Annotated in this window: 46 protein-coding genes and 3 pseudogenes (2 of these 49 only partly in view); 17 read left to right on the top strand and 32 right to left on the bottom strand. The window is 71.5% G+C overall.

Translation table 11 applies throughout. The features are described from left to right. A protein-coding gene (locus ACIRJR_RS28475; RefSeq protein WP_403785807.1) for a type ISP restriction/modification enzyme crosses the window boundary here: on the top strand, positions 1-723 show its 3' portion. The gene continues 501 nt to the left of window position 1, outside the view; only the last 723 of its 1224 coding nucleotides appear in the window; its start codon lies beyond the left edge, outside the window; it ends in the stop codon at positions 721-723. 314 nt (positions 724-1037) lie between these two features. On the opposite strand, the gene ACIRJR_RS28470 is transcribed toward ACIRJR_RS28475, so the two are convergent. Further along, a complete protein-coding gene (locus ACIRJR_RS28470) occupies positions 1038-1301 on the bottom strand; it encodes a hypothetical protein (protein ID WP_103517023.1) in 264 nt (87 codons plus the stop codon). A 208-nt stretch (positions 1302-1509) separates the two neighbouring features. Between ACIRJR_RS28470 and ACIRJR_RS28465 the strand changes: the two are divergent. Then, positions 1510-2574, top strand: a pseudogene (locus tag ACIRJR_RS28465) (serine/threonine-protein kinase); the annotation flags it as partial. A gap of 246 nt (positions 2575-2820) precedes the next feature. On the opposite strand, the gene ACIRJR_RS28460 reads toward ACIRJR_RS28465, so the two are convergent. Continuing rightward, positions 2821-3639 carry an SGNH/GDSL hydrolase family protein gene (locus ACIRJR_RS28460; RefSeq protein WP_403785805.1) on the bottom strand — a complete coding sequence of 273 codons (819 nt, stop codon included), beginning with the start codon at positions 3637-3639 and terminating at the stop codon, positions 2821-2823. A gap of 365 nt (positions 3640-4004) precedes the next feature. Between ACIRJR_RS28460 and ACIRJR_RS28455 the strand changes: the two genes are divergently transcribed. After that, complete coding sequence (locus ACIRJR_RS28455; protein WP_403785803.1) at positions 4005-5099, top strand: DUF5925 domain-containing protein; 1095 nt, start codon at positions 4005-4007, stop codon at positions 5097-5099. A gap of 150 nt (positions 5100-5249) precedes the next feature. Here ACIRJR_RS28455 and ACIRJR_RS28450 read toward each other — a convergent pair whose 3' ends face one another. Together ACIRJR_RS28450 and ACIRJR_RS28445 are read right to left on the bottom strand one after the other, a co-directional pair. Next, on the bottom strand, positions 5250-6029 hold the full coding sequence (locus ACIRJR_RS28450) for a hypothetical protein (protein WP_403785801.1): 780 nt from the start codon (positions 6027-6029) through the stop codon (positions 5250-5252). Between the two features lie 115 nt (positions 6030-6144). After that, positions 6145-6519: a GntR family transcriptional regulator gene (locus tag ACIRJR_RS28445; RefSeq protein WP_403785799.1), complete on the bottom strand. Its 375-nt coding sequence runs from the start codon at positions 6517-6519 to the stop codon at positions 6145-6147. A 92-nt stretch (positions 6520-6611) separates the two neighbouring features. Here ACIRJR_RS28445 and ACIRJR_RS28440 point away from each other — a divergent pair. Beyond that, a pseudogene (locus tag ACIRJR_RS28440) lies at positions 6612-6854 on the top strand (GNAT family N-acetyltransferase); the annotation flags it as partial. Between the two features lie 82 nt (positions 6855-6936). Further along, positions 6937-7437 carry a DUF402 domain-containing protein gene (locus tag ACIRJR_RS28435; protein WP_403785797.1) on the top strand — a complete coding sequence of 167 codons (501 nt, stop codon included), beginning with the start codon at positions 6937-6939 and terminating at the stop codon, positions 7435-7437. Between the two features lie 9 nt (positions 7438-7446). On the opposite strand, the gene ACIRJR_RS28430 is transcribed toward ACIRJR_RS28435, so the two are convergent. The 4 genes from ACIRJR_RS28430 to ACIRJR_RS28415 form a co-directional block, all read right to left on the bottom strand. Next, complete coding sequence (locus ACIRJR_RS28430) at positions 7447-8199, bottom strand: GntR family transcriptional regulator (RefSeq protein WP_403785795.1); 753 nt, start codon at positions 8197-8199, stop codon at positions 7447-7449. A gap of 135 nt (positions 8200-8334) precedes the next feature. After that, entirely contained in the window at positions 8335-9387 is a 1053-nt protein-coding gene (locus tag ACIRJR_RS28425) for an isopenicillin N synthase family dioxygenase (protein ID WP_403785793.1), read from the bottom strand. Positions 9388-9477: 90 nt separating this feature from the next. Next, positions 9478-10548 (bottom strand): ABC transporter permease subunit, encoded by a 1071-nt coding sequence (locus ACIRJR_RS28420; RefSeq protein ID WP_403785791.1) that lies wholly within the window; start codon positions 10546-10548, stop codon positions 9478-9480. Further along, positions 10545-11324 carry an ABC transporter ATP-binding protein gene (locus ACIRJR_RS28415; RefSeq protein ID WP_403785789.1) on the bottom strand — a complete coding sequence of 260 codons (780 nt, stop codon included), beginning with the start codon at positions 11322-11324 and terminating at the stop codon, positions 10545-10547. The genes ACIRJR_RS28420 and ACIRJR_RS28415 overlap by 4 nt, the downstream gene beginning before the upstream one ends. A 410-nt stretch (positions 11325-11734) precedes the next feature. Between ACIRJR_RS28415 and ACIRJR_RS28410 the strand changes: the two genes are divergently transcribed. Continuing rightward, positions 11735-12904, top strand: a complete 1170-nt coding sequence (locus ACIRJR_RS28410; RefSeq protein WP_403785787.1) for an ABC transporter substrate-binding protein — start codon at positions 11735-11737, stop codon at positions 12902-12904. A 270-nt stretch (positions 12905-13174) separates the two neighbouring features. Here the strand turns inward: ACIRJR_RS28410 and ACIRJR_RS28405 are convergent, their stop codons facing one another. Then, the gene (locus tag ACIRJR_RS28405; RefSeq protein ID WP_403785785.1) at positions 13175-14224 is read right to left on the bottom strand and encodes an isopenicillin N synthase family dioxygenase; all 1050 of its coding nucleotides are present in this window, start codon (positions 14222-14224) and stop codon (positions 13175-13177) included. Positions 14225-14721: 497 nt separating this feature from the next. On the opposite strand from ACIRJR_RS28405, the gene ACIRJR_RS28400 reads away from it, so the two are divergent. After that, a complete protein-coding gene (locus tag ACIRJR_RS28400; RefSeq protein ID WP_403785783.1) occupies positions 14722-16074 on the top strand; it encodes an amidohydrolase family protein in 1353 nt (450 codons plus the stop codon). Between the two features lie 2 nt (positions 16075-16076). Here ACIRJR_RS28400 and ACIRJR_RS28395 read toward each other — a convergent pair whose 3' ends face one another. The 4 genes from ACIRJR_RS28395 to ACIRJR_RS28380 are packed head-to-tail and all read right to left on the bottom strand — an operon-like array spanning position 16077 to position 20597. Continuing rightward, entirely contained in the window at positions 16077-17558 is a 1482-nt protein-coding gene (locus tag ACIRJR_RS28395) for a trifunctional class I SAM-dependent methyltransferase/NUDIX hydrolase/VOC family protein (RefSeq protein WP_403785781.1), read from the bottom strand. A gap of 34 nt (positions 17559-17592) precedes the next feature. After that, the gene (locus ACIRJR_RS28390) at positions 17593-19080 is read right to left on the bottom strand and encodes a tripartite tricarboxylate transporter permease (RefSeq protein WP_403785779.1); all 1488 of its coding nucleotides are present in this window, start codon (positions 19078-19080) and stop codon (positions 17593-17595) included. Positions 19081-19083: 3 nt separating this feature from the next. After that, positions 19084-19617 (bottom strand): tripartite tricarboxylate transporter TctB family protein, encoded by a 534-nt coding sequence (locus ACIRJR_RS28385; protein ID WP_403785777.1) that lies wholly within the window; start codon positions 19615-19617, stop codon positions 19084-19086. Further along, a complete protein-coding gene (locus ACIRJR_RS28380) occupies positions 19614-20597 on the bottom strand; it encodes a Bug family tripartite tricarboxylate transporter substrate binding protein (RefSeq protein ID WP_403785775.1) in 984 nt (327 codons plus the stop codon). The genes ACIRJR_RS28385 and ACIRJR_RS28380 overlap by 4 nt, the downstream gene beginning before the upstream one ends. Before the next feature lie 89 nt (positions 20598-20686). Between ACIRJR_RS28380 and ACIRJR_RS28375 the strand changes: the two genes are divergently transcribed. The 3 genes from ACIRJR_RS28375 (at position 20687) to ACIRJR_RS28365 (ending at position 24438) form a co-directional block, all read left to right on the top strand. Then, positions 20687-21427, top strand: a complete 741-nt coding sequence (locus ACIRJR_RS28375; protein ID WP_403785773.1) for a response regulator — start codon at positions 20687-20689, stop codon at positions 21425-21427. 126 nt (positions 21428-21553) lie between these two features. Continuing rightward, on the top strand, positions 21554-23128 hold the full coding sequence (locus ACIRJR_RS28370; protein ID WP_403785771.1) for an alkaline phosphatase D family protein: 1575 nt from the start codon (positions 21554-21556) through the stop codon (positions 23126-23128). A 263-nt stretch (positions 23129-23391) separates the two neighbouring features. Beyond that, a complete protein-coding gene (locus tag ACIRJR_RS28365; protein ID WP_403785769.1) occupies positions 23392-24438 on the top strand; it encodes a lytic polysaccharide monooxygenase in 1047 nt (348 codons plus the stop codon). 49 nt (positions 24439-24487) lie between these two features. Here ACIRJR_RS28365 and ACIRJR_RS28360 read toward each other — a convergent pair whose 3' ends face one another. From ACIRJR_RS28360 to ACIRJR_RS28350, 3 genes are all read right to left on the bottom strand, one after another. Beyond that, positions 24488-25378, bottom strand: coding sequence for an esterase/lipase family protein (locus ACIRJR_RS28360; protein WP_403785767.1), 891 nt, complete (start codon positions 25376-25378; stop codon positions 24488-24490). 162 nt (positions 25379-25540) lie between these two features. Beyond that, positions 25541-26539, bottom strand: coding sequence for a hypothetical protein (locus ACIRJR_RS28355; RefSeq protein WP_403785765.1), 999 nt, complete (start codon positions 26537-26539; stop codon positions 25541-25543). Beyond that, positions 26536-30045: a DNA polymerase III subunit alpha gene (locus tag ACIRJR_RS28350; protein WP_403785951.1), complete on the bottom strand. Its 3510-nt coding sequence runs from the start codon at positions 30043-30045 to the stop codon at positions 26536-26538. Before ACIRJR_RS28350 ends, ACIRJR_RS28355 begins: the two co-directional genes overlap by 4 nt. A 160-nt stretch (positions 30046-30205) precedes the next feature. On the opposite strand from ACIRJR_RS28350, the gene ACIRJR_RS28345 reads away from it, so the two are divergent. The 3 genes from ACIRJR_RS28345 (at position 30206) to ACIRJR_RS28335 (ending at position 33015) form a co-directional block, all read left to right on the top strand. Next, positions 30206-31255: a DUF3533 domain-containing protein gene (locus ACIRJR_RS28345; protein ID WP_403785763.1), complete on the top strand. Its 1050-nt coding sequence runs from the start codon at positions 30206-30208 to the stop codon at positions 31253-31255. Positions 31256-31524: 269 nt separating this feature from the next. Then, positions 31525-32274 (top strand): hypothetical protein, encoded by a 750-nt coding sequence (locus ACIRJR_RS28340; protein ID WP_403785761.1) that lies wholly within the window; start codon positions 31525-31527, stop codon positions 32272-32274. Positions 32275-32517: 243 nt separating this feature from the next. Continuing rightward, complete coding sequence (locus ACIRJR_RS28335; RefSeq protein WP_403785759.1) at positions 32518-33015, top strand: phospholipase; 498 nt, start codon at positions 32518-32520, stop codon at positions 33013-33015. Positions 33016-33232: 217 nt separating this feature from the next. Here ACIRJR_RS28335 and ACIRJR_RS28330 read toward each other — a convergent pair whose 3' ends face one another. Both ACIRJR_RS28330 and ACIRJR_RS28325 read right to left on the bottom strand, forming a co-directional pair. Beyond that, a complete protein-coding gene (locus ACIRJR_RS28330; RefSeq protein ID WP_403785757.1) occupies positions 33233-34045 on the bottom strand; it encodes a hypothetical protein in 813 nt (270 codons plus the stop codon). 77 nt (positions 34046-34122) lie between these two features. Then, positions 34123-34704, bottom strand: a complete 582-nt coding sequence (locus tag ACIRJR_RS28325; RefSeq protein WP_403785755.1) for a hypothetical protein — start codon at positions 34702-34704, stop codon at positions 34123-34125. A gap of 534 nt (positions 34705-35238) precedes the next feature. Between ACIRJR_RS28325 and ACIRJR_RS28320 the strand changes: the two genes are divergently transcribed. Both ACIRJR_RS28320 and ACIRJR_RS28315 read left to right on the top strand, forming a co-directional pair. Next, positions 35239-36567, top strand: coding sequence for a serine hydrolase domain-containing protein (locus tag ACIRJR_RS28320; protein ID WP_403785753.1), 1329 nt, complete (start codon positions 35239-35241; stop codon positions 36565-36567). A gap of 106 nt (positions 36568-36673) precedes the next feature. Continuing rightward, positions 36674-37108: pseudogene (locus tag ACIRJR_RS28315) on the top strand (DUF5753 domain-containing protein); the annotation flags it as partial. 319 nt (positions 37109-37427) lie between these two features. On the opposite strand, the gene ACIRJR_RS28310 reads toward ACIRJR_RS28315, so the two are convergent. Then, positions 37428-38513: a S1 family peptidase gene (locus tag ACIRJR_RS28310; protein WP_403785751.1), complete on the bottom strand. Its 1086-nt coding sequence runs from the start codon at positions 38511-38513 to the stop codon at positions 37428-37430. Positions 38514-38949: 436 nt separating this feature from the next. Here ACIRJR_RS28310 and ACIRJR_RS28305 point away from each other — a divergent pair, with 436 nt between their 5' ends. Further along, positions 38950-39834 (top strand): alpha/beta fold hydrolase, encoded by an 885-nt coding sequence (locus tag ACIRJR_RS28305; RefSeq protein WP_403785749.1) that lies wholly within the window; start codon positions 38950-38952, stop codon positions 39832-39834. Between the two features lie 49 nt (positions 39835-39883). Here the strand turns inward: ACIRJR_RS28305 and fxsT are convergent, their stop codons facing one another. The 4 genes from fxsT to ACIRJR_RS28285 all read right to left on the bottom strand — a co-directional run bounded on the left by fxsT (position 39884) and on the right by ACIRJR_RS28285 (position 47724). Further along, complete coding sequence (gene fxsT / locus ACIRJR_RS28300; RefSeq protein WP_403785747.1) at positions 39884-43819, bottom strand: FxSxx-COOH system tetratricopeptide repeat protein; 3936 nt, start codon at positions 43817-43819, stop codon at positions 39884-39886. Further along, the gene (gene fsxC / locus ACIRJR_RS28295; protein WP_403785745.1) at positions 43816-45156 is read right to left on the bottom strand and encodes an FxsC protein; all 1341 of its coding nucleotides are present in this window, start codon (positions 45154-45156) and stop codon (positions 43816-43818) included. Before fsxC ends, fxsT begins: the two co-directional genes overlap by 4 nt. 112 nt (positions 45157-45268) lie before the next feature. Further along, entirely contained in the window at positions 45269-47545 is a 2277-nt protein-coding gene (gene fxsBH, locus ACIRJR_RS28290) for a radical SAM/SPASM protein FxsBH, inactivated beta-hydroxylase extension form (protein ID WP_403785743.1), read from the bottom strand. Positions 47546-47655: 110 nt separating this feature from the next. After that, positions 47656-47724 (bottom strand): hypothetical protein, encoded by a 69-nt coding sequence (locus ACIRJR_RS28285; protein ID WP_403785949.1) that lies wholly within the window; start codon positions 47722-47724, stop codon positions 47656-47658. A gap of 308 nt (positions 47725-48032) precedes the next feature. On the opposite strand from ACIRJR_RS28285, the gene ACIRJR_RS28280 reads away from it, so the two are divergent. After that, positions 48033-48962 carry a DUF4231 domain-containing protein gene (locus ACIRJR_RS28280; RefSeq protein WP_403785741.1) on the top strand — a complete coding sequence of 310 codons (930 nt, stop codon included), beginning with the start codon at positions 48033-48035 and terminating at the stop codon, positions 48960-48962. A gap of 45 nt (positions 48963-49007) precedes the next feature. Here the strand turns inward: ACIRJR_RS28280 and ACIRJR_RS28275 are convergent, their stop codons facing one another. From ACIRJR_RS28275 to ACIRJR_RS28235, 9 genes are all read right to left on the bottom strand, one after another. After that, positions 49008-49487: a hypothetical protein gene (locus ACIRJR_RS28275; RefSeq protein ID WP_403785739.1), complete on the bottom strand. Its 480-nt coding sequence runs from the start codon at positions 49485-49487 to the stop codon at positions 49008-49010. A 189-nt stretch (positions 49488-49676) separates the two neighbouring features. Further along, a complete protein-coding gene (locus ACIRJR_RS28270) occupies positions 49677-50579 on the bottom strand; it encodes a S1 family peptidase (RefSeq protein ID WP_403785737.1) in 903 nt (300 codons plus the stop codon). Positions 50580-50848: 269 nt separating this feature from the next. Then, positions 50849-51655: a DUF1684 domain-containing protein gene (locus tag ACIRJR_RS28265; RefSeq protein ID WP_403785735.1), complete on the bottom strand. Its 807-nt coding sequence runs from the start codon at positions 51653-51655 to the stop codon at positions 50849-50851. 4 nt (positions 51656-51659) lie between these two features. Beyond that, positions 51660-52940, bottom strand: coding sequence for an NtaA/DmoA family FMN-dependent monooxygenase (locus tag ACIRJR_RS28260; protein WP_403785947.1), 1281 nt, complete (start codon positions 52938-52940; stop codon positions 51660-51662). Positions 52941-52945: 5 nt separating this feature from the next. Continuing rightward, positions 52946-54022: an LLM class flavin-dependent oxidoreductase gene (locus tag ACIRJR_RS28255; RefSeq protein WP_403785733.1), complete on the bottom strand. Its 1077-nt coding sequence runs from the start codon at positions 54020-54022 to the stop codon at positions 52946-52948. Between the two features lie 16 nt (positions 54023-54038). Beyond that, on the bottom strand, positions 54039-55013 hold the full coding sequence (locus ACIRJR_RS28250) for an ABC transporter substrate-binding protein (protein WP_403785731.1): 975 nt from the start codon (positions 55011-55013) through the stop codon (positions 54039-54041). 30 nt (positions 55014-55043) lie between these two features. Next, positions 55044-55796, bottom strand: coding sequence for an amino acid ABC transporter ATP-binding protein (locus ACIRJR_RS28245; RefSeq protein ID WP_403785945.1), 753 nt, complete (start codon positions 55794-55796; stop codon positions 55044-55046). A 35-nt stretch (positions 55797-55831) separates the two neighbouring features. Further along, a complete protein-coding gene (locus tag ACIRJR_RS28240; RefSeq protein WP_403785729.1) occupies positions 55832-56734 on the bottom strand; it encodes an amino acid ABC transporter permease in 903 nt (300 codons plus the stop codon). A gap of 41 nt (positions 56735-56775) precedes the next feature. Then, a protein-coding gene (locus ACIRJR_RS28235) for an FAD/NAD(P)-binding protein (RefSeq protein WP_403785727.1) crosses the window boundary here: on the bottom strand, positions 56776-56912 show its 3' end. Its footprint extends 1705 nt past the window's final position; 137 of the gene's 1842 nt are visible here — the last part of the coding sequence; its start codon lies off the right edge, out of view; the stop codon is at positions 56776-56778.

Raw genomic sequence — 56912 nt, 5'->3', positions numbered from 1 at the left:
CGGATCCGGCCGCTCTACCGGCGGCCGGGCGGACAGGAGCCCAACCTCGCACCGGGCCTCCCCTCCCTGCTCACCGCCCGGTACGGGGCCCCGGTCTCCGCCGAGGACGTCCTGGCCTGGTCTCTCGCCACCGCCCTCCCCTCCCCCGCCGGGCCTCTCGTCCCGCTGCCCGCCGACGGCCCCCTCTGGGCCGAGGGCGTGGAGCTGGGCCGGGAACTGCTGCGCCTGCACCTGCGCGGGGCACGCGGCGGGGAGCGCCCGCGGCTGCCGGGCGGCCGGCGCCCGTATGTGCGGGCCGCGATCCCGCCCCGGCCGGACGAACTGCGCTACGACGCCCAGGACGAGGCGGTCCTCCTCGGCGAGGGACGCGTCTCCCCCGTGCCCGCCGGGGCCTGGGACTTCCGGGTGGGCGGGGTGCGGATGCTGGAACTCTGGTTCGAGCGCCGCACGGCTGAGGCGGAGGGGCTGGCCTCGGTGGGGCCGCGCGACTGGCCGCGGGAGCGGACCTCGGAGCTGCTGGAACTGATCACGGTCCTGGCCCTGCTCGCCGCGCTGACGCCCCGGCAGCGGGCACTGCGGGACAGGCTGGCACGGGCCTCGGCCCTGACACGGGAGGAGCTGCACACGGCCGGAGTGCTTCCCGCGGCCGCGTCGGCCCGGCGTCCGGCTTCCGTGCTGGATCACGAGGAGGAGGGCCCGGAGGGACAGTTCGCGCTGTTGTGAGAGGGCGTGCACCCTTGGGCGGTCCGGGGGCCGGGGTGCCGTTGCCGTCCTGGCCGGGGCGGTGACGTACGCCGATGTGCGGCGCGGGTGCCGATGTGCGGCGCGGGTGCCGATGTGCGACGCGGGTGCCGCACCGGCGCTGGGAACACACCGGCTGGGGAACACACCGGCTGGGGAACACACCGCTTGGGGAACGCACCGACGCAACGCTGCGGGCCCTGGGGATGGCGGGCGGACGGCAGCACTGCGCCGGGACGGAGTGATCGTGGACGCGGTCCTCGGCGGAGGACCGGACCGGGTCGCGCGGCCGTCGGTCAGCGGCGGCTGCCGAAGAGCGAGCGCCGCAGCCGCCGCAGCGGGGCGAAGAGCGAGACTCGCGCGCTCCTGCTCCTGCGGGTGTGCGCGGCGTCGCGCGAGGTGAGTTCGAGCATCAGCAGCGTCGCCTCCGCCGACTCGCGCTGCGGAACGGGGGGGCCGCCCAGCACTGCGAGATGGCGGTCGAGGCGCGAACTGGTCGCACCGCTCCCACATGTAATGGCAGGCACACGCGGCCTGCTGCGCACCGTTATCTGTTCCATGTCACTCCCCACCCGTACGAGGGCACCCGGCCCGGGCAGGTTAACCCTATCGTCCCGCGATGACACGCGTGTATCCCGGCCGCAGGATTACACACCTGTATACGGGGGTTGACGGGACGTTACCGCCTCCTGTCGACTCCGGGGCGGCTTGAGTTAGCTTGGAGGGGATTCGTCCGTACTGCGCAACGCTGCTGATGGAGGGTCACCGATGAGCGAAGTCCCGGACACCGGACGTGTGATCGCGGATCGTTACCGCCTCCTGGACCCCCTGGGCGAGGGAGGGGCCGGCATCGTGTGGCGCGCCCGTGACGAGGTGCTGGGGCGCGAGGTGGCCGTGAAGGAGGTGCGGTCACCGGCGGGCCTGCCCGCCGCCGACGTCGAGCGGCTGCACACCCGCCTGGAGCGAGAGGCCCGGACCGCGGCCCGCGTCTCGCACCGCAACGTCGTGGCCGTCCATGACGTGGTCACCCAGGACTCCCGGCCCTGGATCGTGATGGAGCTGGTCCGCGGGCTCACCCTCTCCGAAGTGCTGGACGCCGACGGTCCGCTGTCCCCGCGCCGCGCGGCCCGGATCGGCGCGGAGGTGCTCGCGGCGCTGCGCGGCGCCCACGGGGCCGGTGTGCTGCACCGCGACGTGAAGCCGGGCAACGTACTGCTGGCCAACGACGGGCGGGTGATGCTGACGGATTTCGGCATCACCACGGCCGAGGAATCGACCGCGCTCACGGCGGCGGGTGAACCGGTCGGCTCGCCGGAATACCTCGCCCCTGAGCGCGCACTGGGGCGCACGCCGGGGCCCGAATCGGACCTCTGGTCACTCGGAGTGCTTCTGTACGCCGCCACCGAAGGAAGGTCACCGTTCCGGCGGGACACTCCGGCGGACACCCTGCGCGCCGCTGTCGACGAGGAGCCGCCGGCGCCGCGGCGGGCGGGGGCCCTCGGCCCTGTCGTCGAGGAACTCCTGCACAAGGAACCCTCCGGGCGGCTCGACGCCGCGGAGGCGGAGCGCCGGCTGAGGATCCTGGCCGCGGGCGGGACCGGATCACCCGGCGTCGGGACGGCCGGCCCGCCGCACCCGGGGGGTGAGGCCGGCGCGACGGCCGCGGAGTCCGGCCCCGAGGGCCGGCCGGAACCCGCCGGGAGTACGGATCGCACGGGCGTCCTGGTGGCCGTCGGGGCGGCGGTCGCGCTGCTCATCGCCGGGGGCCTCGCCTGGGCACTCACGAGCGACGACGACTCCAGGAGCGACGGGAAGGCCCCGCCGAGCACCTCGGCCCCCTTCTCCCCGTGACACACCGGCAACTCGCGCAGCCCGATGCCACGGAATCCCCGTGACTCACGACCCCATGCCTCACGGAGTCCCCAGGAGGCCGAAGCCCCCGGGCCGCGGAGGCTCCCGCCGGGCCGCGAAGCCCTCACGGCACGGTCTTCCACGGAAAGGGAGGTGAGGGGGACCGCAGGTCGGGGCCCCCTCACCCGCCTCCGGCCGGACCCGGCCGGAGGCGCTACGAGGGTGCGGTCAGGCCTTCGAGCTGAGGACCGGCAGATAGCCGCCCGACTGCCCGGCGGCGTTGGGGTGGTAGGACTCGCCGATGTTGAGCCAGTTGACGCTGTGCAGCCAGGCGCTTCCCGAGCAGATCTCGTGCCCGGTGAAGCTCGACGCGACGTCCCCGAAGGTGAAGCCGTGATCGGCCGCGCGCTTGGCCGTGGCGGCGTTGAGATAGTCGGCGGCGCTGTTGATGGCCGAGCGTTCCTTCTCGCTCAGACCGGCGATGCAGCCGCCGCCGAGCTTGTAGAAGCGGGGATAGCCGAGGACGACGACATGGGCCGCGGGGGCCTTCGCACTGATCGCCCCGTACACGGAGTCCAGTTTGCCGGGCAGGGTCGAGTCGACGTAGGCGCGGGCGGTGGCGATCCGGTTCAGGCAGGTGGTCTCGGACTGCAGGACACAGGTCGTCATGACGTCGGCGAAGCCCGCGTCGTTGCCGCCGATCGAGAGGGAGACGAGGTCGGTGGCGGAGCTGAGCGGCCCGAGCTGACCGGCCGTGACATCCCCTGTCCTGGCACCCGAGCACGCGGTGAAGGCGAACGAGGCGGGATTGTTGGCCGCCTTCCAGAGGGCGGGGAAGGCGCGGGTGCTGCGCTTGCAGCCACCGCTCGCACTGTCGTAGCTGCCGGCGCCGACACCTGACGAGTACGAGTCGCCCAGGGCGACGTAGTCGACGGCCGCGGCGGACTGCGCGGGCGCCTGGGCCTGGGCCACACCGGCACCGGCCAGAGCAAGGACGGAACCGAGCAGGAGAGAGGACGAGAACGCCACGAGTCTGGACATTTTCATGGAACCTCCTTGGGCAGGATCTCTGCCTACTCCGTAGTAAGCAGCACCGGCCCGAATTCCGGAAGTGTCCATGCCAAAAAGAGTGGACAGCACTTCCACGAACCCGCTCTTGATGGCTCGTCATGCAGAAGCCCGGCATCCTGCATCCGGCGGGGCGCTCACCGAAGGCCTCCCCCTCGTACGCGCCGTAAGCCGGGCGCGCCCCGGGATCGGGCGGTCCGGGCCGATGCCGGCGGTCCGGGCCGCCCGGTGGTCCGGGCCGATGCCGGGGCCCGCCCCGGCCGGGGGCGCCCCCGCCGCCACCCCGGGGGGCAGCTCCCGAAACCTGGGTGCGCGGTGTGCCGGTGTGCCGGATCATGGGCGCCATGTCTGCCTCCCCCGAGTCCGCCCTGCCGATCCGGCTCAACGTCGACGACAGCGATTCGCCGTCCGACATCGTGGACGCGTTGTTCCTGGGCCGCTTCGCGACGGGCGAGCAGCCGTTTTCCCACAGTTCCTCCCTCGACCGGGTCAGGTCGGGGGCGACCCTGCTGCCGCAGGCGGCCGAGGTCCTGAGGGCCGCCCGTGACGACGACCGCAGCGCGACCCTCGCCGAGGGCGACGGATGGACGCTGCTGGTCTCCCGGTGGAACCGGGGCGCCGACGTCACGGTCACCGCCACCACCGCCGAACTGGCCCAGAAGATCCTGTCCGAGGCGACCGACGGAGCCCAGGACGAGCCGGAGCCGCAGCCCGAGAACGTGACGATGGGCTTCTGGTACGTCTCGCCGCGCCGCGGCCCCCACCGCACCACCCGGCAGATCGCCGCGGGCACCTGGGACGAGGTCCGGTCCAACTACACGGCGCCGGTGGCCGATGCGATGGACCGGCTGATGAAGGTCACCCCTGACGACATCGCCGGCCGGCTGCTCCTGCTGCACGGCCCTCCCGGTACCGGAAAGACCTCCGCGCTGCGCACCCTCGCCCGGTCCTGGCGGGACTGGTGCCAGGTCGACTGCGTCCTCGACCCGGAGCGGCTCTTCAACGACGTCGGCTATCTGATGGACATCGCCATCGGTGAGGACGACGGTTCGGCGAAGGGCCGGTGGCGGCTGCTGCTCCTGGAGGACTGCGACGAGCTGATCCGCGGCGAGGCGAAGCACACGGCAGGTCAGGCGCTCTCCAGGCTCCTCAACCTGACGGACGGGCTGCTGGGCCAGGGCCGCAACGTGCTGGTGGGGGTGACGACCAACGAGGACCTGGAGCGCTTGCACCCTGCGGTGGTCCGGCCGGGCCGCTGCCTGGCCCGCATCGAGGTGGGCTCGCTGACCCGCGCCGAATCGGCGTCCTGGCTGGGCACGGAGGAAGGCCTCGGCCGCGAGGGCGCGACACTCGCGGAGCTCTACGCCCTGAGGCGTGGCAGCGGTCCGGCGTCCGTGCCGAAGCAGGACGCGGGGGCGGACGCCGGACTGTACCTCTGAGCCGGGGCCCGCCTGCCCGGCCGGTCACGCGTTGCCGCGCACCGGGCCACGCCCCCTTCGGCAGCCCACCCCGAGTTCGCGGCCCCACTCCCGTCGAACGGCCGCCCCCGGGACGCCGCGGGGCCCCACCTCCGAGCCCCGCGGCTCCGCTCAGCCGTCCGGACAGGTCGCCGTCGCTTCGCGTGCCGCGGCAAGGGCTCGTCGTCCGACCTCGCCGAACAACTGGATCATGGTGGCCGCCAGGACGTCGTCCCCGCCGATGGTCCGCCGGTCTCCCGTGCGCGTGGACAGGGCCAGGACCGGGTCCGGCACGGACGGGCGCGTGCCGGCCGGTTCACCCGGCATCGTCAGGCTGACCGTGCCGAACCGCTTGATCCCGCCCTCCCGGACGACCATGGCCGCGTCCCGGGCGAGGTCCGTCAGGAACACGCTCGCGAGCCCGTCCAGATCGCGGACCATCGCCGGGACGGCAGCCGTACCCCGGCCGCGCAGCAGCTTCCTGATCCCGGGTTCGAACCTGTGCGCGCCCACCACGGCGCTCGGCTTGCGTGACCTGCTCCGCCTGGGAGCGTGCACGACGGCACCCCCGGCGTCGTGCACGACGCCGGTCAGCCCCTTGAACGTAGGACTGTGGTGGTACCAAGCGCCTCCCACCTCCAGCTCGACGTCCCGGTCGATGGCTGTCACGAGGTCCTTGGGAAGCAGCTTCCCGCGGTCCTCCTCCGCCGCCGCTCGCAGCGCGCCGTCGATGATGTCCGTCAGCACCGTCCGCGTCACCGACGCGGCGGCCCGGGTGGCGGATCGCGAGACGTTCAGCGGGGTGACGTCCCTGAACACGGCCCTGACGAGAGAGGGCTTGAACGAGGGAACGTCCCTGCCCGCGGCGGACGCGGAACCGGTGCGCTCGGGATGTACAGGAGGTGCGGGCATCGGAAAGAGCTCCCTGCTGTGGTTTCGCGTCGATGGCCGGCCGGTGTGACCGGCCCCGACCGGCGGGCTGCCCGCCTTCCGGACGGACAGCCCCTCCAAGATCCTGGTCGGACCTCTAGCGCGCGTAGGCCGCCCGCACCGCGTCCTCGGCCAGTGCGAGCGCGTCGGCCCGCGCGAGGCCGAGGCGCCGGGCCTGCTCGGCGTACTCCTGGGCGGCCGACGCCGCGTGACGGGCCGCGGCGTCGCCCGCGGCGGCGACGAACGTCCCGTTGCGGCCGCGGGTCTCGATCACGCCGTCGGCCTCCAGCGCGCGGTAGGCCTTGGCCACGGTGTTGGCGGCGAGGCCCAGTTCCCCGGCGAGGCCGCGCACGGTCGGGAGCCGGTAGCCGACCGGCAGGGCTCCGGAGCGGGCCTGTTCGGACAGCTGGGCACGCAGTTGTTCGTACGGGGCGGTGGCGGAGTCCGGGTCAACGGCGATCTTCAGGGTCACGCGGGGATTCTCCCCCACCGGGGTCCGCACCGCCCGGCCCACCGCCCGAAATTCGGAGGCGGCGGGTTCGGGTGCCGCGTTAGCGTCCGCCCATGACCGTCCTCGTGCGTGACTTCCTGCCTGCTGACGCGGGGGCCTGGGTACAGGTGCGGCGCGCGGCGCTGCCGTACATGGTGACGACTCCTGAGCAGGTCCTGAGCGGCCTCGCCGACGCGCATCCCGACCGGCGGTACCGGCTGCTGGCCTCCGAGGAGGACGGCGAGGTGATCGGGACCGCGCAGGTCGGCATCTCCCACGAGAACCCGAAGCCGGGGCAGGGCTTCTGCAATCCCTACGTCTGCAACGACGCGGCCAACGGCCCGATGCCGGCGGTCAATCACTGGTTCGGTTACGAGATCTACGCCACGGAGGTACGTCATGTCCACACCATCGGCTGAGCCCGGTTCCACCCTGACGGTGGCCCTGGTCAAGGCAGGCCGCACCAAGATCCGCTATCCGGCCGAGCCGGTCGGCGACGACGGAACCCGGATCACCGTCCGGGCCCCGTGGGCGGCCCCCGGCGTCCGGGACTTCGGCTTCGTGCGGTTCGAGCCGGGCGACGTCTTCACCGAGCACTACTGGCGCGACCGGTGGTACGCGGTGAAGGAGGTCCGCACCGGCGGCGGGGAGCTGAAGGGCTGGTACTGCGACATCACCCGGCCCGCCGTGCTGCGCGGCACCGAGCTCCTGGTCGAGGACCTCGACCTGGATCTGTGGGTGTCCGCGGACGGTTCGTCCGTACTGCGCCTGGACGAGGACGAGTTCGAGGCGAGCGGCCTCGCCGGCCGCGACCCCCTGGCCGCGGGGGCAGCGGTCCGGGCACTGGACGAGTTGGAGCGTCTTGCGTACGCGGAGGGGCTCGCGGGTCTGCTGCGCTGACCCGCGCGCTCAGTGTTCCTCGGCCAGCCACCGCCGCATCCGGACGGTGAGGGCGGCGACGTGGGCGGCCGCGGCGGTCTGGGCGGTGGGCGCGTCCCCGGCGTCGATGGCGGCGAGGATGGTGCGGTGCTCCCGCAGGGCGAGTTCCCGGTTGTGCTGCGAGGACCAGAGGGCCGAACGGTAGAGATGGGCCTGGGCGTCGAGCCGGTGCAGGGCGTCGGTAAGGGCGGTGTTGGCGGCGAGCGCCCGGATCGCGGTGTGGAACTCCAGGTCGAGGGCCGCCTCGCGCCCCGGGTCGGGGGCCTCCCCGAGCAGCGCCTCCTGCCGGGTGACCAGGGCTTCGAGGGCGCCGATGTCGCTGGTCGAGGCGCGGAGGGTGGCTTCCTTCGCGGCCAGGCCGTCGAGCACCTCGCGGACCTGGAGGACGGCGAAGACGGACTCCTGGTCGAGCTGGGCGACCTTCGCGCCGGCGTGCGGGATGTGTACGGCGAGTCCGTCGTAGATGAGGCGCTGCACCGATTCGCGCACCGGGCTGCGGCTGACGTCCATCTCCGCGGCGAGGGCGGGGACGCTGAGTGGCGCTCCGGGGGCCAGATCGCCGCTGAAGATGCGGTCGAGCAGACGCTGGTACACCGCGTCGGCCAGGAGTTCGCCGCTGTCGATGGTCATCGTTCTCCTGGGCGCGGAGCCCGCCGGGCCGGCGGCCTGTCGTGCGGGTCTGCGTCCCGGTGCCGGGACCGCGGTGGCTGTGGTGGTGGTCATGCGGGGTGGTCGTCCCTCACATTCCGGGCCGAGCATAGTGTGCCCGGCCGGCCGGTCGGTGGCGTGCCCCGGCTGGGGCGTACGACTGGCGCGCTCCGGGCGGCGCGCACGCCCGTACCGGACCGCGTGGGGCTCTCAGTCCCCGGGCGTGGACGCGGCGAGGACCCGGGCGGCCTCGCGCGCGGTCCCTGTCGGGGCGGTGCCGGTCTTGAGCCCCGCGATCTTGGCGGCGATGTGCTCGGCGACGGTGATCGGCTCGTACAGGGCACCGTCCTCCGCGCATCCGGGCAGCGCCTCGATGACGGCGTCGTGGTTTCCGTCGAAGAAGAAGGCGGCGCTGCGCCGCCGGACCACCCTGCCGTCGACGACCGGCGGGTTCACCCGGTGCAGGGTGGACATCCAGCGGTCATTGGTCCAGCGGGCCATGGCGTCCCCGAGGTTGATGAGGAACGCGCCGTCGGCGGGCCGGACATCGTGCCAGACGTGGTCGCGGCCGAGGACCTGGAGACCGGCGACCTGGTCGGCCCAGAGCACGGTGAGGATGCCGAAGTCGGTGTGGGCGCCCATTCCGGTGAGCTCGCCCGCGATCTCGATGTCGCCCTCGGGCAGCGTGTAGTGGTTCATCTTCAGGGCGTCGATGGAGTGGTCGGTGAGGTCGTCGAACGTCCCGGGGGCGATGCCGAGCGCCTCGGACATCGCGGCGAGGAGCACCCTCGACAGGCCGGCGACGTGGGCGAAGTACGTCTCGACGGCGGGCCGGAAGGCGGGCACGGCGTCGGGCCAGGTGTTGGCCGCGTAGCCGTCGGTGGGCAGGTCGATTCCGGGGTACCAGGAGGCCTCCGCCCCGACGGTCAGCGCCTCGTAGAAGTCGTTCATCATTCCGGCGGGGGCGATACCGAGGCTCATGCTCAGGGACTCGGTCTTCGGCGGGGTGTAGCCCCGGTTGTCACCCGGTGGCCGCCGGTAGTCCTTCTTGACCGCGAGCGGCAGTCCGAAGAACTGGTCGAGCGCGTCGGCGAGGCCGTCGGTCACCGACCGCGGCACGCCGTGCCCGACGAGCTGGAGGAAGCCGACCTCACGGCAGGCCCGGTCGATCTCCCGGGCAGTCCTGGCCCGGGCGGCGCTGTCCCCTGCTCCGGGTGCGAGGAAGGGGGCGATGTCGACGACGGGTACGTGGAAGGTGTCCATTCGGGTCTCCGTGGCAGTTGCGGCGGTCGGGGGCGGCGGTCCGGGCGGGAGCAGCGGTGTGTCCGGTCGGCGGCGGTCCGGTCGGTGTCCTCAGCGCCGCTCGCCGGAGCTGTGCCAACGGCCCACGACGGCCTGCGAGGCCAGCGTGAAGAGGGTGTACACCGCGATGCCGAACAGCGAGGCCAGGGCGATGGCGGCGATGAGGTCCTCCGAGCGCAGTGTCGCCCGGTAGGTGTCGAGGAGGGTGCCGATGCCGGGCTCGCCCTTGGCGAAGAACATGTCGCCGAGGATCGCCCCGATGACGACCTGCCCGGAGGCGATGCGCATCCCGGTGAAGACGGACGGCAGTGCGGCCGGCAGTTCGAGGCGTACCAGGCGCGACAGCCTGGAGGCCCGGCCGAGCGTGAACAGTTCGTGCAGGCCCTTGTCGACGGAGCGCAGGCCGAAGTGGGTGTTGGTGATCACGGGGAACAGCGCGATCATCACGCAGACGATGATCCGGGAGCCCGTACCGAAGCCGAACCAGAGGCCGATGAGCGGGACGATCGCGAGGACCGGGATGACCTGGAGCATGACGGCGTACGGGTAGACGAGACGCTCGATCCAGCGGGCCTGGTTCATCGTCGCGCCTGCACCGACTCCGATCAGCGCCGCGAGGACGAAGCCGATGGCGGCGATCCGGGCCGTCACGCCGAGCGCCTGGAGCATGGGTTCCAGGTGGGTGGGGTCGGCGAGCGACCGGGAGACCACCTGGTGCGGGGGCGGGAGGAGGAAGCGCCGGGCGGGGTCCAGCAGGAGATAGCTGACGGCGTACCAGACGCCGATCCCCAGGGCCAGGGCGAGGGCGGGCACCGCGACAGCGGACAGGGCGCGCCGGGCGGCGGACGGGCGGCGGACCGCGCCGGCCGGCGTGACCGGAGCCGGGCGGGCGGCCCGGGTGGCGCCCGGCTCGGTGCGGCCCGGCTCGGTGCCGGGCGCTTCGGTGCCGGGCGCTTCGGTACCGGGCGCTTCGGTGCCGGGCGCTTCGGTGCCGGGCGCTTCGGTGCCGGGCGCGTCGGTACCGGGCGCGTCGGTGCCGGGCGGCTTTGTTCCGGGAGTATCCGTTCGGGGCGGTCGCGGGGCGGCGCCGGCGGGCGCGGGGGAGGCTGCGGTGCGGGTCATCGGACCTCCTGGATCAGTGCGGAGACGGCCGCGACGTGTTCGACGTAGCGCGGGTCGTAGCGGAGTTCGGGGCCGCGCGCGGCCGGCAGGTCGATGTCGACGACAGCGGCGATCCTGCCGGGGCGCGGGGACATGACGACGACGCGTCGGGCGAGCAGGACGGCCTCCGCGACGGAGTGGGTGACGAACAGCGCGGTGAAGCCCCGCTGTTCGTACAGGCGCAGGAGCTCGACCTGCATGTCCTGGCGGGTGAGTTCGTCCAGCGCGCCGAAGGGCTCGTCGAGGAGCATCACCTCGGGACGCAGCACCAGGGCGCGGGCGAGCGAGACCCGCATGCGCATGCCGCCGGAGAGGGCCCGGGGCAGCTGTCCGGCGAAGTCGGTGAGGCCGACGGCGTCGATGACCGCGTCGACGCGTTCCTCGCGTTCGGCCTTCGGCACCTTGGCCAGGCGGGCCAGCAGACCGATGTTGCGCCGGACCGTGCACCAGGGCAGGAGGGTCGCCTCCTGGAAGACGAATCCGACTGACGAGGTGTCCAGGGCGACCGAGCCGCCGGTGGGCTTCTCCAGTCCGGCGGCGAGACGCAGGAGAGTCGACTTGCCGCAGCCGGAAGGGCCGACGATGGCGGTGAACTCACCCGCCGGCACCTCCAGGGTGACGTCGTCGAGGGCCTGGGTGCCGGTGGGGTAGCGGACACCGACGTGGTCGAAGGAAACCCGGACCCCCTTCATCAGATGGCTGGCGTCCACGTCCTGCAGGGTGTCGACGAGGTGCACGGGCTCTCCGTTCTGCTGGTCCCGGGTGCCCGGCCCTGTCGGCGGGAGTGCGGGGGTGCCGGGCCGGAATGCACGTAAGTCTGTAACTGCATGTAACTCGACACAAGGACATGGGCGTTAACTTCGTGTGACACGGGCCGACTTGGGCCTTACCGGACCGCATATACGCCGCGACCTGAGGTTGCGGGACCCCATCGATCCCCTGCATCGCAGAACATGCAATCAACTTCCTCAAGAAATACGCCACGACTGATTGCATGTAATGGGGTCGTAACAGAGCTCCGTCACAGTGGCGCATCGACGCACACGGTCGCTCCGCTCCCCCGCCGCGGCCGTGTCCCCGGCGCAACCCGCGTATCCGGCAGATCCGGCACCCCGCCCTCCCGGCGCGACCCTCCCTGGAGAAACGCATGAAGCCCATGACCGTCCGCCGCTTCGGCGTCCTCGCCCTCACTCTCGGCCCGCTCGTCGCCGCCACCGCCTGCGGAGGCGGCGGCGGGGGTCCGGCCGCGGCGTCCGTGGACATCGCACCGGCCCCGGCAGCGCAGCGGCTCGACGGGGCGTGCCCCTCGACCGTCGTCGTCCAGCTCCAGTGGCAGCCCCAGTCCGACATGGGCGCGCTCTTCGAGATGCTGGGCCCCGGCTATCGGGTCGACACCTCGGACAAGTCCGTGACCGGCCCCCTCGTCGCCGCCGGCAAGGACACCGGCGTGAAGCTCACCCTCAAGGCGGGTGGGCCCGCCATCGGCTTCCAGTCCGTGCCGTCCCAGATGTACGCCGACGAATCCGTGGACTTCGGCCTCGTCCACTCCGACCAGCTCATCGCCGCCTCGGGCGGCCGCCGTGTCGTGGGTGTCACCCCGCTGCTCAAGTACAGCCCGGCGATGCTGATGTGGGATCCGTCGGCGCATCCCGGGCTCACCCTCGATTCCCTGGCCGGATCGGGTGCGACGGTGCTGGTGTCGAAGGACCAGTTCTACCCGGACTGGCTGGTCGCCAAGGGGCTGGTGAAGAAGAAGCAGATCGACACCGGCTACGACGGCAACCCGGCCCGCTTCGTCGGCGACCCCGACGTCGTCCAGCAGGGGTTCGCCAACTCCGAGCCCTACACGTACGAGAAGGAGACCCCCGCCTGGGGCAGGAAGGTCGGCTTCCAGCTCCTGAAGGACGCGGGCTACGACGTCTACGCCTCCAACCTCACCGTCCGCGCGGACCGGCTGAAGGAGCTGACGCCCTGCCTGGAGAGGCTGGTCCCCCTCGTGCAGAAGGCGGGAGCCGCCTATGCCCGCGCCCCGAGGAACACCAACGAGACGATCGTCGACGTGGTCTCCCAGGACAGCTCCTACTCCCCCTACACACAGGGCGAGGCCGACTACAGCGCCGCGTTCCTCAAGGACGAGGGGCTGATCGCCGAGGAGGCGGACGGCTCCCTGGGGACGTACGACATGAAGCGCGTCGCCTCGTTCACCGGTGAACTCGCCCCGGTGATACGCGAGAAGGGCTCGGCCGTGCCGGAGGATCTCAAGCCCGGAGACATCTTCACGGATGCCTTCACCGACCACACCGTCGGCCTCGGCTGACCGGGCCCCTCTCCGTCCCGCCGGGGCCCGCGCCGCGCGAACAGCGATGGCGCGGGCCCCTTCCGCGTGCGCGGCCGGTCCGGGTGCCTTCCAGGTGCACGCGGAGGGGGTGCGGGCCGCTTCTCCGTGTGCGCGGGACGGTCCGGTCGTCTCCTGCGTGCACGCGGAGGACAGGTCCGGCCCGGCGGCAGCGGGCACGCGAGCGCCCCGCGGTCGTGGCCGGGGCCACGTGCCGCGGGGCGCTCACACACCGGGCCGTATACGGGTGGGTCAGCCGCGCGGGGCGCCGGCGAAGTTCGCAGCGATGCGCTGCTTGATGTAGTCCCCGGCCGTGATCGGCGGATAGAGACCCCGCGGGCTCTCGATGAGCACGTCACGGTCGGCCTGCGCGAAGTAGGCGATGGACTGCCGGGCACCGTGGTCGTCGCCGGGACCGGGCGCCTTGACGCGGTGGAAGTTCGACGGCAGCCGGTCGTCGCTCCACCGCATCAGCATGTCCCCGATGTTGCAGGTGATGGCGTCGGCGGTGGCGGGCACCGGAGTCCACTCCTGCGCGTCGCGCTCCGCACCGGGGCAGACCTGGAGCCCGCCCTGGCCCTCCCGCTGGAAGAGCAGCGTGAGGCAGTCGAAGTCGGTGTGCGCGCCGGCGCGCCACCACACCCCGGCACCGGCCAGGGCCTTCGGCGCCTCGAAGTAGTGCAGCAGGCGCAGCGTCGACTGGTGTCCGGCACTGTGCGGATCGTGGGCGCGGGCGAAGAAGTCGCTTTCCATGCCGAGCCGCTCGGCGAAGCAGGACAGCACTCTCATGGCCACGTCACGGCAGTGCGACTCGAAGGCGAGAACGGTCTCGCGGAAGCCCGCGGCCTCCTCGTCCGAGGGCCACAGGCCGTCCATGCGCGGGCGGGTGAGCTGGTAGGACTCCTTCTCGTCGGGGGTGCCGACGGAGGGCCGGACCTGGCTGCGGTGTTCCCAGCCCGCGTTCGTGCCCGGCTCCATGGCGTACCGCTGCTTGACGTCCGCGGGCAGGGCGAAGAAGGCGGCCGAGGCCGCGAAGGCCGCGTCGGTCTCCTCCGGGGTGATCCCGTGTCCGGTGATCTGGAAGAAGCCGATGTCCGTGGCGGCCTCCCAGAGCTGTTCGCCGATCTCGGCGCGCCGCTCCTCGAAGTCGGTCAGATCGACGCGCCGGATGTCGCGCCGCGCGGTCTCCTCACCGGGTCCTCCCATCGCGGACTCCCGGTCGAGTTCGACCATGGAGGCGGTGGGGCCGGTGGGGGCGTGGGGGGCCTCCGGCAGGGCGGTGTCCTGGGCGTGCTGTCTCATCGCGGTGTCTCCCTGTGCGCATCTCGCGGGTGTGGGTGCGAGGTGCAGTCACCGCCCCTGCTCCTCGTCCGCATCCCCCGGACGGAACCCGTTCCCCGGGTCCGTACGGGACGCGGCTGCGCCGGCCGGGGCCGTGAGGGCCGGGATCCGGGGGCGCGGCTGGCACGACCTGGGCCGTACGCGATAGGACGAGCCTGCCCGCACCGTGTTGCGGCCGCGTATCGGGGCGTTACGCCCGTGTTCCGATCCGGCGGCGGGCATGCGTCCGGGCGGCGCAACAGGACGGAAACATCGGCCGTTTACCGTCGGGGCCACACCGGTCATGGCTGCAACGGCCGGTGGGCGCCGCCGCTCCGGCGAGCACCTCGCCGCAGGACGTCGCGAACCAGCCGTCGGCATCTTCCCTTTCACCGAGGAGGAGCGATGGCACACGGTTGCCTCGTCCCACGCGCCACCCGCCCCGCAGGTCCCGCCCACCGCAGCGGTGAGGGGGTCCGATGACGCTCGTCGACCTCGTCACCGACGTCACCGTGTGGAGCCGGGGTGCGTGGCTCCCCGGCCAGGACGTACGGATCGCGGACGGCCGGGTGGTCTCCGTCGAGCCCGCCGGTCGCGTCTCCGTGCCGGTGGGCGCGCATGTCGTGGACGGTTCGGGGGGCCATCTGATCCCGGGCCTCGTGAACACGCACACCCATCTCCACCAGGCGCGGATGCGTGGGATCGGCGAGGGGCAGCCACTGCTCGCGTGGCTGCACCTGGTCGGCGAGGAGACGGTGGCTCTCACCCCGGAGCAGGCCTACACGGCGGCGGCCGCGGCGGCGCTGGAGGCGCTGCGCAGCGGAACCACCACCCTGGTCGAGCACATGTGGCCCCACCCCTCGACCGAGGTCCATGAAGCCGTGCTGCGGGCGCTCAAGGACTCGGGCATCCGTGCCGTGCTCGGCCGGGGTGTCTGCGACCGGCCGGACCCGAGCCGCCGGTGGGGCATGGACCCCCGGCTGATGGAGCCGCTGGACGAGGTGTTCGCGCACACCGACGCGCTGAGCGCGGCGGCGCTCGGCAGTCGCGTCGGGGTCGGTCTCGCGGTCCCCAACCCCCGGACGCTGACTCCCGAAGGCATGCGGGAGGTGAGGGCGTTCGCCGAGGAGCGCGGCATGCCCGTCTCCATCCATCTGCTGGAGACGCCGACCGACGAGGTCATGTGCAGGGAACGCGCGGGGGTCGGTGCGGTGGAGTACCTGGCGGAGGCCGGCTTCCTCTGGGACCGGCTGCTCGCGGTGCACTGCGTCGAGCTGGACACCGCCGGGCAGCGCACCCTCGCCGCGCACGGGGTGGCCGTCTCGTACAACCCGTTGAGCAACATGCGTCTCGGCAGCGGGATCGCCCCGGTCCCCGACTTCCTCGCGGCCGGGCTGCGCGTCGGCATCGGGGTCGACGGGGCGGCGAGCAACGACACGCAGGACGTCATGGAGGCGCTGCGGATCGGTTCCTACCTCCAGCGTGCGGCCCGCCGGCAGGCCGATCTGCTGGGCTTCGAGCAGATGATCGCGATGGGCACGGACGGGGCGAACGCCGCCCTGGGTCTGGAGTCCCGGCCGCTCGGCGTCGTACCCGGCGTGCAGGCCGACCTCGTGCTCCACCGCTTCGCCCGCGACTACGCGGTGCTCCCGGTTCGGGATCCCGGCTCGACCCTGCTGACCTGCGCGGGAGGCCGGACCGTCGAAGCGGTCCTGGTGGCCGGCGAGGCCGTCGTCGTCGACGGGCGCAGCACCCGGATCGATGAGGAGGACCTCGTCGCGAGACTGCTGCGGACCACAGCCGTACCGGTGGGGGCCGCCTCACCGCGCTGAGCTCACGTACCGGACCGGAAGGGTGCGACCAACTCCACCTCCTGACCGGCGGTGTTCACCAGACGGGCCACGCCGGGGCCGGCGTCCTCGGCGTACGCGTGGTGGTCCGGTGTGCACGGCCGCCAGCCGTGGTGCGGGGCCTGCGCCAGCAGGGTGGCGAGCACGGTACGGTCCCGGACGTGGAACGCCGGGCGGGCGGCACCGGAACCCGGGCTCTCGGGCAGGCCGGGTGCGTGCTCGACCACGACATAGCTGTCGCCCCGCCGCCAGCTCCGGCCGTACGCCCAGCTCTGGTACGGGACATGGCCCAGCCGGCCGAGCAGCCAGCCCCATTCCGCGGCGGCCTGCGCGAGGTCGGGCACGCACAGCGCGACGTGGTGGAGACGGCCGGTGGGGGCGGCGGCCACCGGCAGCGGGACGGCGCGCCGTGTCCCCAGCGGTGCGTAGGCGACGGTGTCGGCGTCCTCGTGCCAGTGGATCAGGAAGCGCTGCTCGGCGCGGTAACCGTCCAGGCCCGCACGGCAGTACGCGACCATGTCGTCGGGCAGCGCGTCCAGGGGGAACCAGTCCAGCTCGGAGCACTTGTCCGGCTCCGCGTTGCGGGGCGGGCGGGCTGGGTCGTAGGCAGCTTCGAAGAACCAGCCGATCCGGGGGTTCCCGCCAGGCCCGCGGTGCTGCATGACCAGCGCCACCCGGAGCTCCTCCGGATCCAGCTCGACGCCGATCTCCTCGGCGGTCTCCCGGATCATGGCCGCCCGGACGTCCTCGCCGTCCTCCGTGTGGCCTGAGGGGGCGTGGAGCAGCCCGTCCGCGTATCCCGTGCCGGACCGCCGGGCGAGCAGGACGTCGGGGCCCCGGCGCAGGATCAGGTGGACGTCGACGACCTCGCGGTGCCGGAGGGGAGGCTCGGCCCGGGCCACCAGGGCGTACCGCTCGTCGTCGACCTCCTTGCCCCAGAGCCGTGAGTCCTCGGAGAGCGGCTCGTGGTGGACGCGCTCCGTGTGCGCGGCGAGGAGTGCGGTGAGCCGGGCCGCGGAGAGGCCGGTGCCGTTCCACACGCCTTCGATCAGGACCAGCCGGCCGCCCGGCCGCAGCAGCGAGAACCAGTGCCGCAGGGCGGCCGCGGGGTCGGGCAGCAGCCACACCGTGTGCCGGGCGAGGATCACGTCGAACCGCTGCGGGCCGACCGGAGGGTGTCCCGCGTCGCCGACGAGCACCTCGGTGCCGGTCCCCGCCAGCTTGGCCCGCGCCCGCTCCACCATGCGCGGCGACCGGTCGACGGCGGTGACCCGGTGTCCCTGTCCGGCGACGAGCAGGGAGAGGCTGCCCGTACCGCACCCGAGGTCGAGGACCGCGGAGCGCGCGGTGGGCAGCCAGGTCTCCATCCGCTGGGCCCACGCGCTGCGGACCACCGGGTCGCGGAGACCGTGGTCGGGCTCCTCGTCGAAGGAGTCGGCGGCGGCGTCCCAGTCGATCGTGGTCATACCCGGCATCCTCTCAGCCGCCGCCGACAGTCCGTCATGCCCGGAGCCGTCCCAGCACCTTCCGCGCCAGGGGCCACGCGAGGATCAGCGCGACGACGGCGTACACGGTGACGGAGAACGGGGTGTTGACCAGTCCCGTCACGCTGCCGTCGCTGATCTGCAGGGCGCGCCGCAGCTGCTGTTCGGCGGACGGGCCGAGGATGACCGCGATGATCGCGGGCAGCACCGGCAGTCCGTAGCGCCGCATTCCGAAGCCGATCAGCCCGATCACCAGCAGGATCACCAGGTCGACGGCCTCCCCGCCGACGGCGTACGCGCCGACCGCGGCGAAGAAGAGGATGCCCGCGTAGAGGTAGGGGCGCGGGATCTTCAGCAGCTTCGCCCAGAGCGGGGCGAGGGGCAGGTTCAGTGCGAGCAGCAGCACCATGCCGACGAAGAGCGAGGCGATCAGTCCCCAGACCAGCTCGGGTTCACGCTCGAACAGCAGGGGGCCGGGCTGGATGCCGTACTGCTGGAAGGCGGCCAGCATGACTGCGGCGACGGCCGTGGTGGGCAGGCCGAGCGTGAGCATGGAGACCAGGGTTCCGGCGGCGGAGGCGGAGGCCGCGGACTCCGGTCCGGCGACGCCCTCGATGGCGCCCTTGCCGAATTCGTCGGGGTGCTTGGAGAGCCGCTTCTCCGTGACGTAGGAGAGGAAGGTGGGGATCTCCGCGCCACCCGCCGGGATCGCCCCGAACGGGAAGCCGATGAGGGGTCCGCGCAGCCAGGACTTCCAGGTGCGCCGGACGTCGTCCCCTCCCAGCCAGGGGCGGCCGACGGGGATCGGCTTCCCGCTGGTGCGGCGCAGGTGTGCGGCGACCCAGAGTGCTTCCCCGATGGCGAAGAGCCCGACGGCCACGATCACCACGTCGATGCCGTCGGCCAGTTGGAGCGAGCCGAAGGTCAGCCGCTGCTGCCCCGTCATCTGGTCCAGTCCGACGAGGCCGATGGTGAGGCCGATGAGGAGCGAGGCGAGGCCGCGGATCCGGGACGAGCCGAGGACGGAGGTGACGGCGATGAAGGCCAGCACCATGAGGGCGAAGTAGTCGGGGGCGCCGATGTCGACGGCCAGCGAGGCGACGGTCGGGGCGAGGACGACCAGCAGGATCGTGCCGATCATGCCTCCGGCGAAGTGGCCGACGGCCGCCGCGGCGAGCGCCTGCGCGCCGCGCCCGGCCTTCGCCATCGGGTTGCCCTCGATCGCCGCGACGACGGCCGCGCTCTCCCCCGGGGTGTTGAGGAGGATCGAGGTGGTGGAGCCGCCGAACATCGCGCCGTAGTAGATCCCGGCGAACATGATGAAGGCACCGGTCGGTTCGAGGCCGTACGTCACCGGCAGCAGCAGCGCCACGGCCATGGCGGGACCGATCCCGGGGAGTACGCCGATCGCGGTGCCGAGCAGGACGCCGAGCGCCGCCCAGAGCAGGTTGACCGGTGTGAGCGCCGTGCCGAAGCCGTCGATGAGGGAGTTGAGGGAATCCATCGGTCAGAGCACCCCCATCAGCGGGCCGCCCGGGAGGGGCACCCCGAGCAGGTTGTCGAAGACGAAGTAGGTCACCAGGGACAGTCCGGCCGCGATGAGCGGATCGCGGTCGAGGTGGCGGCTGCCGAGCGCGTAGGCGGAGCCCCAGAAGAGCAGGGCGCCGGAGATCGGGAAGCCGAGCGGGCCGATGAGGACGGCGAAGGCCAGGAAGACGCCGGTGAGCAGGGCGACGGTGCGCCGGTCGGCGGGTTCGCCGAGGTCGACGTCCTCGCCGGCCTCCGCCTCGCCGCGGCCGCCCCGCAGGACGTCGACGGCCAGCAGCACGGCGACGGCGAGCAGTCCGGTGCCCACGGCGACGGGGACGGTCTTCGGGCCGACGGGTCCGCGCTGGGTGATGTCGACGCTCATCGTCAGGGCGTCGGTCAGGACGAGGACGCCCAGCACGAGCAGCAGGACGCAGACGCCGAGTTCGGAGTGCTCGCGCAGCCAGGTGCGCGCACCGGTGGGCCGGGAAGGGGTGGTCGTCTCGTCGCTCACAGTCCCAGCTCCTCGAGGACGGTGGCGACCCGGCGGTCCTGGCCGTCCAGGAAGTCGCCGAAGTCGTCGCCGGTGAGGAAGGCGTCGTCCCAGCCGTTCTTCTCCATGGAGTCGCGCCACTGCTTCGAGGCGTGCAGTTCGCTCACCAGCCCGACGAGTTTGTCGCGTTCGGCCTCGGAGAGTCCCGGCGGGGCGACGATGCCGCGCCAGTTGGTGAAGTCGGTGTCGAGTCCGGCCTCGCGGAGGGTGGGCGCGTCGAGGCCGGGGACCCGCTTCGGTCCGGTGACGGCGAGCAGCCGCAGCTCACCGGCCTCGATCTGGTCGAGGTACTCGCCGACGCCCGAGACGCCGAAGCCGACCTTGTCGCCGAGGATCGAGGCGAGGAGTTCGCCGCCGCCGTCGAAGGGGACGTAGTTGACCTCCTTCGGGGCGATCCCGGCGGCCTTCGCCATCAGCATGGGGGCCAGGTGGTCCGGTCCGCCGGGCGAGGACCCGCCGCCGACCGGGATCTTCCCCGGGTCCTTCCTCCAGGCGGTGAGCAGCTCGCCGATCGTCCGGTACGGGGAGTCCTTCGCGACGACGACGATGTCCTGCTCCTCGGTGAGCCGGGCGATCGGGGTCGTGTCGGCGAGGGTCTTGGGCGACTTGTTGGTGTGGACGGCGCCGACGACGCCGAGGCCCATGGACATGGCGAGCTTGCCGTTGCCGCGCTCCGCGACCAGCCGGGTCACTCCGACGGTGCCGCCCGCGCCGGGCAGGTTGAACACCTCGATGCCGTGGGTGAGTCCGGCGTCCTCGGCGTTCTTCGCCGCGGTGCGCGCGGTGATGTCGTAACCGCCGCCGGGTGTGTTGGGAACCATGAAGCGCAGTCCGGGGATCTGCGTGCCGGTGTCGGAGCCGCTGCCGGAGGAGAGCAGGGGCGGCCCGACGACCACCAGCAGCGCCGCCCCGAACAGGGCGAGTGGTGTGCGCGGTCGCACCGGGTGCCGCCTTTCGAGCCGTAGGGGAGGGGTGTGAGGTGGCCCACATGTTGCCCGCGCGTCGACGCGCTGTCGCCGTTCCGGAATCAATGGACGTTGTGGTCGTTGTGGTCGCGCCCTACCGTGTCGGCGTGACGAACGTGCTGGTGGTGGACGACGACTTCATGGTCGCGAAGCTGCACAGCCGGTATGTGTCCGCATTGGACGGTTTTACGGTCGTCGGTGTGGCCCACACGGGCACCGAAGCCCTGCGCGCGGCCCGCCGGCTCCGTCCCGACCTGGTCCTGCTCGACATCTATCTCCCCGACATGGACGGGATCCAGGTGCTGCGGGAACTGCGCGCGGCCGAGGAGCGGGAGGGCGGCACCCACAGCACGGACGCCCTCTTCATCACGGCGGCCCGCGACGCCGGGGTGGTCAGGGCGGCCCTGCGGGCGGGCGCCCTCCACTACCTGATCAAGCCCTTCCACCGCTCGGCCCTGCAGGAGCAGCTGCAGCACGTGGCCTCGCTGCGCAACCGCCTGGACGCGCTGGACGAGGCCTGCCGGGAAGCCCGCCAGGAGGACGTGGACCGCATCTTCGGCACCCGCCCGCCGGGCTCCCGAGAACTCCCCAAGGGGCTGGCGGCCCATACCGCGGACCTGGTCGAACGCGTCCTGCGCGAGCACCCCGCGGGCCTCTCGGCCTCCGAGTGCGCCGAGGCCGGCTCCCTGTCCCGGGTCAGCGCGCGCCGCTACCTGGAGTACTTCGCGGTGACGGGGCGGGCCGAGGTGTCACTGCGGTACGGCGGGACGGGCCGGCCCGAGCGGCGCTACCGCGCGGTGTCCTGAGCCTCTCCCGCCCTATAGCTGTCCTGTTCATGTATCGCTCGGTCCCCGGCCATACGCTGCGTGTGAGCATGACATCAACTACCGGCAGCGTGTTCCAGGTTGGCGCAGATCAACCGAGGAGGACCCGTGGTCGCGTATTCCGTGTCCCGCAGGCAGATGTTCGGATTCGGCGGGGCGGCAGCCGCAGCGCTGATGCTCGGGACGGGGGCGTGGGAGACCGAGTCCGCGTTCGCCGCGCCCGCCCTGAAGGGTGACCCGTTCACCCTCGGCGTCGCCTCCGGCGACCCGGCGTCCGACGGCTTCGTGCTGTGGACGCGTCTGGCGCCCGACCCCTTCGCCGCGGACGGCATGGGCGGTATGCCGGCGAAGCCCGTCCGCGTCGCGTACGAGGTGGCCCTCGACGAGCGGTTCCGCCGCGTCGTGCGCCGCGGCAGCGTCGTCGCGTCCCCCGAACTCGCGCACTCCGTCCACCCCGAGGTGCACGGGCTCGCACCGGACCGCACGTACTGGTTCCGCTTCAAGGCCGGCTCCTCGATCTCCCCCGTGGGGCGCACGCGCACCACGCCCGCCCCGTGGCACTCCCCGCGCGAGCTGAAGTTCGCCTTCGCGTCCTGCCAGGCCTGGCAGGACGGCTACTTCACCGCGTACCACCACATGGCGCAGGAGGACCTGGACCTGGTGGTGCACCTCGGTGACTACCTCTACGAGTCCGGCGTCAAGACGAACAAGCGCGGGGTGAGCACCGACCCGAAGTTCCACACGGAGACCCTCGACCTCGCGCGCTACCGGCTGCAGTACGGCCTCTACAAGTCCGAGGCACCGCTGCGCGAGGCACACGCCAACTTCCCGTGGATCATGACCTTCGACGACCACGAGGTGGAGAACAACTGGGCGGACGAGACCTCCGAGAACGACGAGGACCCGAAAACCTTCCTGCTGCGCCGGGCCGCCGCCTTCCAGGCCCTCTACGAGCACGCACCGCTGCGCCGCACCCAGCTGCCCGACGGCCCCGACGTGCAGATGTACCGCCGGCTCCCCTACGGCCGGCTCGCCGACTTCACCATGCTCGACACCCGCCAGTACCGTGACGACCAGGCCTGCGGCGACGGCACCACGGCCGACTGCGCCGACCGCTTCGACGAGAACCGCACCCTGCTCGGGTCCCGGCAGCGGGACTGGGTGCTCAACGGCTTCAGCCGCTCGCAGGCACGCTGGCAGATCCTCGGCAACCAGGCACCGATGGGCCAGACCGACCAGGACCCGGGCACCGGTACGACGGTCTGGACCGACCCCTGGGACGGCTACGTCGCCGAGCGCAACCGGCTGCTGGCGGAGGCGGACACCCGCGGTGTGCGCAACCTGGTCGTCATCACGGGCGACCGCCACCAGAACTACGCCTGGGACCTGAAGCGCGACTACGCCGACCCGGAGTCGGCGACCGTGGGTTCGGAGTTCGTGGGCACCTCGGTCACGAGCGGCGGCGACGGCGCCGACATGACGGCCCAGGGCCAGACGTTCCTCGCGGCCAACCCGCACATGAAGTTCTTCAACAGCCAGCGCGGTTACGCCCGCGTGACGGTGAACCGCGAGCGGTGGACGACCGACTTCCGCGTCCTGCCCTTCGTGACGAAGCCGGACGCCACCATCAGCACGCGCGCGAGCGTGGTCGTGGAGGACGGCACGCCGGGTGTGCAGGTCTGACGCCCCGCCGTCCCGGCTGCCGGGCGGGGCCGTCCGGAGGGACAGCCCGGCCGGGGGCGTCGCCGGTCCTCCACGCGGAGGGTCAGGGGCCGCCCCCGGGAGGTACGCGACCGGGGCTTCCTGAGCCCTCCCCTAACCGTCCCTTAAGCCCACCATAACGATCCCCACCTGCGCCTTCTCGTGCCCGGATCCCGTCTCCGCGGCGGCTAGCTTGCTGATCACCACCTGGTCAACAGCCGTGCCGCCGAAGGAGAACCACCACCATGGCCGTCATCACCACCGCCCGCCGCAGGGTCGCCGGAAGCATCGTCGCGCTGGGCGTCGCGCCTCTCGCGCTGACCGGGCTCGCCGCCGCGCCGGCCGCCGCCCACGGTTCGCTGAGCGATCCGGTCAGCCGGGTCTCGGCCTGCTTCGCGGAGGGGCCGGAGAACCCGCGGTCGGCGGCCTGCAAGGCCGCGGTGGCGTCCGGCGGGACCCAGGCGCTGTACGACTGGAACGGCGTGAACATCGCCAACGCGGCGGGCAACCACCGTCAGCTCATCCCGGACGGCAAGCTGTGCAGCGCGGGCAACGACAAGTTCAAGGGCCTCGACCTGCCGCGTGCCGACTGGCCGTCCACGCCCATGAAGGCGGGCGGCCACACCTTCGAGTTCCGGGCGACCGCTCCGCACAAGGGCACGTTCGAGCTCTACCTCACCAAGGCGGGTTACGACCCGGCGCAGCCCCTGAAGTGGTCGGACCTCCAGGAGAAGCCGTTCGCCACGGCCACCGACCCGACGCTGGTGAACGGGTCGTACGTCTTCGACGGAACCGTGCCGCAGGCGTCCGGACGGCAGTTGATCTACACGGTCTGGCAGCGGTCGGACTCCCCCGAGGCCTTCTACGCCTGCTCCGACGTGGTCTTCGGCGGCGGGAGCGCCGGTGGAGGCGAGGACACCACGGAGGCGGCCCCGGCCCCGGCCGCGTCCGCCCCGTCCGAGGAGGAGATCGACGAGGGCGCGGAGAAGTCCTCCGTCGAGCACCACGGCCACGGTGACGACGACGCGGCGACCGGCGCGGAGGTGACCGAGGCGGCCGCCCCGGCCGGGGACACGGGCAACGCCGAGGACGCCGGAGCGAACGCGCCCGAGCCGAACAACGTCGCCGCCTCCCCGGCGGACGCCGTGCCCGCCGACGACGTGCTGGCCGAGACGGGTGGCAGCAGCACCTCGTACCTCGCGATGGGCGGAGCCGCCGCGCTGGCCCTCGGTGCGAGCGCCCTGTTCGTCTCGGTCCGGCGCCGGTCCTCGGGCGGCGCGCACCGCGCCTGATCACGCGGCTGCCGGGCTCCCGTCACACCGGGGGCCCGGCAGCGCGTTCTCAGCTCACGGCCGAGGCGCAGGTGGTCGGGGTGGCGCGCGCCGGGTCGAGGGCGTTCGCCACTTCGTGGAAGGCGATCCTGTCGATGGTCCCGATCGCGACGTGCTCGGACAGGTCGACCGGGCACAGGTCCTGGAGCAGGACGTTGCGTACGTCCGGCCCACTCAGGTACTGCGTGCGGTACGGGGTGACGACCTCGTCGTACCGGGTCGCGATGACGGTGTAGCGGACCCCGGGCACGGTGTCGCCGCCCGCGTTGAGCTTGGTGATGAAGGCGGAGCCGGCGACCTGGTCGGCGAGGCCGGGGGTGTTCATGGTGAGGAGGTCCTCGACCCCGGGGAAGTACGGCAGCAGCTTCGTGAGGCCCAGGAGCGTGGTGCCGTGGTTGTCGGGGGCGATCCCGACGAGGGCGTTCACCTTCGCGGCGCCGCCGAGGAACTTCAGGTAGTAGTTGGGCATCATGCCGCCCTGGGAATGGCCGACGAGGTCGGCCTTCGGGGCGCCGGTGGCCCCGAGCACCTTGTCGACGAAGACGTCGAGCTGTCCTGCCGACTTGTCGATCGGGCCGAGTCCGTTGAAGAACGGCACACCCGGGAGCTGTCCGTAGTCGAGCGAGAAGACGCAGTAGCCCCGGCTGACGAGGTACGGCGCGAGGACCAGCCAGTTGTCGACCGAGTTCCCGAAGGTCCCGTGGACGAGGACGACCGGGCGGGGGTGGGCTGCGGAGGGCTTGCAGGCGTAGTCGTTCCATCCACGGGACGGAGCGGCGGCCTGGGCGGGAGCGGCGGTCGCGGTCGCCGTGGGGGCGACGAGCGCGGCGAGGGTGAGGAGCAGCGCGGCAAGCGTGCGGCGAGCGCGTGGGGTGCGCGGGGCACGGGTCCAGGGCAGCATCGGGTGTTCTCCTTGCGGCTCAAGGGAGTTGCGATGTCGGTGCGCCCTGCGGTCCGGACCACAGCGGATCTCACATTTTCAACGTGCTCATGCCAAGTTACGCATCGGTAGGGCCGCTGGGGAAGTTACGCGTCGGTAAAAACATCCCGGGCCGCCGACGGGTCAGGCCGCGAGCCGCCCCGGCTTCACGGCCCCCGGACCGAACCTGGCCCGCAGCCGGTCGGAGACGGCCTCGATCTGCCGGGCCCGTTCGTCCACCGGATCGAAGGTGAGCTGCCGGGCGGCGCGTTCCGCGTCCTGGAGCCCCTCCGCCCGCAGGCCGATCCCCCGCACCCGCGCCCGTTGCAGGGCGAAGGAGTCCTGGATCCGGTACGCGAGCGAGGTCAGCGCCACCGAGTGGGCGGTGGGCTCCGTGAGCGTACGGCTGCGGGTCAGCGTCGCGTAGCCGGTCCGGTCGGCGTAGCGCACGGAGACCGCGAGCGAGCGGCACACCTGCCCGTCGCCGCGCAGCCTCGCCCCCAGCTCCTCGGTGAGCGAGAGCAGCGCGCGGCGGTGCTGCTCCGGGTCCAGTTCGTCGCGGGGGAAGGAGCGTTCGGCGGCGATCGACCGGGCGGCCGCGTTCGGCACGACCCGCGTACGGTCGATGCCGTTGGCCCGCTCCCACAGCTCGCGCCCGGTCCGCACCCCGGTGATCCGCTGCAGGGTGGCGAGGGGCGCGGCGGCGATCCGGCCGATGGAGTCGAGCCCGTATCCGCACAGGGTGCGCGCGGTCGCGGCTCCGACACCGTCCAGTGCGGCTGCGGGCCTGGACGCGAGGAATCCGGCGTGCTCACCGGGGGGCACCACGAAGGTGGTTCCGTCCGTCGCCTGCCGCGCGGCCATCCTGGCCAGCATCGGGTTGGCGGCCGCCCCGATCGCGCAGTCCACGCCGTGCAGGGCGAGGGCGCGCACCCGGATCACGGAGGCCAGGCCTGCCGCGTCCTGCCCGAAGTAGCGCAGCGCGCCGCTCACATCGGCGAGCGCGGCGCCGGGCGGGGCCGCCTCGACGACCGGGGTGAACGCCCCGAGAAGGGCGAGCAGCCCCTCGTAGGCCGCGCTGTCCGGCAGTCCGCCGCCGATCCGGCGGAACCGCAGGCACAGGACGGCCGGCTGGTCGCTCATCCCGCGCTCCCCTGACTCCGGTGCCACAGCTTCCTTCCGGTGGGCGGCCCTTCACCGGCCGGCTGGAGGTCGGACCAGGGATTCATCTCGTAGCCGGTCGGCAGCTGGATCCGGCGGCCGGGAGCCTCCGCCCCGGGATCCGCTTCCTCTCCGGAGGCACCCTCCCCGTCGGCGGGCACCTCCGCCAGCCGTGCCGCGACCGCGTCGAGGCCGCCGGTGCGCCGGAGTTCGGCCAGCTCCGCCAGGTTCCAGGCCGCCGAGCCGACCACACTCATGCTGCGCGCACCCCGCCGCTGGACCACCCCGCGCACCAGCAGCAGCCAGGAGTGGAAGACGGTGTGCGCGCAGGCGGCGTGGCTGTCGTCGAAGAAGGCGAGGTCGACCAGGCCCGTCCCGTCGTCCAGGGTGGTGAAGATGACCCGGCGCCCGGAGCGGACCGGCGGGGTCTGGGTGGCCACCTTGGCACCGGCGACCAGCACGGTCTCCCCGTGCGCCGCCTCCCGCAGCCGCTTGGCGGAGACCGCGCCCAGCTCCTCCAGGAAGGCGTGGTGATCGCCCATCAGATGGCGGGACACGTCCATGCTGAGGACGCCGAGTTCGGCGCTGAGGCGTTCGGCGTCGTTGAGGTCGGGCAGCCCGACGGTGCCGGTCCTGTGCCCGCCGCCGAGCGGGAGCTGGGCGCCCGCCGCACCGGAGCCGGAGCCGCGCTGGGCGCGGTGGAGTTCGGACAGGTGCAGCAGCAGGTCCCGGCGGTTGGCGCCGAAGGCGTCCAGCGCGCCGACCTGGGCCAGCCGTTCGGCCGCCGGTTTCCCCGGCCTGGCCCGCTGCCAGAAATCCAGCAGCGAGGTGAAGGGCTGCCCGGCCTCGATCCGGGCGACCTCGGCCTCACTGATGCCGTGGACGTCCGAGAGTGCCAGCCGCAATCCCCACTTCTCACCATTTTCGCCAGACACCAGTTCGATCCGATGGGTGGCCGCCGACCGGTTCACGTCCAGCGGCAGCACCGGTACCCCGCGCCGTCGCGCGTCCGCGAGGAGCAGCCGCTTCGGGTACATCCCGGGGTCGTGCGTGAGCAGCCCGGCGTAGAAGGCCGCCGGGTGGTGCGCCTTGAGCCAGGCCGACTGGTACGTCGGCACGGCGAAGGCGACCGCGTGCGCCTTGCAGAAGCCGTAGCTCCCGAACGCCTCGATGATCTCCCAGGCGCGGGCGATCACCTCGGCGCCGTACTTCCGCCGCGCCGCCCGCTGCGCGAACCAGACCCTGATCCGGGCCTGCGACCCGGGGTCGGAGAGCCCGCGCCGCACCCGGTCGGCCTCGCCTCGTCCGCAGCCGGTCATGATGTTCACCATCTCGATGATCTGCTCGTGGAAGACGACCACCCCGTAGGTGTCGCGCAGCGCCCCCTCCAGGTCGGGGTGCGGATAGCGCACGGGCGCGCGGCCGTGCCTGGCCTCGATGAACGGCCGCACCATGTCGGCGGCGACCGGACCCGGCCGGAACAGCGAGATGTCGACCACCAGGTCGTGGAAGGTGGCGGGCTGGAGCCGCCCGACCAGGTCGCGCTGGCCCGGCGACTCGATCTGGAAGCACCCCAGCGTCTCGGCGGTCCGGATCAGCCGGTACGTCTCCGGGTCGCCCTGCGGCACGGCGTCGAGGTCGACCTCCTGCCCCGAGGCGCGCTTCACCTCGGTCACCGCGTGCGCCATCGCCGACTGCATCCGTACGCCGAGCACGTCGAGCTTGAGCAGCCCGAGGTGCTCCACGTCGTCCTTGTCGAACTGCGCCATCGGGAAGCCCTCGCCGCTGGTGGGCATGACCGGAGTACGCCGCAGCAGGGAGTCGTCCGAGAGGAGCACCCCGCACGGGTGCATGGCGATGCCACGCGGCAGCGCGTCCAGCGACTCCACCAGCTCCCAGAGCCGGCCGTACCTCTCCTTCCGTCCGGCCACGGCCCGCAGTTCGGGCAGCTCCTCCATCGCGGCGCGCGCGTCCATGGCCCGGATGTGCGGGAAGGCCTTGGCGAGCCGGTCGGTCTCGGCCGGGTCCATGGAGAGCGCGGCACCGACGTCGCGGATGGCGTGGCGCACCCGGTAGGTCTCGGGCATGGAGACGGTCGCGACCCGCTCGGCGCCGAAGCGGCCGATGATCGCGCGGTAGACGTCCAGGCGGCGGGCCGACTCGACGTCGATGTCGATGTCGGGCAGCACGAAGCGCCGCTTGGAGAGGAAACGCTCCATGAGCAGCCCGTGTTCGAGCGGGTCGGCGTGGGCGATCCCGAGGAGGTGGTTGACCAGGGAGCCCGCCCCGGAACCGCGTGCGGCGACCCGTATGCCCATCCCCTTCACGTCCTCGACGACCTGGGAGACCGTCAGGAAGTACGTGGCGAATCCGTGGTGGGCGATGATGTCCAGCTCGTGGTGCATCCGCTCCCAGTAGTCGCGTCTGCGGTCGTAGCCGTGCCGCACCATGCCCGCGGCGGCGCGCGAGGCGAGCACCCGCTGGGCGGTGCGCCGCCCGGCCCCGACGAGGCGCGGCTCGGGGAAGTGGACGCTGCCCAGCCCCAGGTCGTCCGCCGGGTCGACGGCGCAGGCGTCGGCGGTGCGCCGGGTCTCCCCGAGCAGCCGCTCCCCCGCGCCCTGCCCGAGTCCCGCGGCAGAGGTGATCCGCTCGGCGGTCTCCCGCATCGCCCGGGCGTCCTTGAGCCAGCGCTCACCGCTGTCGAGGGGGGAACGGCGCGGGTCGACGGGGACGAGCCGGCGGGCCGAGTCGAGTACGTCGGCGACGGGGCCCTGCCCGGGGTCGGCGTACCGGACGGCGTTGGTCAGCACAGCCCGCACCCCCTGCTCGGCGGCAAAACCGACGGTACGGGCGGCGAGCCGCAGCGATCCGGGGCCGGTGCCCTCACGGCCGTGGTGGACGGCTTCGAGGCGCAGGGCGTCGCCGTAGATCTCCCGCCAGGGGGCGAGCAGGGCGGCGGCCCGGTCCGGGCGGCCCACGGCCAGCGCGGCGCCCACCTCGGACGCGGGGCCGAGCAGCACGGTGAGTCCTTCGGCGGGCAGCGCGGCCCGTCCGACCAGGGGCTGCCCGGCGTCCGGGGCGTCCGCGTCCGGGGCGTGGGCGGCGGTGACCAGCCGGCACAGCTCGGCCCAGCCCCGGGCGCCGTCCCGGGCGAGGAAGGTGACCCGGGGTGCGGATTCATCGACAAAGGCACCTCCGCGGACCGGCGTGCGCGGCTTTCGGGTGAGCCCCTCCACCCCCGGCTGCCGCGCCACCACGAGTCCCCCCGGCTGCGGTGCCACCGCGAGCTCCGCCCCGAAGAGCGGCCGGATCCCGGCCTTCTCGCACGCCCTGGCGAAGCGGACCGCACCGGCGAGGCTGTCGCGGTCGGTCAGCGCGAGGGCGTCCATCCCCCGCTCGGCGGCACGCTCGGCCAGCCGCTCCGGGTGCGACGCCCCGTACCGCAGGGAGAACCCGGAGACGGTATGCAGATGCGTGAACCCCGACATCCGCACCTCCTGGACCGATCCGTACCGCTCATCCACCCCCTCGCTCTCCACCATAGACCAAGTTTCGAACGTTCGTACGATAACCGAGGGCGCGGTGCCCCCTCCGCCATTCGGCCCGTCCCCACCTGCACGGACACCGCCGGCCCCCGACCGTGGGGGCATGACTTTCGCTGACGAGGTGAAAAACGCCGTCACCGCACGGGCCGCGCTGCTGGTCGTCGGCGTGCTGGCACTGCAGCTGCTGTTCATCGCCTCCTACGTCGGCGCGCTGCACCGGCCCGATCCGACGGACGTCCCCTTCGGGGTCGTCGCCCCGCAGCAGGTGTCCGGCCGGCTCGTCACCCAGCTCGGCGACCTGCCGGGAGGACCACTGGACCCACGCGCGGTCTCCGACGCGGCCGAAGCCCGCCGGCAGGTCGAGAACCGCGACATCGACGGCGCCCTGATCGTCAGCCCCACCGGAAGGACCGACACCCTGCTCGTCGCCTCCGGTGGCGGCACCGTACTGGCCACCTCACTGGCCGCGATCGCCAAGGAGACCGAAGGCCCCCGGAAGCGCGCGGTGCGGACCGTGGACGTGGCCCCCGCGTCCCCGGACGACTTCGACGGGCTCTCGTCGTTCTACCTGGTCGTGGGCTGGTGCGTCGGCGGCTACCTCTGCGCCTCGATCCTGGCGATCAGCGCCGGCACCAAGCCCGCCAACCGGCAGCGCGCGGTGATCCGCACGGCGGTGATGGCGCTGTACTCGATCGCGGGCGGGATCGGCGGCACGGTCATCATCGGGCCCGTTCTCGGAGCGCTGCCGGGCAGCGTGTGGGCCCTGGCCGGCCTGGGCGCCCTGGTCGTCTTCGCGGTCGGCATGATCACGCTGGCCCTGGAGGCACTCACCGGCATCGTCGGCATCGGCCTGGCCGTCCTGCTGATCGTCATCGCGGGCAACCCGAGCGCGGGCGGCGCCTTCCCCCTGCCGATGCTGCCGGACTTCTGGCGGGCGATCGGCCCCGCCCTGCCACCGGGCGCGGGGACATGGGTCGCCCGCTCCATCGCGTACTTCGACGGCAACGCGGTCACCGGCCCGCTGCTGGTGCTCTCCGCCTGGGCGGTGGCGGGCACGGCCCTCACCCTGCTGCTGTCGATGCGGCGCCGGGGTGGCATGGAGGAGACCCCGCAGACGGCGACCACCCCCGGCGGAGGCTCGCACCTGGGCTGAGAGGCCCGGGCATCCGCGGACAGGACGCCCGAGGACACGGCGGACGAGGGGGCACGGCGGACGAGGGGCACGGTGGACGAGCGAGGGGCACCGCTCTTCGTCCACCGTCCGTCGCAGATCGGATCGGGTCGAAGGGCATGCGCGGCGCCCCGGCGCTGTGATCACATAGGGTCCACCGCGCCCGGGATCGTCCGGCAGGCTCCGCAGGGGCGGAGTCAGCCCTGCGGCCTTCATGGCGAAGGCCGGGGGCGCGGTCGAAGGGGAACAGGATGATCTCCGAGCCGGAGATGGCGGGAGAGTTCGGCACGGTCGACACCCACGAGGTGATGGGCGGCTTCGACCGGGAGCCCGCCGGGGTACGTCGACCGCGAAGGCCGTGGCTGTGGGCGCTGGGCGGAGCCGTGACCGCCTCGGCCCTGTGGGCGGCTTCGCTGTTCCTGTACGACGTGGGCGACCGGAAGCCGGATCTGCACGGGTACCGGCTGGGCCAGGACCCTTGCCCGGCCGTGCAGCTGAAGTCGATCGGTGTGGCACTCGCACCGAGAGAGCCCACCACCAAGGTCGATTCAGGGCTGTTGAACCATGCCGCTCTCGACCAGATCCAGTGCCTTCTTCCGCTCCGGTCCCGAGCGGGGACGGAGCGGGCAGAGAGCGGCTGGTCCATCGAGTACACCGTCGGAATCATGGTTGCACTGCACAAGAAGACCGACCCCGGCGCCGAATTCGAGGCGCGACGACGGGTGACCGATGTCGGCTTCGACCCCGAAGCGAGGCTGGAGACCGTTCCGGACCTCGGCGACAAGGCGTATCTGCTGACCCGGGACGAAAGCAACGCGGAACTACGGGTGGTCGAGGGCGGAGCAGTACTCTCACTGACTCTCTCCGCCTTCACCCAGTACATGAGCGACGACCACGGCGAAGTCGATGCCGGCGAGGGGCCCGACATCCCCGATCTGTCTCCGTACCGATCGGCCATGATCAGCGACATGCGTGACTTGATGTCAAGCCTCAAGCGGTGAGCTGAGAACCACTGCTGCGCCCGGTGGAACACGACGGGACGATTCCCTCGCCCGCCGGACCGGACGTGCGACGACCGGTCCGCGCCCCGGGCGGCCGCCGCTCGATGCGTAATCGAACTCCTGGCGACCAGTCAGCGAAGTGACTAGGCATGGCAGGTACATGACGTCATCCTGAGGACGGCCTCGCGAGATCCGCGAGGAGCACGGAAGGCTCAGCCCCGCGCCACACACCGGAGGTTGTTCATGCGTCGCAGATTCACCGTCCCGCTCGCCGCAGTCGCCGTATCGCTCCCGCTCGCCCTCATCCCTGCCGCATCCGCTGCGGCCGCCCCCTCGGACAAGCCGCAGGTCCTCAGCTCCTGGACCCAGACCAGCGCCTCCAGCTACAACGCCTGGAACGCCGCACGCAACAACCAGGGCGCCTGGTCCGCGTACGGCTTCAACTGGTCGACGGACTACTGCAGCACCTCTCCGGACAACCCGTTCGGCTTTCCCTTCCAGACGGCGTGCGCCCGCCACGACTTCGGCTACCGGAACTACAAGGCGGCCGGCACGTTCGACGCCAACAAGTCCCGCGTCGACTCCGCGTTCTACTCGGACCTCAAACGCGTGTGCGCCGCCTACTCCGGCGCCCAGCTGACCGCGTGCAACAGCACGGCGTGGACGTACTACCACGCGGTGGACATCTTCGGCGTCACACCGGCCAAGGGTGCCCTCACCGGACAGCCCCAGGCCGCCTGACGGCCGCTCCCGGACCGGGCGCGACCTCGCCCCGGAGGGTCACACCGGCGCTCACCGTGTGAACCAGGTTCCTGAGCAGCCTGCCCGCAGGGCCTGAGGCATGTGCGCGGCGGTCCGTGTGCGCCGGGTGGCATCCGTCCCCGGCGCACAAGGACCGCCTCTGTGTCCTGGGCCGACATTCCCACCGCGCCGGAGAGGATCGGTCTCCGGTCGTTCGTCAGTACGCGCCGATCGACCAGAAGACGCCGACCTCGTCGCGGTTCACCGCGATCACGCCCAGGTCCTCGTACAGATCGAGGCCGTTGACGTACTCGCCGGTGAGGAAGCGATGAGAACCGGTGCCCTTCAGACCCGCTGCGAGGAAGTCCGGGGCCGGGTCGGACGCGGCAGCTGTCGCGTTGGTCCAGTAGCGCCCGTCCGGCCCGTACCGGTCGAGGAGCGTCCGGGCGTCCGCCAGGACGGTTCGCCGGTCCGGGCGGGTTCGCACGGGGGCGGGCTCCCCCGTCCACTCCTCGGTCATGACGGCGAGCGCGGCAACCGCCGCCTCCCCTTCCAGGGGGTACAGGCACTGGGCCAGCTGCGGTGCGGCAGGCGGGTCGAAGGGGTACGCGGGCACGCTGTGGCGAGCGGTGTCGGTGCGGTCCGGATCCAGCCGGATCCAGCCGCGCGGGTCACGGACCGAGCGGTGCAGTACCGCCAGCACGTCGTGTGTCCAGTTCTCGTGCGAGCGAGGCCCTGTGGCCACGAAGACGTACGGGTCACCGAGCAGCCGGACAGCCGCCGCGTTCCAAGGACAGACCCGCAGACGGAACTCCTCCAGCAGACCGCCGACTTCTCGCACGAAGTCGTCCACCGGCTGCCGCGGGATGCCCTTGAGCCGGTCAAGGGCCCAGCGGACGAGCTCGCCGGCCTCGCCTACGGCGTGGTCGTCGAACCCCTCGGGCAGCGGCGGGAGATCCGCTCCGTCCCAGAGCCCCTCCAGATGGGCGTCGAGCAGGCCGAGGGCGATCCGGTCGGCGGGCAGCGTCATTCCGTCACCCCAGGACGCCTGGGTGATCGGGGCGACGCGGTATCGGCGAAGCACCGGACGAACGACGCCCGATACGGTCACCCCTCGATGCCCAGGTCATCACGCATCGTCTTCCTCAACGCACCCAGGTAGGGCCAGACATCCGCCTGGAACGCACGCTCCAGATTCGCCAGCTCCTCGGCGTACGTGGCGGGTGCGGCCCCATACGTCCTGAGCTTGCCGTACGCGGCGTTCAGAGCCGACTTCGCCGCCCCGGACGGGCGCAGGACCACATCAGGAGAGATCATCTGGGACTCCGCATAGCTCTCCCGATGGGCAAGCCGGGCCGCCTCCAGACTGCTCAGAGCGGCATCGACGTCCTGACCGCTTCGCAGTGCGTGGAGATAGTTGGTCATCTCCGTCACGTACAGGCGTGAGGCGATGTTCAGCTTGATGTAGCAGGTGCGCCGCCTCTCAAGGCCCTCACGCTGCCGCTGTACCGCCTGCTCCGCCTTCAGCAGATCCGAGGCGTGATCGCGCTCCTCGCGCCTCTGCCGAGCGGCGGCCTCGAGCTCCATGCGCTTGGTCCGGTCCGCGCGGTTCTGCGTCAGGAGCGCGGCTCCCAACGTCCCCGCCACGCCCACGACGGCTACCAGCAGACCCACCCAGTTCGAGCCCATGCCCCTACTCCCCCGTCAGCGGCGGTACCCGGCAGGCCCTCACATCCCTCCTGCCGCGCGCACCTCCCCCTCAGGAGATGCGTGGCCAGCATGCCACTCGTTGACAGGTTCACAGGATTCACAGATTCCCACTTCCGCCCAGACCGTCTTGGTGCAGGTGTCTCTCACCGTGCAGCCCCACCGGTCCGCGTACGCGCCGACGAGGAGAAGGCCGCGGCCTGCGGTTGCAAGCTGAGACGGACGACGAACTCCGGCCGCCCGGAGCCGGGTCCGGAGACGACGCTTCTCTGTGTCATACGGTCACCGTGGCGTCACCCCCTCTCTCGGAACAGGGCACCACGTCGTACCTCGGCGCGCCGTACGGCCGTCGTACGGGCCGGGTCGCCCGCTGCACGGCGTGTCACCGGACGGTCCGACACCTGACAAACGTCATCTCTTCCTGTGCGCAACGTCGTTCCCAGGGAGGATGAACGGCCGATGTGACGCGCAGAGGATGGGAGCTCCGCCACGCAACCTGACGAGACGGGATCCCCCATGCGTCACACCCGACCGAACTCCCGCGCCGGCCGCAGGAGAGTGCGCCTGGCCGCCGTCGCATCGGCAGCCCTGCTGTCGCTCCTGGCCGGCGCCGTTCCGGCCGGGGCCGCCGCCCAGCAGTCGGCCACCGCCACCACGTCCGCCGCCTCGACCACATCCGGCCTCGACCGGAAGGCTCTGCACGCCTCCCTCGACGCGTTCCACCAGGCGGGGATGTACGGGGCCTACTCATCGGTCAGGGACGGCTCCGCGCAGTGGCGCGGGGCGGCGGGCGTCGCCGACATCGGCACCGGACGGCCGATGCGCCCGGACTACGAGCACCGCGTCGGCAGCATCACCAAGACCTTCACCTCGGTGGCCGTCCTCCAGCAGGTGGCCAAGGGCCGAATAGACCTGGACGCCCCGGTCGGCGGCTACCTTCCCCAGCTGGTGCCTGGCGAGCGTGGCCGGCAGGTGACGGTGCGGATGCTGCTCAACCACACGAGCGGCATCGGTGACTACATACTGCCCGCGTTCCCGAAGCTGGTGACGGACCCGGGACAGGCCCTGGACGAAGGCCGGTTCCGCAGGATGGTCCCCGAGGAGCTGGCCCGCCTCGGCCTGGCGGCCGAACCGCAGGCACCGCGTGGCACACACGCGTACGCGAACACCAACTACATCATCGCCGGGCTGCTGCTGGAGAAGGTCACTGGCCAGGACGCCGAGTCGTACATCACCAGGAACGTCATCCGCAAGGCCGGACTGCGGCACACGTACTTCCCGCGCTCCGCCCGCATACCGGGGCCGCACGCCAGGATGTACGAGTCCTTCTACGGGACCATCGATCCGGCGCGCGACTACAGCGTCTACGACATGTCCTGGGCCGGGACGGCCGGTGCGATGGTCTCCACGATGAGCGACCTCAACGACTTCTACCGCCGTCTCCTGGGCGGGAGGCTGCTCGGCGCGGCGGAGCTGCGGGAGATGAAGACGACGGTTCCCGCGTACGAGCCGGCTCCGGGACAGGAGGTGGCGATGCGCTACGGCCTCGGCCTGTACACGCTCAGGATGCCCAGCGGCGGATGGTACTGGGGCCACGACGGCGGCGTGTTCGGAGCGGGGACCTGGGCCCTGTCCACGGAGGACGGGCGTCGCCAGGCCGCGATCGGCTACAACCTGATGAAGTACGAGCGGTTCGACGAGGACGGCAAGCCGCTGCCGGACCCGATCGGCACCGCGCTGGTCAGGCACATGGACGGAGCACTGAGCGGCGCCCCCGCCGACCGGGCTCCCGGCGCCTCGCTGATGCCTCAGCGGCTGGTGGCGCCCGAGCAGCTGCGGCGCTAGCCTCGCCGTTCCCGCCGGGGACCGGCACGGCCCGGGAACCGGCTGTCGCCGTCGCACAGCCGGCCAACTGGGGGCGGGCGACGTCCTGGACGTCCTCCAGGGCGAGGTGGACCGGGCGAAGCTGCCCCGCTTCTTCCGTGACTTCGCGCTCATCGAGGCGGAGGCGCTGAGCCGCTTCTCGTACGACCCGCTGCTGGTGCCGGGGCTGTTGCACACGGAGGCCTCCGCACGAGCGGTGTTCGCCGGCCACTGCCCGCCGTTCAGCGCGGGGATCGTCGACCAGCACACGGAAGCTCGGCTGGGGCGCCAGCGGTTGTTGACGCGCGACCCGATGGCGGAGTTGTCGTTCATCATCGGGGAAGAGGCGTTGCGGAACCCGGTCGGTGGTGTCGAGGTGATGCGGGAGCAGTGGCAACACCTGCTTGAGGTAGGCGCCTTGTGCAGTGTGGAGGTGCAGGTGATGCCCACGGGGAGCGGCTTCCATGCTGGTCTGGACGGTCCGTTCGTCCTGGTCGAGACGAGCGAGCTCCGGCGCCTCGGCTGCATCGAGGCCCAGGAGATCGGGTGCATCGTCAGTGATCCGCCAGACGTCAGCGGCTTCGCGCTGCGTGATGGCAAGCTGCGGTGGGACGAACTGGCCTCCTCATGGGCTGAGCTGGTCACCGGACTCGGCCGGCTGACGGAAATGGCCCGGTCCTTGTCGAAGCCGGGCGTGATGTCCGGGGATCCGCGCACCACGGCGACCGTGGGTGACCTCGTCAAGGCCGGCGCCCAGCTCTACGTCCTGCCCCCGGCCGGAACGCCCGACGGCCCGCCCGCCCCGTGCGGGGCGGGCGGGCCGCGGTACGGACGAGCAGGCGTCAGCCGATCTCGGCGCCGAACGCCGCCAGCGCCTCGGGCACCGGCTGGAAGAAGGTCTCGCCGCCGGCGGAGCAGTCGCCGCTGCCGCCCGAGGTCAGGCCGATCGCGGTGTCGCCCGAGAAGAGCGAGCCACCGCTGTCGCCGGGCTCGGCGCAGACCGTGGTCTGGATGAGGCCGTTGACGATGTCGCCGTTGCCGTAGTTGACCGTGGCATCCAGGGCGGTGACCTCACCGTCGTGGACCTGGGTGGTGGAGCCGCTGCGGGTCACCGACATGCCGACGGTCGCGTCACCCGCCTTGGTGATCGCCTGGGTGGAGCCGTTGTAGAGGTCCACCTCGCTGGGGTGCGCCACGTCGGACGTGTACTTGACCAGGCCGTAGTCGTTGTCCGGGAAGCTGGAGCCCTCGTTGGCGCCGATCTCCGCGCCGCCCTGCGTGTCGGACCAGCTGGTGATCCCCTCGGTGCAGTGGCCGGCGGTCAGGAAGTACGGCTCGCCGCCCTTGACGACGTTGAAGCCCAGCGAGCAGCGTCCGCCGTTGCCCCAGATCGCGTCGCCGCCCGCGATCAGCGGCTTGAACTCCCCAGCCGACTTGGTGAGTTCGGCCTTGGTGCCGAGTCCTTCGACCACCTTGCTGAGCTTGTCCCAGGCCGCGCCGTCGACCGTGCGGTCGGCCGTGACGACCACCTTGTTGCTGACCGGGTCGACGGCCCAGGAGGTGCCGGGGACGGCGGCCTTGTCCGAGAGGGTCTGCCGGGCGTTCGTCAGCTCGGCCAGCGTGTGCTGGACCAGTCTGGCCTTGCCGCCCGCCTGCCGGACCTGCTCGGCCGCCGCCTCGTCGACGACGTTGACGACCAGGCTCTTGCTCTTGGCCTCGTAGTACGCGCCCGCCGTGTCGCCGCCCAGGGTCTTGTCCAGGGTGGCTGCGAGACTTCCGGCCGCGTGCGCGTCGAGGGTCTTCACCGTGAACTGGGGTACGTCGTCACTGGCGTTCGCAGTCTGGAACGTCACTCCTGCTGCGACCAGGGCGAGGACGGCCGATCCGGCCATCGCCACACGCTTCCTGGATATGCGTCGGTGCTTCAACTTCGACCTCCTGTGGGGCCGCGCAACGGGCAAGTGGGGTGCCCGGAACACGGAGGATGGGGCGCCCACTATTCCGATACGGCCGATAGCACACAAGGTCGACTTCCGGACGCACACACGACGACAACGGTTCACCCGCGCCCCGTTCACAAGCCAGGTGTCTCACCACGTCGGTCCCGATCGCGAACACCCGGTGCAAGGGACCGTCGGCAGCGGGTGAGGACTAGTCCTGTCCTGAAACAGCGCCTGGAGTCCGGATGCCGCGCAGAGCACTCCTGAAGCCGAACACCACCGAATGCTCCCGGACGTCCCGAACACCACCGGCGCGTTCCGACAGGGAGTGCCGATATCGCGTCCGATAGGCCATCATCGAACAGGCAGTACATACCGGGTGGTTGCTGCCCGGACCGAGCGGGGCGACCGAGCGGAGGAGCGGGTGCGGAACCGGGTACGCGTGGCGGACGGGCGGCATCTGATGGTCGAGCGTCAGGGGGATCCACGGGGCAGACCGGTGTTCCTCCTGCACGGGATGCCGGGCAGCCGTCTGGGCCCGGCTCCACGCGGGATGGTGCTCTACCAGCGGAAGATGCAGCTGATCACCTACGACCGGCCGGGGTACGGCGGCTCCGACCGGCTGCCCGGACGGCGGGTGCGGGATGTCGTCGAGGACGTGCGGGCGATCGCCGACTCACTGGGCCTGGAGCGCTTCGCCGTGGTCGGCCGCTCGGGCGGCGCACCGCACGCCCTGGCCTGTGCCGCGCTGATGCCGGACCGGGTGACCCGCTCGGCCGCCCTGGTCAGCCTGGCCCCCCGGGACGCCGAGGGGCTCGACTGGTTCGACGGCATGGCCGCGTCCAACGTCCTCGCGTACTCCAGGGCGGTGGCCGACCCGGACGGACTGGCGGAGTCCTTCATCAGCCGCTCCGCGGTGATCCGCCAGGATCCGGCACGGCTCCTGGACGACCTGCGCAGGGAGCTGACCGACTCCGACCGTGTCGTGGTCAACGACGCCGGGATCCGCATGATGCTGCTCGCCAACTTCCGGGAAGGGCTGCGCACGTCGGCGTACGGCTGGATCGACGACGCGTTGGCGTTCTGCCGGCCGTGGGGCTTCGACCCCGCGGACATCAAGGGGCCCGTGATGCTGTGGCACGGCGAGAAGGACGTCTTCTCGCCCGTGGGGCACTCCCGCTGGCTGGCCGGGCAGATCCCGGGCGCCACCACCGTCCTGGAGCCCGCGGCGGCGCACTTCGACGCGCTGTCCGTGCTTCCCACCGTGCTCAACTGGCTGCTCGACGACAGGGAGGCAGCGGCCTGCTGACCGCTGCGGGGGCTCCGGGCCGAAGACGCACCCGGCCCGGAGCCCCTTCTCACACGGACATCGGCTCCAGCTCGCGCCAGAACCTCCGTTCGTCCCTCGCGATCCGGGTCAGGGGATGCTCGTCGCCGAGCTGTCGTGCGAGTTCCTCACCCGTCTCGGTCCTCAGCCTCAGCGCCTCGTCGTTGCGCTCCATCGCGTCGAGCGTGACCGCGAGGTTCGATGTCATGGCCAGGGTCTCCGCGTGATGCGCACCGAGGACTTCCCTGAGCTGTCCGACCAGCCGGCGCTCCGTCTCCAGGACCAGTTCGAGATCCCCTCGGCCGGCCGTCGCGTTGGCCAGGTTCATGACGCAGAACAGCGTGTTCGGGTGCTCGCGGCCGAACACTTCGCGCATCGAGGCGACCACCCGGGTGAGCAGCCTCTCCGCATCGACCGTGGCGGCGGTCCCCGAGAGGTAGACGCCGAGGTTGTTCTGCGCGGCCAGGGTGTACGGGTGATGCTCGCCGGGCACCTTCATGTACTGGTCGACCACCTCCTGCGCGGCGTCCCTGGCCCCGGCGGCGTCCCCCGCGGCGAACAGGTCGGCCGCCATGTTGAGGTCGCAGGCCAGCGACTCGGGGTTGGCGGAGGTGTACTTGGCCCGGTACCTGGCTCTCGTGGCCACCGTCAGCCTCCGCGCGTCCTCGAGCTGACCCGCCCTGCGCAGCGAGACCGCCAGGCTCTTGGCGACGCTGAGCGTGGTGGGGTAGCTGCGGCCGAGCGTCGCCTTGTAGCTGTCGTAGGTACGGCTCAGCAGACCGACGGAGTCCTCGTACCGTCCGACCTCACGCAGGTCGCGGGCGAGGCTCATGGCCGAGGACAGGCTGTACGGATGCTCGGGGCCCAGTACCTCGGAACGGAGGTCGTAGACGTCCTGGTCGATCTCCCGCGCCCTCGCGTACTGGCCCACACTCCGCAGGTTGAGTGCCAGGTTGTTGGCTGCGGCGAGCGTCCTCGGGTGCCTGTCGTGGAAGATCTGGCTGAATCCCTCGTGCGCCGCGGTCGCCAGCTCGATCGCCTTCCCGTAGTCGCCGAGCAGCCCCAGGTCGATGGCGAGGCTGCTGGTGGTCATGTACGTGTGCGGATGCTCCGCCCCCAGCACCTCCCGCTGCCGGCTGAGAGTGAACTCGTCGAGTTCCTTGGCCTCCACGTAGCGGCCACGGGTACGCATGATGTTGGAGAGGTGGAAGCAGAGGTAGAGGTACTGCAGGTCCCGCTCACCCAGCATCTCCGCCCAGGCCTCGCGGAGTTCGTCCCCCAGCCGGCCCGCCGTCCGGACGTCTCCCCGCTTCCACAGGTAGCGCACCCGGTCGATCATCAGCCTGCGCGTCTCGGGCTCCCTGCAGTAGCGGGCGTCCGACGGGCCGAGGTGCGGCCAGATCGTGCCGAAGCGCGGCCAGGTCTCGGGGTTGTCGATCGGCTCGTCGTCGTCGGGCCGGGCCCCCGCCAGGATGCGGTGCACGACGTGCCTGGCCTCACGCTGCTCCTCCTCGCTGAGCTGTGCCCTGATCACCGCCTGCACCAGCCGGTGCACCTGGATGGAGTTCGACACCTGGTCGACCTTGGCCAGCGCGAAGCGGCCGATCTCACGGATGACCCGGCCCAGGACCAGCTTCTCCTGGAGCGAGGCGTCATAGGGCTTCAGCGCCTCGATCATCTCCTTGCTGTACAGGAGATTCGCGGAGATCGGCTCGGGGGCGAAGAAGGCGCAGAGCTGGAGCAGGCGCACCGCGGCCGGTGAGCGCTCCTTGAGACGCGCTATGGAGATGTTCCAGGTGGCCGCCACGGGCTCCGGATATCCGGCCGGCTGGTTCAGGGCGAGGACCTGGGGTGCCTGGCTGGCCAGTTGCTCCAGATAGGTCTCGATGGGGGTGGCGGTCTCCGCGATCCACGCCGCCGCCTGCTCGACAGCGAGCGGCAGGTCACCGACCGCCGTGGCCACCTGGGCGGCGTCCTCGTCGCTCAGCCCCGGCGCACGGCGCTTGAGGTGCTCGATCGACTCCTCCCGCAGGAACACGTCCACGGGGAGCGCGTCGCCGTGCTGGGACCAGGTCTGGTTCCTGGACGTGACGAGGATGTGGCCGGAGCCGCCCTGGGGGAAGTAGCGGCTGAGGCGTTCGGGATCGTCGGCGTTGTCGAAGACCAGGAGCCAGCGCTCCGAGGGCACCCCTCGTCGCAGCAGGTCCACGGCCTCCTGCGACGCGGCAGCCATGTCGTCACCGCCCTGGGCGCCGAGCCGTACGGCGAGTTCGGCGAGGCTGGCCACCACGTCGTCGATCTGCTCGGAGGAAATCCACCACACCAGGTCGTAGTCGGCCATGAAGCGGTGCACGTACTCCAGTGCCACCTGGGTCTTTCCGACGCCGCCGAGGCCGTACAGGGCCTGCGGCTGCGGCAGCACGACGGCCATGCCGCCGCCCAGCTGGTCGCGCATCCGTTCCAGGACCAGGGAGCGGCCGGTGAAACCGGGGTTGCGGGGCGGGGCGTTCCAGATCCTGGGCACGGTGCCGGGGAAGCGGGGGCCGGGCGACACACCGTCGCCGAGCTGTACCGGCCGGTCCAGGGCGCGCATCAGGGCCGTGGTGGCGTGCACCTCGTCCAGCCGGAACAGGTCGACCGGGTTGCGGTCGATGTACGGCGTGGAGAGCCGGACGTCGCTGACCCTGAGCGGTAGCAGCTGCCGGCGGCCGCCGGCCGGATCCTCGGCGACCGCGCGCTCCCACAGCTCCACGGCTCGCTGTGACTTGAGATAGGCGCTGGACAGGAGCACGACCGTACGGGCGACGGTCTCGGGCGCGGTGTGCACGGCATCCGGCGGAACCGGTTCGGCGGAGACGTCACGCGGGACCACCCGGAACCCGGCCCGGGCCAGGACCGACTCGATCCAGTCGGCCCACATCCGGTTCTCCGCCACATAGCTGAGGAAGAGATCGGCGGGCAGCGCGGGCCTGCGCCGGGTGAAGGCGTCACGGATGCGCAGCCGCACCTCCTCACCCACCGGGGGCATCGAGGTGATCTCGTGCTGGGTGACGACCGCGGTGAGACGTTCGAAGGCGGACAGGAGCGAGTTGCTCAGCCCGGTCTCGTCGCCGAAGGTGGCGAGGGTCTCCTCGTATGCGTAGTAAGGGCGGTAGGGGATCTCCACCGCGCCCCAGTAGGCGGTGAGTTCGTCACCGGAGAGGTCCCGGGGCAGCCGGTCGAACTTCAGCCGGGCCAGCGCCCGGCCGGCGTCGGCCTTCTCCTTCTCGCCCTCGTCGATCCGCATGGGGACGGGGAAGATGGAGATGGGCCTGCCGGTGTAGCGCTCGGCGATCTGCCGGGCGACGGAGGCCGCACCGTCGATGGACTGGTCGCTGAGGGTGAAGCAGTCGACGAGCACGTCCGGGAGGTGGACGGTGCAGATGTCGGCGATGTCGCTGAGACCTGTGCGGCTGTCGATGAGGATGTAGTCGTAGTTGGCCTTCATGTCGTCCCGCAGGGCGTCGAAGAAGTGGCCGCCGCCGAGCCGGTCGTAGAAGTTGTCCCAGTCGAAGGTCGAGACGGTCGCCGAGTACTCCCGGTTCTGCCGTCCCGCGGAGACGAAGTCCAGGGTGCCGCCGCGCGGGAACTCCCAGCCGAGCGCCTCGGGGTTGAGCGAGACCGCGTGCGGTTGGATGCGGGCGTAGTCGCGGTGCCAGTCGTCGGCACGCTGGGCGGGGTTGGTCGCGGCCCAGGCGAATTCGGTGATCAGGTCGATCACACCGGTGGTGGCCCCGAGCGTCGACGGGTCGAGGAAGGGGTGGAAGAACCGGTGGAGTCCCGGGGCTTCCAGGTCCCAGTCGACGGCCAGCACCCGCTTGCCGTTGGCGGCGAGGATCCAGGCGGTGTTGGCCAGGGCCATGGTCCGCCCCGTGCCGCCCTTGTACGAGTAGAAAGTGACGATGCGCCCGTCACGACCGGCTGTCATACGTCCTCCGCATCCGTCGCAGGGTCGTGCATGTCGGGTATGAACTGGGTGTTGCCCATGGGCCCCATCAGCCGCGTCCGCTCACTGTGCCGTCCGCCGGCCGGTGGATAGACCGTCGCGTGTCTCAGATACTGCTGGGCGGCCACCTCGACCACTTGGGGCAGGATCTGGCCGAACGCTTCCATGCTGGGTACCCCCTTGGCGGCGACGCGGCAGAAGGCCCGCCCCTGCTGCATCTTGACCGGCATCGTCTGCTCGAGCTTCTCGGTCAGTTCGGCCTCGGCCGCTCTGCTCTGGTGGTCGTCCCTGCACCAGGGGACGACCATGGTCACCCAGGGCCGGTTCTCGGCGTCGAAGGCGGCGAGGCGCCGCCTCAGGTCCTCGTCCTGGAGGGCCCAGCGGTCGACCAGGAGGATTTCGGGCGCACTGGGAGACTGCTTCCCCTCCCGCTGCCCGGGTTCCTCGTCGAACGACGCGACGACGGCCTGGTAGTTGAGCGAGCGCACGAGCTCCTCGGCGACGTACGCCAGTGGTCTGGCAGCAGCCGGATGGTACGGATTCCACTCCTGCGGATTGTCGCCGTAGTACTCCGGGTTCCTGCCTTCCGGCAGGTCGTGGCGGGTGGGTGCGGCGATGGTGATCCGCATGGGCCTGGGGGCCCCCGCTCCGCTGCCCGGGGCGCCGAAGGCGCTGGGGACGAGACGGAAGTCGAGCGGCCTGCCCGAGCCGATCTGCACGGTGTCGGCGACGTGGACGATGCGCTTCGCCAACTGGTAGACGGCCTGCTCGTAGTCCTGGGCGAACAGGGTCAGTTTGATCAGCCCGTAGAGGCCGTCACTGACGTAGCGGTCACCGAAGTCGCGGTGGTTGAACTGTAACCGCTCGGCCGGCCCCGGGAGCTGGGTCGCCGGAACCGGAACCCAGAGGGCGGGCACGATGGCCTCGGCCTGCTGATTCGACCGGGCGCGATGATGGATCGCGCGCTGTTCGAAGGCGTACCACTCCTTGCCGCACATCTCGCTGGCGAAATAGCGCGGCGAGAACAACGGGACGAAGACCCGGCAGTTGGCCAGGACATTGCCCAGCCGCTCGGACCAGCCCTCGCCGGAGCGTATCTCCCTGTCCATGAACCCGGCCGGCGCTCCTGCGGGAAGATTGGTCATGGCCATCACATGACCGCAGAGATCTTGGAATAGCCGTTCGACCCACATATCCGGGTCCGATCCACCGCCGTACCCCGGTGTATGCGCGTAGCTCAGAAAGAAGTACGGCCGATGGTCCGCTCGCTGTTGCGTCATGCGTGCACACGACCCCCCGTCCTGTGTGAGCACCCGCATCCCATGACTATGGAGAGGGTGCGAGCGAATTCATCATTCCGGAGCGGACTGTGCTCCACCCCCATGGCGTTCGGTCAATCAACGCCGCTTTTCAGTCATCCATACCCAGGATTCATCGAACAGGTTCGGGATCGGCGGGTTTCACGAGGCCGTTCATCCCACTTGCCCCATGTGCACCTCGCACCTCATCCCGGAGCGACCTCAGCAGCCGCATTCCTCCGACAGTCGGCTCTGCGGCCCCATCCATCATGTCAAGCGCCTCGGGCACCCCGTCCATGAATCCGGGGACGAGGAAGGAAAGTCCCACACGTTCATAGGTGTCGGCCAGTAGGCGAGAAAAGGGGACCTTCCGATTCCACTCCCAGGGAAGCCGGTACTCCCAGGCCCCGTCCAGCGCGAAAAGATCCGTGACGTCCAGCAGCGCCCGCAACCTGGCCCGCCGCAGACCGCTCAGCAACTGGACGGCGAGAGCCTGGCTGTCCTCGGTCATCGTCAGGCCGATAGCCCCGTAGCCGTGCGGCCGCCTGGCGTTCCGGCCGGCGACGAGCGGTGTCACGGTGGTCAGCTCCTCCGCGGCGTCCGCCGCCTGTGCGGGCGTCACCCTCTCCAGCAGCTCCCACGCCCGGCTGACGCCCTCGGCCCACGCCTCGGCGTCCGCCCGCCCGAGGCGGGGCGCGGCCGGAGCGTCGAAACAGTCGCGGTAGGGATCCAGGTCATCGAGGGCGAACTCGTGCACACCCCCTGCGGTGAACTGCCGTACGGGGAGCCAGTCGGAGCTGTCCGCCCCCCTCGCGACGATCCGGCGTCCGCCGCCCTCCTGCCGGACCGAGAATCCGCCGTCGGCGGCTCGCACCCGGACCCGGCCGGTGTCGCCGGGCCCGGCGACACAGAGCTCGCCGAGTGTGGGCAGGAAGAGCCTGCCGTCGCGGTAGTCCACGGAGACCGCGAGGTCCAGCCCGGACCGCACCGCCGCGGCCGCCACGTAGGCGGGCAGCCGCAGCGCCTGCCCCACGGCCTCGGGCCGTTCGGCGTGCAGCCCTTCCATCACGTCCAGCAGCCAGGTGCGTGTGTACGGGTGGGCCAGGACGCTGTCGAGCCCGGCGGCCCCGTCCTCGGAGGCCTCCAGCGTTCCCGCGAGCCCCCACGCCTCCTCCCAGCGCGCACCGCCCCTGCCGTCCAGCGCTTCGTTGAGACCGGCGAGGAGCACCCGGGTCAGGTCGTACTGCTCCGCGACCAGCGCGTGGCGCTCAGCCACCGCCGGGGACACGGTCGCCGCGCTCGTACGCGCTTCGATCCCCCGTACCAGCGCCTCCAGGTCCGCGCAGTAGACGGACGGGTTGTCGAAGTCGTTCGCCGCGCTGTACCGGTGCGTGTAGAGCCCTCCGCCGCAGGACCGCACGACGGGGCAACGGCGGCACGTCTCGCTGACGCCCGCCAGGCCGAGCTGTCGGGCGCGCACTCCGGGATGGGCCGCGACGTCGTCGAAGGAGTGCGAGAACACGTCGAACCCGGTGGCCGCCGCACCCTCGTAGGCGCTCTTGAGCGAGTCGACCTGCTCCAGCTGGCCGTCCGTCTCGACCACCACCAGATCCGTGGGGGCGAGCCCGAGGGACTCGGTCAGGCTCGGACCGCCGTTCAGCGTGGAGAGCACCGAGGAGAACAGGCGCACCGGCACAGGGGCACCCTCCTCCTGCCAGCGGTCGAAGACCGCGAGGAGCCACTCGGCGTACGCCGTGGCGGATCCGTCGGGACGGGGAGGCTGCTCGTCCCATGTGGCGTGCGGGAGGAGGAAGTCGATCAGCGGTGGGTCGAGCGCGATCAGGGCGTCCAGCACGGCGTGCGGGTCGTTCTCGATGTCCACGGTGCACAGGAGCCCGAGATTGAGGTGGCTGTAGCGGTCCTGACGGAGCAGCTCGACCCCCTTCAGCACGAGGGGGTGGCTGCTGCGTCCGTCCGCGAAGCGTCGGTGCCGGTCGTTGGCCGCACGGTCGCCGTCCAGGGAGATGCCCACCCTGACACCGAACTCGTCGAAGAGGTCCAGATAACGAGGGCTGAGCTGCAGGCCGTTGGTGTGGATCCTGAGGTCGAGGTCGGCGACACCCGACAGGGCGGACCCGAACTCCTCGCATACGCGGCGCAGACGGGCCGGGCCCGCAAGCAGAGGCTCCCCTCCGTGCAGGATCACTGACACGGAGGGCAGTGCGTGTGTCTTTGCGTGCTCAGCCAGACGCTGGGCAGTCCTGGCGATGACGTGATCAGAAACCGTCTTGGGCCGGGTTCTCCAGCTCTGATCCGCATGTTCATAGACATAGCAATGATCGCAGGCGAGGTCACACCTGCTGTGAACCTTCAAAATGATTTCGCGGAACGGGACCGCGGGGCCTGTCATTCCACCACTCTAGTCCAGCCGCAGCACACATCCGGCCGACGGCAACAACAGCCTATCGCCCGAACGGGTGGAATTCTGACAGCCTTTACGACATCTGCGGCCTTGCGCTTCTACAGCGAGGAGTTGAACGTGGAGATCTCCGTCGGGCGTCCACCTGCCGTCGCGAGCACCCTGCCCATCTTCCTGGCTGCTGCACTGCTGGATGCTTCGATCTTCGCAAGCGGCACACGACGCTTCGCGCCAGCGAAGTTCGGGGTTGATTCGTAGGTCTTCACGGCCGTCCTTGATGGGCTCGTTCCGGACACGGAAACAGCACCGGCACCTGCACCATTGCAGTGTCCGGCGGCACGACTTTACTCTCATGGCCCTGGTGCGCAACTCGACTCGTACAGCAGTAACCCGAGTGATTTGCACGACTACTCCAAATGGGCAGGAACCCATTCATCGGCTGACCAGGACGGCCACCACATCGAATACAGGAGTGATCATGACGGCGATTCCAGGACCGCTGCAGAGCATGGTCTTCAGAAGCGCTGATCTGCCCGCACTCTTCCACCACACCGACGCCGTCGCCGTCGCGCGCCAGCGTGAGGCGGTGAACACCACCCGCTGCCAGCTGGTCCTGCTCGTCCTCGGCACGGTGCCCGCCGCACTCCCCTGGCACGCCGAGGTGGGGGCCGGCGTTCAACTGCTGCACGCCGTTGCGGTGTCGGCGTATCTCGGTGTCCTGATCACGACCTACCTGGGATCCCGGCGCAAAGCGAAGTCGCATTGGCAACTCAACCGTTCCGCGGCGGAGTTCATCAAATCGAACTGCTGGCGCTACGCCGTCCACGGCTCGCCGTTCGACTCGGCCGTCCAGCACCCCGAGGCCGTCTTCGCCAGCCGGCTGGAGGAAGGGCTGCAGGAGCTGCGGAAGGTCGGCTGGGACGACCCCCGGGAGCAGATGCCCGACTCGGGCGGCAACCTCATCACCGCGTCCATGCGGGAGTTACGGGACAAGGCGTTCACCGTACGCAAGGAGACCTACGTCCGGGACCGGCTGATCGAGCAGCGGCGCTGGTACCGCAGGCGCAGACTCGTGTCGCGGCGCGGGGCGCTCGTCTGGTCGAGCACCATCGCCGCTCTGACGCTGCCGGCGCTGGTCCTCGCGCTGCTGCAGACCTTCGGCGGCGCCGGGTCCCTCGCGCTGACGGGGACGTGCTCCGCCGCCGCGGCCGCCTGCCTGGCCTGGAACGAGATGCGCCGGCGTCACCCCCTGGTGTCCGCGCACTCGCTGGTCGAGGAGGACCTGGAGAGCATGCAGGCCGCGATGGAGACGACCCTCACCGAGCGGCAGTGGGCGGCGGCCGTCTTCGAGACCGAGCGGATCGTCTCCCCCGAGCACACCGACTGGCTCGTCAGGCACCGGATGTGAGGGCGTGCCGGCTGGAAGCCTCGCTCCACGCCGTCGAGCGAGGCGCTAGCCGCGCTCCACACCGTCGCGCCAGATGACGGTGACCGGCCGCCCGAGGCTGCGGGCGTACGTCACGATGTCTCCGGTGCCTCCGAGGCCCCGCGCGGGCCTGCCGTCCCAGACCGCGATCAGCCGGTCGCAGTGGTCCGCGATGTAGGTGCCCGCCGCGTAGTAGGCCTCGTCGGTGGAGTGCGGGAAGTCGAGCCGGACCTCGCGTGCGGCCCGCGCCCTGAGCGCGCGGTAGCCCGCGAGCTCGGACTCGTCGGCGAAACCGGACTCGTAGTCCCCGCTGGGGATGACCACGGTCAGCTCCGCCCCGTGGGCCAGGGCCAGGTCGGCGAACAGCTGGTCGGCCCCCACCGCCAGGCTGGAGAGCGCCTCCAGGGAGCCCGCGTGTCCGCACAGAGCGGCCCTCAGCTCCTCCCGCACGTGCGCGTGGAGCTCCTGGGGGATGGAGCGGTGGCCGGTCACACCGATGCGTTTCACGGACTGGAACCCCCTGGTGTCTGCGGGGGCTTCCGGAGGCAGGCCTCCGAACGGGCACAGCGTCCGCCCCCCCGTGGTGCCTGTGCGACCGGCCGTCTCCGACATCCTCTCAAAAGCCATGGGCCGAACGGGAGCCCCCGCCGGGGATCGGCGGGGGCTCACAGGAGTGCGGAGGTGAACCGGCCGGAGTCAGAACACGCTGACGCCGTACGCGCTCAGCGCCTCGGTGACCGGCTGGAAGAACGTCGTCCCACCGGAGCTGCAGTTGCCGCTGCCGCCCGAGGTGAGGCCGATCGCCCGGGTGCCCGAGTAGAGCGGGCCGCCGGAGTCGCCGGGTTCGGCGCACACGTTGGTGCGGATCATGCCGTAGACGATGTCCCCGCCGCCGTAGTTGACCGTGGCGTTGAGGCCGGTGACGGAGCCGCTGTGGGTGCCGGTGGTGGAGCCCCGGCGGGTGACGGACATGCCGACGGTGGCGTTGGCCGCACTGGTGATGTCCTGGCTGCCGACGGTGCCGGACTTGGTGACCGAGGTGTTGGTGTAGCGCACGATGCCGTAGTCGTTGGTCGGGAAGCTGGAGCCCGTCGTGGTGCCGAGGACCGTGGTCCTGGCGGAGTTCGACCACCAGGTCCCGGCTCCGTCGGTGCAGTGGCCGGCGGTCAGGAAGTAGTAGGTGCTGCCGCTGCGGACGTTGAACCCGAGGGAGCAGCGCCAGCTCGATGCGTAGATGGCGTCACCGCCCGAGATCAGCTTGCTGAGTTTCCCGGGGGTGCGTTCGATGCGCAGGGCGCCCGCGTTGGCTCCGGCGGACTGCTTGATCTGCTTGATCTCCGTCTGCGAGACGGTGCTGTCGACGGTGACGACGAGCCGGCCGGTCGCCGGGTCGACGTTCCAGGCGGTGCCGGCGACGTCGGCGTCGAGTACGGCTTCTCCCGCCGCGCTGAGCTGGCCGGCGCTGTACGTTCCGGACTGCTCGGCGTTGGCCGCCGGGACCGCGAGGGCTGCGACGGCGACGAGACCGGCGGAGACGGCGGTGATCCGCCTGCGTCTTCCTGCGCTGTCGGTGCGGGGGTTGGTGCGCTTGATCCTCACTTTACGTTCCTCCCGAGGGGAATCGGGGGCCCGACTGTGGGGTGGCCGGACCCGTGAGGCGCGGTCATGGGGCGCCGGTGCGGTCCGGAAGACGGTCGAATTCCGGATGCGTCGTGCTCCTGACGAGCGCTGATCGGGAGTATCGAGGGCCTCAACCGGCCGCGCAAGGGAGCGTTTTCGGCCGTTTCCGCGCACACCGAAGCCGGCCCCGGCAGCCCTGGGGCTGCTGGGGCCGGTGTGCTCGGCCCTCGTGTCCCGGATGGGACGGGTCAGCCGTCGATACGGTTCCGCTCCCCCGCCGGGACGGCCACCGTCAGGGTGTTCCCCGGTGGCGGGAAGGGGCAGATGAAATGGTCGGCGAAGGCGCACGGCGGCAGCAGGGCGCGGTTCAGGTCGACCCGCACCCTGCCCTCGCGGTCGGGTGCGGCCGGCCGCAGGAAGCGGAACCGGTAGCTGCTGTCACCGCTGGTGGCGTCGGCGAAGACGGCCCAGAGCGAAGCGTCGGGTTCGACGGCGACCTGGAGGGTGTGCTCGCGCCCGTCCACGGTGAAGGCGATCTCGCCGGAGAGCCCCAGTCCACGCTCGCGCCCGTCGGCGTTCCCGACGCGGACGGTCCGGTCGGTGCCGTACGGGCGGAAGGTGCCCTCCAGCGACCACTTCGGGTCGTACGGGGTGGCGTCGATGGTCCGGAAGGCGTGCCGGGCCGGGGACCCCGGGTCGAAGTCCCTTACCGCCCAGAGTCCTTCCCTGCTCAGCACGACCAGCCGGCGCTCCCCGTGGGACACCCGGGAGGCGTCGATGGGACCGCGGTCGGCGCCGAGCCGGATCTCTCCTGTGAAGGGCTTCCCGTCGACGGTCAGCCCGTCCTCGGGGGCGGCGGTGAGGAGCACCTCGTCGCCCTGTTCCCGCCACAGCCCGGGGACGGCCGGAATTCGACCCTCCGGATGGTCGGCGAGCCAGTGCGTACCGGTGAGGGAGAGCGGGCCGTGCGGCGCTGCGACGGCGACGATGCGCCCCTCGTGCCAGCGCTGCCAGGCGTGGAAATCCTCGCTGTCCTGCTGTGCGTCCGTGCTCATGCGGTCAACCCTTCCATACCCGCTCGGCCAGGCCGAGGTGCGACCTCAGCGTGGACCCGGTGTATTCGGAGCGGAAGGCTCCACGCTCCTGGAGCAGCGGGACGACCCGGTCGACGAACCCGTCGAGGCCGCCCGGGGTCAGGTGCGGTACGAGGATGAAGCCGTCGGCCGCGTCGACGGCGACGAACCTCGCCAGTTCGGCGGCGACCGTCTCCGGGGACCCGATGAAGGACTGCCGGGCTGTGGACTCGATGACCGTCCGGCGGATCGAGAGGCCCTTGGCCTCCGAGAGCGCACGCCACTCGGCGGCCACGGAGAGGGGGTCCGCGACCCTCACCCTGCCCTGGACCAGGCTCGACCCGGGGACCGGATCGATGTCGGGGAGGGGGCCGTCGGGGTCGTACGAGGAGAGGTCGCGGCCCCAGACCTGTTCGAGCGCGAGGATGGCGTTCTGCGGCGAGACCTGCTGGGTGCGGATCTCTGCGGCGTTCTGCTGGGCCTCCGCGTCGGTGTCGCCGAGTACGACGGTGACACCGGGCATGATCTTCAGGTCGTCGGGCTGCCTGCCGTACTTCGCCAGACGCCCCTTGACGTCCGCGTAGAACTCCTGGCCGGCCTCCAGGGTGCCGTGCCGGGTGAAGATGACGTCGGCGGTGGAGGCGGCGAACTCCCGGCCCTCCGCGGAGTCCCCCGCCTGGATGACGACCGGGTGCCCCTGAGGTGAGCGGGGGACGGTGAACTCCCCGGCGATGTCGAACTGCGGCCCGGAGTGGGCGAACGGCCGGGACGTGCCGTCCGGCGTCCAGGAGTCCCACAGCTCCCGGGCGGCTGCCACGAACTCTGCGGCCCGGGTGTACCGGTCGGCCCGGTCGAGGTAGCCGCCGCGGCGGAAGTTCTCCCCGGTGAAGGCGTCCGACGAGGTCACCACGTTCCATGCGGCACGGCCCGCGCTGAGGTGGTCGAGCGTGGCGAGGCGGCGGGCGAGTTCGTAGGGCTCGTTGAAGGTGGCGTTGACCGTGGCGGCGAGCCCGAGGCGCTCGGTGACGGCGGCCAGGGCGTTGAGCACGGTGAGGGACTCGGGCCGGCCCACGACGTCCAGGTCGTGGATCCGGCCGTTGTGCTCGCGCAGCCGGAGCCCTTCCGCGAGGAAGAAGAAGTCGAACCGTCCGCGTTCGGCGGTCCTGGCGAGGTGTTCGAAGGAGCTGAAGTCGATCTGGCTCCGGGAGCGGGGGTCGGTCCACACGGTGGTGCTGTTGACGCCTGGGAAGTGGGCGGCGAGATGCATCTGCTTCATGAGGTCCCCCCTGCTGTCCTCGCGGACGCGTAACGGTTGGCCGGCCTGCTCAGGCCCAGGTGCTCGCGAAGGGTGCCGCCCGGGTAGAAAGTGCGGAAGAGGCTGCGGTGCTGGAGCAGGGCCACGGTGCCGTTGACGATCCGTTCGAGGTCGCGCTCCGGTGTGACGGGCGTGAGGTGGAAGCCGTCGACGGCGCCGCCCCGGTGCCACCGGGTGATGAGTTCGGCGAGGTCGACCGGGCCTCCGCGGAAGTAGGTTCCCCGCCCGGCGAGCTGCGGACCGCTCTCCAGCCCCGGTTCGGGCGTCGTCTCGGCGTCCCCGAGGTCGACGGTGAGGGAGACCAGGACCCGCAGGCTGTCGGGGTCCCGGCCGTGGGCGGCTGCGCCGCGGCGCAGCTCGTCCGCGAGCACGGCCGCCTGTTCGGGCGAGGTGGCCCGTACGTGGACGACGTCGGCGTGGCGCGCGGCGGGCTCCCTGGCCGGTCCGCTCGTGCCGTCGATGACGGTGACGGGCCGGCCCTGCGGCGGCCGGGGCACGATGGCCGGGCCCCGGACGGAGAAGGTGCTGCCCTCGAAGTCGACGTAGTGGAGTCTGTCGCGGTCGACGAAGCGGCCGGTGGCGACGTCCCGGATCTCGGCGTCGTCCTCCCAGCTGTCCCAGAGCCGTGCCCCCGCGTCGGCCACCTCCCCCGCCTCGTGCCACAGCGCGGCAGGGGGTGCGGCGGCGCGGCGGCCGAACAGCCGGGCCTCGGCCTCGGTCGTCGACACGTCGGCGTGCCAGCCGGCCCGGCCCTTGCTGACCCAGTCGAGTGTGGCGACGGCGGACGAGACGTGGAAGGGCTCGGTGTGGGTGGTGGTGACGGTCGGTACGAGGCCGATCCGGGTCGTGGCCGGGGCGACCCGGGCCAGTACGGCGAGGGCGTCGGGGCCGGGGCGGGCGAAGGAGTCGTTCAGGGTGACGTAGTCGAGCGCACCCCCTTCGGCAAGCCGGGCGAGCGCGACGTGGGAGGCCGCGTCGTAGCGCGGGGGGCCGCCGATCTCGGCGGCGAGGTGGAGTGGCCTGATGGCGGACATGCGGGACCTCTCGGGGTCAGTTCTCGGTCTTGGGGAGGCCGGGCGGGTTGATCTCCGACCTCTCGACGGCCTCGTCGGACAGGCCCCAGCGCTTCAGCACCTTGGCGTACGACCCGTCCTGGATGATGTGGTCGATCGCGGCGCCGTACGCCTCCGCCAGACCACTGCCCTTCTTCGTGGTGGCGGCGATCTTCCCCTGAACGCCGTCACCGCCCCCCGAGAGCGTGCCGATGATCTCGGACTGCCCGGCGGAGGCCACGTGGTAGTTGGCGGAGGGGCTCGGGCCGAGGTGGGCGTCGATGCGGCCGGACCGGAGGGCCAGGTAGTAGTCGGTGTCCTTCTGGAAGTACTTGATGTCCACCGGCTCGCGGCCCGCCCGGACGTTCTCCTCGCTCCAGTCGACGAGGATCTTCTCCTGGTTGGTGCCGGACGAGACCGAGATGGTCTTCCCCGCCACGTCGGAGGGGCCGTCCACCTTCCAGCCGGATCCCTTCGCGGCCTCGAAGGCGATGTTGTCGAGCCGGTAGGTCGCGAAGTCGTACTTCTCCTTGCGCTCCTCGGTCACGGTGACGTTGGAGAGGACCCCGTCGAACTTGGAGCTGTCGAGACCGACGAAGAGGTTCTCCCAGGAGACCTCCTCGAACTCCGGCTCCAGGCCCAGGGTGTCGGCGATCAAGGTCGCGAGGTCGATCTCGCTGCCGATCCGGGTCCTGTCGTCGGTCGCGTAGAAGCCGAGCGGTGGCGAGGCATCGGCGCTCGCGCCGAGCCGCAGCGTGCCGCGTTCGCGGACGGCGGCCGGCACCCCGGCGGCGATGGAGTCCACCTTCCTGCCCCTGATCCGGTCCTGGTGGGGGCCGATGTTGATACCCGTGTCCTTCTGTCCCCTCGGGCGGATCACGTCCTCGGCCGCGTCGCTGCTGCCGCAGGCGGTGAGGAGCCCGGCGGCGGTGAGCGTGGCCAGGGCGACGGTGAGGGCGCGGCGGACGGACACGTGGCTGCTCCTTGATTGCGGGGACACGGCTCAGAGGACCTTGGAGAGGAAGGCGCGGGTGCGTTCCTGGACCGGGCGGTCGAGTACGTCGGCGGGCGTGCCCCGCTCGACGATCCGTCCCTCGTCCATGAAGACGACGGTGTCGGCGACCTCGCGGGCGAAGCCGATCTCGTGGGTGACGACGATCATCGTGGTGCCTCCGCGGGCCAGGTCCTTGATGACGTCGAGGACCTCGCCGACGAGCTCGGGGTCGAGCGCGGAGGTCGGCTCGTCGAAGAGCAGCAGTTTCGGTTCCAGGGCGAGAGCGCGCGCGATCGCGACACGCTGCTGCTGGCCTCCGGAGAGCTGCTTGGGGTAGGCCCCCGCCTTGTCGGCGAGCCCGACGCGGGCCAAGAGCTTCTCCGCCGCGGCGACGGCGTCCTTGCGGGGACGGCCGAGGGCGGCGATCGGGGCCTCGATGACGTTCTCGAGGACGGTCAGATGGGGGAAGAGGTTGAAGTTCTGGAAGACGAAGCCGATCCGGGTGCGCTGGCGCAGGACCTCGCGTTCCCGGAGCTCGTACAGCTTGTCGCCGGACCTGCGGTAGCCGACCAGCGTGCCGTCGACGCTGATCCAGCCCTGATCGACCTTCTCCAGGTGGTTGATGGTGCGTAGCAGGGTGGACTTCCCGGACCCGGAGGGGCCGAGGACGACGGTCACCTCTCCGGCGCGCACTGACAGGTCGATGCCGCGGAGCACTTCGAGCGGACCGAAGCTCTTGTGCACGGAACGGATCTCGACCATGGCGTCGGGTCCGGTGACTTCTTCTGTGGGTGCGCTCATCGCACGGCCCCCTTGGCGTAGTGACGTTCGACGTAGTACTGGAGGACGGAGAGCGCGGTGGTCAGGAGGATGTACCAGACCGTGGCGACCATGAGCAGGGGCACCACCCGCCCGTTGCGCCCGTACACGACCTGGACCTGGTAGAAGAGTTCGCCGATCGCCATCACGGAGACGATCGAGGTGCCCTTGAAGAGGGAGATGATCTCGTTGGCGGCGTTCGGCAGGATGGAGCGCATCGCCTGCGGCAGCACGATCCGCCGCAGCTGCCGCAGCCGCGGGATGCCCAGCGCGGCGGCCGCCTCCAACTGGCCGCCGTCCACCGCCAGTACGCCGCCGCGGACGATCTCCGCCGCGTACGCCGCCTGGTGCAGGGCGAGCCCGAGGACGGCGGCGCTCATGGCCCCGACGAGCTCCATCGTGTCGAAGGTGACGAATCCGGGCCCGAACGGGATGCCGAATTCGAGCTCCTTGTAGAGGTACGCCAGGTTGAACCAGAACAGCAGCTGGACGATGAGCGGTATCGAGCGGAACGCCCAGATGTACGCGTACGAGACCGCCCTGAGGAACGGGCTCGCGGACAGCCGCATGAAGGCGAGGACGATGCCGAGCGCGAAGCCGATCACCGTGCCGTAGAAGGTCAGCTGCAGGGTGACCCATACGGCCCGGAGGATGGTCTCGGTGGTCACGAAGCGGGCGAAGACGTCCCATTCCCAGCCGGGGTTGGTGATCAGGCCGTTCAGGAACTGGGCGAGCAGCACGGCCGTGGCCGCGACGGCCACCCAGCGCCACGGGTGGCGTACGGGGACGACGGTCAGGGCCGCGTACTCCTGGAGGACGTGCTCCTCGCCGGGGGCGGGCCGGGCCGGTGGACGGACGGGAGGATCGCTGGTCAGCGACATGTCGGGGGTTCCTTCGGGCAGTGGCACGGACGGGGGCGCACTCAGGCGGTGACGCGGTCCCGACAGGAGAGGTCGCGCAGGAACGCGAGCGCCGTGCGGGCGGTCGCGTCGTTCTGCCGGAAGGCCGGGCCACCGGTGCGCGGCCGGGTGAAGGCCCCGCTGGAGCGCGCGGTGGTGT

This window comes from Streptomyces sp. NPDC102402 (genome assembly GCF_044765765.1).
GTDB lineage: Bacteria > Actinomycetota > Actinomycetes > Streptomycetales > Streptomycetaceae > Streptomyces.
The sequence above is the reverse complement of the archived record's forward strand: the minus strand, read 5'-3'. Positions and strand labels throughout refer to the sequence as shown.

What these genes read in the sequence shown, in the direction of transcription:
- ACIRJR_RS28470 (WP_103517023.1), bottom strand. Translation starts at nt 1,301, where the DNA reads ATGGAACAGATAACGGTGCGCAGCAGGCCGCGTGTGCCTGCCATTACA.
- ACIRJR_RS28460 (WP_403785805.1), bottom strand. Translation starts at nt 3,639, where the DNA reads ATGAAAATGTCCAGACTCGTGGCGTTCTCGTCCTCTCTCCTGCTCGGT.
- ACIRJR_RS28455 (WP_403785803.1), top strand. Translation starts at nt 4,005, where the DNA reads ATGTCTGCCTCCCCCGAGTCCGCCCTGCCGATCCGGCTCAACGTCGAC.
- ACIRJR_RS28450 (WP_403785801.1), bottom strand. Translation starts at nt 6,029, where the DNA reads ATGCCCGCACCTCCTGTACATCCCGAGCGCACCGGTTCCGCGTCCGCC.
- ACIRJR_RS28435 (WP_403785797.1), top strand. Translation starts at nt 6,937, where the DNA reads ATGTCCACACCATCGGCTGAGCCCGGTTCCACCCTGACGGTGGCCCTG.
- ACIRJR_RS28430 (WP_403785795.1), bottom strand. Translation starts at nt 8,199, where the DNA reads ATGACCACCACCACAGCCACCGCGGTCCCGGCACCGGGACGCAGACCC.
- ACIRJR_RS28425 (WP_403785793.1), bottom strand. Translation starts at nt 9,387, where the DNA reads ATGGACACCTTCCACGTACCCGTCGTCGACATCGCCCCCTTCCTCGCA.
- ACIRJR_RS28420 (WP_403785791.1), bottom strand. Translation starts at nt 10,548, where the DNA reads ATGACCCGCACCGCAGCCTCCCCCGCGCCCGCCGGCGCCGCCCCGCGA.
- ACIRJR_RS28410 (WP_403785787.1), top strand. Translation starts at nt 11,735, where the DNA reads ATGAAGCCCATGACCGTCCGCCGCTTCGGCGTCCTCGCCCTCACTCTC.
- ACIRJR_RS28405 (WP_403785785.1), bottom strand. Translation starts at nt 14,224, where the DNA reads ATGAGACAGCACGCCCAGGACACCGCCCTGCCGGAGGCCCCCCACGCC.
- ACIRJR_RS28400 (WP_403785783.1), top strand. Translation starts at nt 14,722, where the DNA reads ATGACGCTCGTCGACCTCGTCACCGACGTCACCGTGTGGAGCCGGGGT.
- ACIRJR_RS28395 (WP_403785781.1), bottom strand. Translation starts at nt 17,558, where the DNA reads ATGACCACGATCGACTGGGACGCCGCCGCCGACTCCTTCGACGAGGAG.
- ACIRJR_RS28390 (WP_403785779.1), bottom strand. Translation starts at nt 19,080, where the DNA reads ATGGATTCCCTCAACTCCCTCATCGACGGCTTCGGCACGGCGCTCACA.
- ACIRJR_RS28375 (WP_403785773.1), top strand. Translation starts at nt 20,687, where the DNA reads ATGGACGTTGTGGTCGTTGTGGTCGCGCCCTACCGTGTCGGCGTGACG.
- ACIRJR_RS28365 (WP_403785769.1), top strand. Translation starts at nt 23,392, where the DNA reads ATGGCCGTCATCACCACCGCCCGCCGCAGGGTCGCCGGAAGCATCGTC.
- ACIRJR_RS28360 (WP_403785767.1), bottom strand. Translation starts at nt 25,378, where the DNA reads ATGCTGCCCTGGACCCGTGCCCCGCGCACCCCACGCGCTCGCCGCACG.
- ACIRJR_RS28355 (WP_403785765.1), bottom strand. Translation starts at nt 26,539, where the DNA reads ATGAGCGACCAGCCGGCCGTCCTGTGCCTGCGGTTCCGCCGGATCGGC.
- ACIRJR_RS28350 (WP_403785951.1), bottom strand. Translation starts at nt 30,045, where the DNA reads ATGTCGGGGTTCACGCATCTGCATACCGTCTCCGGGTTCTCCCTGCGG.
- ACIRJR_RS28345 (WP_403785763.1), top strand. Translation starts at nt 30,206, where the DNA reads ATGACTTTCGCTGACGAGGTGAAAAACGCCGTCACCGCACGGGCCGCG.
- ACIRJR_RS28340 (WP_403785761.1), top strand. Translation starts at nt 31,525, where the DNA reads ATGATCTCCGAGCCGGAGATGGCGGGAGAGTTCGGCACGGTCGACACC.
- ACIRJR_RS28335 (WP_403785759.1), top strand. Translation starts at nt 32,518, where the DNA reads ATGCGTCGCAGATTCACCGTCCCGCTCGCCGCAGTCGCCGTATCGCTC.
- ACIRJR_RS28330 (WP_403785757.1), bottom strand. Translation starts at nt 34,045, where the DNA reads ATGACGCTGCCCGCCGACCGGATCGCCCTCGGCCTGCTCGACGCCCAT.
- ACIRJR_RS28325 (WP_403785755.1), bottom strand. Translation starts at nt 34,704, where the DNA reads ATGGGCTCGAACTGGGTGGGTCTGCTGGTAGCCGTCGTGGGCGTGGCG.
- ACIRJR_RS28320 (WP_403785753.1), top strand. Translation starts at nt 35,239, where the DNA reads ATGCGTCACACCCGACCGAACTCCCGCGCCGGCCGCAGGAGAGTGCGC.
- fxsT (WP_403785747.1), bottom strand. Translation starts at nt 43,819, where the DNA reads ATGACAGCCGGTCGTGACGGGCGCATCGTCACTTTCTACTCGTACAAG.
- fsxC (WP_403785745.1), bottom strand. Translation starts at nt 45,156, where the DNA reads ATGCGGGTGCTCACACAGGACGGGGGGTCGTGTGCACGCATGACGCAA.
- fxsBH (WP_403785743.1), bottom strand. Translation starts at nt 47,545, where the DNA reads ATGACAGGCCCCGCGGTCCCGTTCCGCGAAATCATTTTGAAGGTTCAC.
- ACIRJR_RS28280 (WP_403785741.1), top strand. Translation starts at nt 48,033, where the DNA reads ATGACGGCGATTCCAGGACCGCTGCAGAGCATGGTCTTCAGAAGCGCT.
- ACIRJR_RS28265 (WP_403785735.1), bottom strand. Translation starts at nt 51,655, where the DNA reads ATGAGCACGGACGCACAGCAGGACAGCGAGGATTTCCACGCCTGGCAG.
- ACIRJR_RS28260 (WP_403785947.1), bottom strand. Translation starts at nt 52,940, where the DNA reads ATGCATCTCGCCGCCCACTTCCCAGGCGTCAACAGCACCACCGTGTGG.
- ACIRJR_RS28255 (WP_403785733.1), bottom strand. Translation starts at nt 54,022, where the DNA reads ATGTCCGCCATCAGGCCACTCCACCTCGCCGCCGAGATCGGCGGCCCC.
- ACIRJR_RS28245 (WP_403785945.1), bottom strand. Translation starts at nt 55,796, where the DNA reads ATGGTCGAGATCCGTTCCGTGCACAAGAGCTTCGGTCCGCTCGAAGTG.
- ACIRJR_RS28240 (WP_403785729.1), bottom strand. Translation starts at nt 56,734, where the DNA reads ATGTCGCTGACCAGCGATCCTCCCGTCCGTCCACCGGCCCGGCCCGCC.